Raw genomic sequence first — 46,712 nt, 5'->3', positions numbered from 1 at the left:
GACTCCGCCGATGCGAACACCGCCTCCTACGAGGTCACCGTCGAGCACCTCGCCGACTGGATCGCCACCCGCGGCTACGCCACCAGCTGACCCAGCACAACACCGGAGGGCCGGACCCCACCACGGGGCCCGGCCCTTCGGCATGACCTCAGTCTGTGGCGAGGACGGTCAGGATCTGCTCGCCGTACTTGGCGAGTTTGTTCTCGCCGACTCCGCTGACCCGGGACAGGTCGGCCAGCGTGCTGGGCGCGTCGCTGGCGATCTGTCGCAGCGTGGCGTCGTGGAAGATGACGTACGCCGGGACGCCCTGCTCCTTGGCGCTGGTCGCGCGCCAGGCTCGCAGCCGCTCGAACAGCGACGCGGCGGCCGGGGTCAGCTCGGCCACCACGGTGGACGCGCCGCGCGGCTTCGACGAGCGGCTCGATGCCGGCTTCTCCGGCTCGCGGCGCATGGTGACCGTACGGCGGCGGGCGAGGACGTCGGCGCTCGCCTCGGTCAGCGCCAGCGTGCCGTAGTCGCCCTCCACGGCGAGGAGCCCTTCGGCGAGCAGTTGCCGGACGACGCCCCGCCACTCGGCCTCGCTGTGCTCGGAGCCGATGCCGAAGACGGTCAGCGAGTCGTGACCGTACTGGCTGATCTTGTCGGTTTGCTTGCCGAGCAGGATGTCGATGCAGTGCCCGGCGCCGAAGCGTTGGTTGCGTTCGCGGTCGAGGCGGAAGACGGCGGAGAGCAATTTCTGGGCGGCGACGGTGCCGTCCCAGGACTCCGGTGGGGTGAGGCAGGTGTCGCAGTTGCCGCAGGCGGCCGTCGTCGTCTCGCCGAAGTATTCGAGCAGTTGGACCCGCCGGCAGCGCACCGTCTCGCAGAGGGCGAGCATCGCGTCCAGGTGCGCGGCCAGGTTGCGGCGGTGGGCGAGGTCGCCCTCGGACGTCTCGATCATCTTGCGTTGCTGGACCACGTCCTGAAGCCCGTACGCCAGCCAGGCGGTGGACGGCAGGCCGTCACGGCCGGCGCGGCCGGTCTCCTGGTAGTAGCCCTCGACGGACTTGGGCAGGTCGAGGTGGGCGACGAACCGCACGTCGGGCTTGTCGATGCCCATGCCGAAGGCGATGGTGGCCACCATGACCAGGCCGTCTTCGCGCAGGAAGCGCTGCTGGTTGCGAGCGCGGGTGCCCGCGTCCAGCCCCGCGTGGTAGGGCAGCGCGGCGACCCCGTTGGCGGTGAGGAACTCCGCCGTCTTGTCGACCGAGGCCCGGGACAGGCAGTAGACGATGCCGGCGTCGCCGGGGTGCTCGTCGCGCAGCAGGGTCAGCAACTGCTTGCGGGGTTCCCGCTTGGGCACGATCCGGTACTGGATGTTGGGCCGGTCGAAGCTGGCCACGAAGTGCCGGGCGTCGTCGAGGTTGAGCCGGGTCGCGATCTCGGTCCGGGTGGCGCTGGTCGCGGTGGCGGTCAGGGCGATGCGGGGCACCTGCGGCCAGCGTTCGTGCAGCATCGAGAGCGCGAGGTAGTCGGGGCGGAAGTCGTGCCCCCACTGGGACACACAGTGCGCCTCGTCGATCGCGAACAGGGAGATGCGGCCCCGGTCGAGCAGGGCGAGGGTGGATCGGACGCCGAGCGCCTCCGGGGCCAGGTAGAGCAGGTCCAGCTCGCCGGCGACGAAGGCGGCCTCCACCCGCCGCCGGGCGTCCAGGGTCTGGGTCGAGTTGAGGAACCCGGCGCGGACGCCGACCGCGGTGAGGGCGTCCACCTGGTCCTGCATGAGCGCGATCAGCGGGGACACGACGACGGCGACGCCGTCACGGACCAGGGCCGGGATCTGGTAGCACAGGGACTTACCGCCACCGGTGGGCATCAACACCAGCGCGTCGCCGCCGGCGACCACATGGTTGATCACGTCCTGCTGGAAACCACGGAACGCGTCGTAGCCGAAGACCCGGCCCAGCACGTCCAGGGCGTCGGAGGCGGTACGCAGGTCGGTGGGAGAAGCCATCCGGGGAGTCTACGAGCCGACGCCGACAGCGCCCGCCCGGCGCACCCGGGTCGGGTGGGCCGGACGGGCGAGGCGGTCAGCCGGGCTGGCTGGGCCGGTTGGCCAGGCCGCGCGGCGGCGCCTTCATCCCGACCACGATGTCGACGATCTCGATGTAGCGGGCCTTGTTGCCCATGCGGAAGGCGGTGGCCGCCGCGTTGATCTCCTCGAGGGTGTCGGCCTCGACCATGGTGACCTGGTCGTACTTGCCGTTCACCCCGGTGCAGACGACGTGGGTGAGCTGCTTGGCGAAGCGGCCCAGGTCGCGGGCGTGCTCGGCGGAGATCTCATGGATGCCCTCGCGGCCGAGGGCGAAGTACTCGGGGCTGATTCGCATGAACAGGAAGCCGACGTACTTGTTCTTGTCCGCCAGGTCGTGCATCGCACCCTCCAGATGTCGGTCTGACCTGCGACGATCACGTTGAGCGTATTGACAACTACTGATCGTCATCAAGCGTGTGCGCTGTCGGGAGGGCGACCCTCGAAATGGCCGGCGGCCGCAGCCCGGCCACGGGTGCCTGGCGGAGGCCCGGCGGCGGGATAGAGTCGCTGATTGACCAATCGCGGCCGACGGCGGCCGCGGCGCCACGGCTTGGGGGTACGGGTGAGCGAGGCGCGCACAGCCGGTGACCGGATCGACGGCCCGGATGCCGATGACGAGCAGATGGCGGCTGAGTCGGAGACCACACTGGTGGTGGTCACCGGCCTCTCCGGGGGTGGGCGCAGCACTGTGGCCCGGGCGTTGGAGAACGTCGGCTACTACGTCGTGGACAACCTGCCGCAGGCCCTGATGCTGGACATGGCCGAGCTGGCCTTCAAGGCGGGCGGCGCGGCCCGGCGTACCGCAATGGTGCTGGACGTGCGGTCGCGGGCCTTCTCCACCGACCTGGCCGGGGCGATCCGGGAGCTCAAGGAGCGCGGCTTCTCGCCCCGGGTGGTCTTCGTCGACGCCGACGACGAGGTGCTGATCCGGCGGTTCGAGAGCGTTCGGCGCTCGCATCCGTTGCAGGGTGACGGGCGGCTTGCCGACGGCATCGCCGTGGAGCGCGGCCTGCTGGAGGAGGCCCGTGACCAGGCCGACGTGATCATCGACACCAGCCACCTGAACGTCAACCAGCTCCGGCGCCGCATCGAGGAGTTGTTCGGCGGCGAGGACGCCCGCCGGCTGCGGCTCACCGTGTTGTCGTTCGGCTTCAAGTACGGCCTGCCACCGGACGCCGATTTCGTGTTGGACGCCCGTTTCCTGCCCAACCCGTACTGGGTGCCGGAGCTGCGTGAGCACACCGGGCGGGAGGAGGCGGTCAGCGCGTACGTGCTGGGCCAGGAGGGCGCGGACGCCTTCGTCGCCTCGTACGCCGACCTGGTCAACGCCACCACGGCCGGCTTCGAGCGGGAGGGCAAGCGGTACCTCACCGTCGCCGTGGGCTGCACCGGCGGCAAGCACCGCAGCGTCGCCATCGCCGAGGAGTTGGCCAGCCGACTGCGTCACTCCGGGTTGGCGGCGAACGCCCAGCACCGCGACCTGGGGCGGGAATGACGGCCCTGCGGGTGGTGGCGTTCGGCGGCGGGCACGGCCTGTCCGCCTCGTTGCGTGCGCTGCGCCACTGCGCTCCCGAACTCGACCTCGACATCACCGCGGTGGTCACGGTGGGTGACGACGGTGGTTCCAGTGGTCGGCTGCGGGCCGAGCGGGGTGGCCTGCCGCCGGGAGATCTGCGCCAGGCGCTGGTGGCGTTGGCGGGGGACCACCCGGCCACCCGGCGCAGCGCCGGGTTGTTCCAGCACCGCTTCACCGCCGTACCGGTGGGCGTACCCGGGCCCGGCGCGACCGGCCCGGGCCCGGCGGCGGGCGGCGACCCGGGCGGCGACCCGGACCGGGACGGCGCGGCTCCGCGCGGCACGGACACGACCCCGCGCGGCACCGACGGGGCGTCGGCCGGGACCGACGGTCTGACCGGGCACGCCGTGGGCAACCTGGTGCTCTGTGGCCTCATGGAGCTGCTCGGCGACCCGGTGGCAGCGCTGGAGCACGCCGGCGCGATGCTCGGCGCGGTGGGCCGGGTGTTGCCGATGTCCCGCCAACCGGTCGGCATCGAGGCGCGGGTACGCGGTGCCGACCCGGCCGCCCCGGACGAGGTGCGCACGGTCACTGGCCAGCACCAGGTGGCCGTAACCACCGGGCGGGTCGAGTCGTTGCGCCTCACCCCGAGCGCCCCAGCGGCGTGCGCCGAGGCCATCGAGGCGATCCGGGCGGCCGATTGGTTGATCTTCGGGCCGGGCAGCTGGTACACGAGTGTGCTTCCGCACCTGCTGGTGCCGCAGTTGGCCGACGCGATCGTGTCCACCTCGGCCCGGCGGCTGGTCACGCTGAACCTCGCCGCGGAGAAGGAGACCCTCGGGCTCTCCGTCGCCGATCATCTCGCGGCGCTGCACTGGTACCTGCCCGAACTCAAGGTCGATCTTGTGCTCGCCGATGCCAAGGCGGTGGGTGACCCCGAACCGGTCGAACGTGCGGCAGAATCGCTGGGTGCCCGCCTGGTCCTCGCCCCGGTCGCCGTTGTCGACGGGACTCCCCGCCATGATCCGGCTGCCCTGGGCGCCGCGCTGGTGCCTGTCCTGGGCGCCGATCGTTAGACACGTACGTAATCTCCGGCGACACGCCGGAACAGGTCCGTGAGGGGACGCACAATGGCGATGACGGCCGCGGTCAAGGACGAGCTGAGTCGGGTCGACGTGCCCAAACCCTGCTGTCGGCGGGCGGAGATGGCCGCGCTGCTGCGCTTCGCCGGCGGGCTGCACATCGTTTCCGGCCGCGTGGTGGTGGAGGCTGAACTGGACACCGGGGCGGTGGCCCGCCGGCTGCGCCGGGAGGTCGCCGAGGTCTACGGCTACCCCAGCGAGATCCACGTGCTGGCCTCCGGTGGGCTGCGCAAGGGCAGCCACTTCATCGTTCGGGTGGTCAAGGACGGCGAGGCCCTGGCGCGGCAGACCGGCCTGCTCGACGTGCGGGGTCGCCCGGTGCGTGGGCTGCCCCCGCACGTGGTGGCGGCAAACGTCTGCTGCGCGGTCTCCGCGTGGCGGGGCGCGTTCATGGCCCACGGTTCGCTCACCGAGCCGGGCCGCTCCAGCGCGCTGGAGATCACCTGCCCGGGGCCGGAGTCGGCGTTGGCGCTGGTCGGCGCGGCCCGCCGGATCGGCATCACAGCGAAGAACCGCGAGGTACGCGGGGTGGACCGGGTGGTCGTCAAGGACGGTGACGCGATCGCCGCGCTGCTCACCCGGATCGGCGCGCACTCCAGCGTGCTGGCCTGGGAGGAGCGCCGGGTACGCCGTGAGGTGCGGGCCACCGCCAACCGGCTCGCCAACTTCGACGACGCCAACCTGCGCCGTTCGGCGCGGGCGGCGGTCGCCGCGGCCGCCCGGGTCACCCGTGCGTTGGAGATCCTCGCCGACGAGGCGCCCAACCACCTGACCGACGCCGGTCGGCTGCGTCTGGAGCACCGCCAGGCGTCGCTGGAGGAGTTGGGGGCCTTGGCCGACCCCCCGCTGACCAAGGACGCGATCGCGGGGCGGATCCGCCGGCTCCTGGCGCTGGCCGACAAGCGGGCCCGCGACCTTGGCATCCCGGATACGGAAGCTGCCGTCACGCCCGACATGCTCGTGGTCTGATAGGACGGTGGGGCCGCACGGTGCGCCCGGGAGCACGACCCGGCGCAGCGTGGTCTCGCACGCTCGGATAGGGTCGCTGCGTACGGCAAGGGGGCCGACACCGGCACTCCTCGTCGTGCCCCACCGCCTCGGGCGGTCAGGTCCTCAGACCGCGCGGCGGGGTGGCCGAGATGAACCGTCGACGGCCGGCTCCAACGGTCGGCGCACACCATTCCCGCCGGCCCGTTGTCTGAAGCCGGCGGACCAGAACGCGAGGAGATGGGACCTGTGACCATCCGGGTTGGCATCAACGGCTTTGGCCGAATCGGCCGTAACTTCTTCCGGGCAGTGCTGGCGTCTGACGCCGACATCGAGGTCGTGGCGGTGAACGACCTGACCGACAACGCCACGCTCGCCCACCTGCTCAAGTACGACAGCATCCTCGGTCGCCTGCCGTACGAGGTCAAGGCCACCGCCGACGAGATCACCGTCGGTGGCAAGACCATCAAGGCGTACGCCGAGAAGGACCCGTCGAAGCTGCCGTGGGGCGAGGTCGGCGCGGACGTCGTCATCGAGTCGACCGGCTTCTTCACCGACGCCACCAAGGCCAAGGCGCACGTCGACGGCGGGGCCAAGAAGGTCATCATCTCCGCCCCGGCGAAGAACGAGGACGTCACCGTCGTCATGGGTGTCAACCACGACACCTACGACCCGGCGAAGCACACCATCATCTCCAACGCCTCGTGCACCACCAACTGCCTCGCGCCGATGGCGAAGGTCCTGCACGACACGTTCGGCATCCAGCACGGTCTGATGACGACGATCCACGCGTACACCCAGGACCAGAACCTCCAGGACGCGCCGCACTCGGACCTGCGTCGCGCCCGGGCCGCCGCGCTGAACATCGTGCCGACCTCGACCGGCGCCGCCAAGGCGATCGGCCTGGTCCTGCCGGACCTCAAGGGCAAGCTCGACGGGTACGCCCTGCGGGTGCCGATCCCGACCGGCTCGGTCACCGACCTCACCGTCAACGTCGGTCGCGAGACCACCGTGGACGAGGTCAACGCCGCGCTGAAGGCCGCCGCGGACGGTCCGCTCAAGGGCATCCTGGTCTACAACGAGGACCCGATCGTCTCCACCGACATCGTGACCGACCCGGCGTCGTGCATCTTCGACGCGCCGCTGACCAAGGTCGTCGGCAACCAGGTCAAGGTCGTCGGCTGGTACGACAACGAGTGGGGCTACTCCAACCGGCTCGTCGACCTCGTCAAGCTGGTCGGTTCGTCGCTGTGAGCATCCGGACCCTCGACGACCTGCTCGCCGAGGGGGTGTCGGGTCGGCGCGTGCTGGTGCGCGCCGACCTGAACGTCCCGCTCGACAAGCAGACCGGTGAGATCAGTGATGACGGCCGGATCCGCGCGGTGCTGCCGACTCTCGGCGCGCTGGTCGAGGCCGGCGCGAAGGTGGTCGTCTGCTCGCACCTGGGCCGCCCGAAGGGCGCTCCGGACCCGCAGTTCAGCCTGGGCCCGGTCGCCGGGCGGCTCGGTGAGCTGCTCGGCGCGCCGGTGCACTTCGCCACCGACACCGTCGGTGATTCGGCCCGTTCCACCGTCGCCGGCTTGGCCGACGGCCAGGTCGCCCTTCTGGAGAACCTGCGTTTCAACGCCGGTGAGACCAGCAAGGACGAGGCCGAGCGGGGCGCCTTCGCCGACCAGCTCGCCGCGTTCGGCGACGCGTACGTGGACGACGCGTTCGGTGCCGTGCACCGCAAGCACGCCAGTGTCTTCGACGTGCCGGCCCGGTTGCCGCACGTCGCGGGCCGGCTCGTGCTGCGTGAGGTCGAGGTGCTCTCCAAGCTCACCGGTGACCCGGAGCGCCCGTACGTGGTGGTGCTCGGTGGGTCGAAGGTGTCCGACAAGCTCGCCGTGATCGAGGCTCTGCTGCCCACTGTCGACCGGCTGCTCATCGGTGGCGGGATGTGCTTCACCTTCCTCAAGGCCCAGGGCCTGGAGGTGGGCACCTCGCTGCTGGAGAAGGACATGGTCGACACCTGCCGCAACCTGCTGGAGCGATCCGGCGGCAAGATCATGCTGCCGGTCGACGTGGTGGTCGCGGACGCGTTCGCTCCGGACGCGGCGCACGACACGGTGCGGGTCGACGGCATCCCGAGTCACCGACTCGGCCTGGATGTCGGCCCGGAGACGGTGGCGGGCTTCAGCGCCGCGCTGTCCCAGGCGAAGACGATCTTCTGGAACGGCCCGATGGGCGTGTTCGAGATGCCGGCCTTCGCGGCGGGCACCCGGGGGATCGCCGAGGCGATCACCAAGGCCGACGCGTTCAGCGTCGTCGGCGGCGGTGACTCCGCAGCGGCCGTCCGTGCCCTGGGGCTGGACGAGTCGTCCTTCGGGCACATCTCCACCGGTGGTGGCGCCTCCCTGGAATACCTCGAGGGCAAGACCCTCCCCGGCATCGCGGCCCTGGAGAACTGAATGTCGAGCACCACCCGCCGGCCACTGATGGCCGGCAACTGGAAGATGAACCTCAACCACCTCGAGGCCAACCTGCTGGTGCAGAAGCTGGCGGCCAGCCTCACCGAGAAGCAGCTCACCGCCGTCGAGACGGTCGTGCTGCCGCCCTTCACCGACCTGCGCACCGTGCAGACCGCTGTGGACGGGGACAAACTGCTCATCGGCTACGGCGCACAGGACCTGTCCCCGCACGCGTCCGGCGCGTACACCGGGGACATCTCCGGGCCGATGCTGGCCAAGCTCGGCTGCACGTACGTGGTGGTCGGGCACTCCGAGCGGCGGGCCTACCACAACGAGGACGACGCACTGGTCAACGCCAAGGTCAAGGCGGCGCTGACGCACGGCCTGACGCCGATCCTGTGCGTGGGGGAGGGGCTGGACGTCCGTGAGCAGGGCACCCACGTGGCGCACTGCTCCGACCAGCTCGACGGGGGCCTCGCCGGGCTCACCCCCGAGCAGGTGCGGCAGGTCGTGATCGCGTACGAGCCGGTCTGGGCGATCGGCACGGGCAAGACGGCGACCCCGGACGACGCCCAGGAGGTCTGCGGGGCGGTGCGTCAGCGACTGGCGGAACGCTTCGACCAGGAGACCGCCGACCAGGTTCGGGTCCTCTACGGCGGTTCGGTCAAGGCGTCCAACATCGCCTCGATCATGGCGCAATCGGACGTGGACGGGGGCCTGGTGGGGGGCGCCAGCCTGGACGCCGAGGAATTCGCTCAGATCTGCCGGTTCCCGGAGCACCTCGCCCGCTGATCGCTCGGTATCCTTGACACCGCCCGTCCGCCGGTCGGTGCCGCCGTGCCCGATCAGACCGGGCGAGGATCGCTACGAGAGGAACTGACCCCAGCCATGCCGATCTGGTTCGCATACACGTTGATCGTGTTGCTGGTCATCACGAGCATTCTGCTCACCCTGCTGATCCTGCTGCACCGCGGCAAGGGCGGCGGTCTGTCGAGCATGTTCGGCGGTGGCGTCAGCTCCAGCCTCGCCGGCTCCTCGGTCGCGGAGAAGAACCTGGACCGCTACACCGTCCTGGTGAGCGTCGTCTGGTTCGCCGCCATCGTCGGCCTCGGGCTCTGGCTGCGCCTCCAAATGAACAGCGGTGCCTGAGCAGGCTCAGTAAGTCGTACAATCTGCGCGCGGTTCGTCACTCGACGGGCCGCGCGCAGGCTTTTCTCCGCTGCACCGCGTCGCCCGCCGCTCCACCCCCGAAGACGGCGGGTCCCCTCCGACGACAGGAGCGAGCAGCCGTGCCGAATGGCAACGTTATCCGGGGAGCCCGGGTCGGGTCCGCACCGATGCGCCCGGACGGGCGGCACCAACCCGCCCCCCGACAGGACGTCAGCTACTGGTGCCGTAACGACCACCGGGTCGACATCCGGATCGCCGCGGACGTCGAACCGCCACCCCTGTGGGACTGCCCCCGCTGTGGCCTACCCGCCGGTCGGGACGCCCAGAACCCGCCGGGTCGGGTCCGCGCCGAGCCGTACAAGAGCCACCTGGCGTACGTGAAGGAGCGGCGCACCGCCGAGGAGGGGGAGGCCCTGCTCGCCGAGGCGCTCGCCGCACTACGCCGTCGACGCGGCGAGTAGCGGGCTCCTCCCCGCGCTCAGCGCAGGCTGCGCAGTCGGACGGGTACGTCGGCTGCGGCCGCCCGGTCCAGCAGCCAGCGGGTGCGGTGCACGCCGTGCACGCCGGCCGCCGGCAACTGCACCGGGCCGGCGCCGGCCAACGCCATACCCACCGCGCGAGCCTTGTCGGCGCCGGCGGCCACCAGCCAGACCTCCTCGGCGGTGTTGATCGCCGGCAGGGTGAGGGTGGTCCGCGTCGGCGGCGGCTTGGGGCTGCCCCGCACCGCGCTCACCGGCCGGGTCTCGTAGCCCACCGGGTGCTCGGGGAAGACCGAGGCCACGTGGCCGTCCTCGCCGACGCCCAGCATCAGCACGTCGAAGTGCGGCAGGGTGGCGTGCCCGGGCCGGGCGGCGCGGGCCAGCTCCTCCGCGTACGCGGCAGCCGCCGCCTCGGGGTCGTTGCCGGCCGGGCCGTCCGAGGCCGGCATGGCGTGCACCCGGGCCGGATCCAGTGGCACCACGTCCAGCAGGGCGGCGCGCGCCTGCGTCTCGTTGCGGTCCGGATCACCGGCGGGCAGGAACCGTTCGTCGCCCCACCACACGTCGACCCGGGACCAGTCCACCGCGTCGCGGGCCGGCAGCGTCGCCACCGCCCGGTACACGGCCGCGGCGACCCGACCTCCGGTGAGCACCACCGAGGCTTCGCCCCGGTCGGCCTGGGCGTCGAGCAGCTTCACCAGCAACCGGGCCGCCACAGCCTGCGCCAGCAGGTCGGCGTCGGCGTGGACGGCGACACTCGCCTCACTCATGGTTGCGCCTTCGTTTCCCGACCGCGAGGCGGTCGCTGTCGTGCCCGGGGCGGTGTGCCCGAGGTGGTTGGGGCGAAAACCCCGGAGATTGCGGGGCAGGGCCGGTGCGTACCAGCCCTGCCCGACGATGTGCCCCGGCTGGGCTCAGCCCTCGCCGCTCGTGCCGACGTGCGCGGTGACCCCGGCCTCGGCGCGCTGCGCGGTGGCCGGATCCTTCCAGACGTGGACCCGCTGCGGGGGGCGCTGCTCCAGCCCTCGCAGCCCGACCGTCGCGCCCAGCGCCTCCGCGTACACCTGGTCGGCGTCCAGCCGGCGCAGCTCCTCGGCCAGCTCGTCGCCGAGCGGGCGGCGCACCAGCGGCAGGGCCCGGTCGTCCTGGCCCGTCCGCCGGAACACGGCCATGCTGTCCTCGCGGGTCAGCGTCAACTGGTCGCCGTTGGCGCAGCTGAGCTGCACCTCCCGCATCCGAGGGAACTCGTCGCTGTCCACCCGGCGTGGGGTGATGCCGAGCCGGCTGGACAGCCAACCGGCCATCAGCGCCGCCGTCGGGTCGGTGGGAGGCGCGACGATGGTCGCCTCGGTGACCTGGGCGCTGGTGGTGTCGAACGCCCCGGCGACCAGGGTGCGCCACGGGGTGATCCGGGTCCACGCCAGGTCGGTGTCGCCCGGGGCGTAGTCCCGGGCACGCTGCCGCAGCGCCTCCACCGGGTCGGCGGCCTGCGCGGAGTCGGTGATCCTCCGGTCGGCGACCACCCCGAGGAAGTCGGTGGCGATCTCCGCCGGTGGCTCGCCGTGCCACCAGGTGACAACCGGTACGTCGGGAACGAGCAACGGCATCACTACCGACTCGGCGTGCAGGGACAACCGGCCGTACATCCGGGTGACCACCGCCTCGCAGGGGCCGAGCCGGCCACCGACCACGATCTCCGCGTCCAGTCGGTTGCGGTCCCGCTCGATCTCCGAGCGGACCACCACCAGGAGGCGGCACGGGTGCGCGGCGGCGGCGATCGTCGCCGCGGCCTCCGCCTCCCGGACCCGCTTCTCGTCCACGACCACGATGAGGGTGAGCGCCATGCCGCTGGCCACCCCGCCGGCGCTGCGCCGCTCGGCGGCGAGCGCCTTGACCACCTCGTTGCCGGTGGTGTCCCACAGCCCGATCATGCTCGTCTCCAGGCGCGGCCCTCGCGGGCCAGCATCTCGTCGGAGGCCCGGGGGCCCCACTCGCCGGCCCGGTACGGCTCCGGGGTGGTGCCCTCCCAGGCGTGCTCCAGGGGGTCGATCACCTGCCAGCTCTGCTCGACCTCGGCCGCGTCCGGGAACAGGGTGCGGTCACCGATCAGCACGTCCAGCACCAGACGCTCGTACGCCTCGGGGCTGGACTCGGTGAACGCCTCGCCGTACTGGAAGTCCATGGCGATGTCGCGGACCTCCATTGTCGTACCCGGCACCTTCGAGCCGAACTTGAGCACCACGCCCTCGTCCGGCTGCACCCGGATGACCAGCTGGTTGTTGCCCAGCGACTCCATGTCGGCGTCGTTGAACGGCAGGTGCGGCGCCTTCTTGAACATGATGGCGACCTCGGTGACCCGCCGGGGCAGCCGCTTGCCGGCCCGGATGTAGAACGGCACCTCCGCCCAGCGGCGGTTCTGGATGCCCAACCGCACCGCCACGTACGTCTCGGTGGTGGAGCCGCCGGGGACGTCGCGCTCATCCAGGTAACCGACAGCGCGTTCGCCGCCGACCCAGCCCGGCAGGTACTGACCGCGGACGGTGTCCCGGGCGACGTCCTTGGGCAGTGTGATGGCCTTGAGCACCTTCAGCTTCTCGGTCCGGATCTCGTCGGCGTCGAAGCTGGTCGGCTCCTCCATCGCCACCAGGGCGAGGAGTTGGAGAAGATGGTTCTGCAGCACGTCGCGGGCGGTGCCGACGGTGTCGTAGAAGCCGGCGCGGGTGCCGATGCCGACGTCCTCCGCCATGGTGATCTGCACCGAGTCGACGTACTTGGAGTTCCACAGCGGCTCGAACAGATTGTTGGCGAACCGCAGGGCGAGGATGTTCTGAACCGTCTCCTTGCCCAGGTAGTGGTCGATCCGGAAGACGTCCTGTCGGGTGAACACGTCGTCGACGAGGTCGTTGAGCGCCTTCGCCGAGGGCAGGTCGTTACCGAACGGCTTCTCCACAACGACCCGGCGCCAACCGCCGGACTTGTCGTTGTCGGCCATTCCGGTGCGGGCCAACTGCTTGAGCACGACGGGGAACGCGGCCGGTGGGATGGAGAAGTAGAACGCCGCGTTGCCGGCGATGCCGTGGGTCTGACGCAGATCGTCAAGCGTCGAGGCGAGCTGGTCGAAGGCGTCGTCGTCGTCGAACGACCCGCCGACGAACTTGATGTTGCCGGCCAGCCGCGCCCACACCTCGTCCCGCCACGGGGTGCGAGCGTGCTTGCGGGCAGCCTCGCAGGCCAACGTCTCGAAGTCGCCGTCACCCCAGTCGCGGCGCGCGAAACCGAGCACCACGAAGCCCGGCGGCAACAGCCCCCGGTTGGCCAGGTCGTAGACCGCGGGGAGCAGCTTCTTGCGGGCCAGGTCGCCGGTCACCCCGAAGATCACCAGAGCGCAGGGCTCCGGGATCCGGGGCAACCGGCGGTCCTGCGGGTCGCGCAGCGGGTTCACCGAACCGCCTCCTCGCTCCGCCTCAGTCACGTCGTCCATCCTCACGCCCGCAGATCACCGGCCGCGTCCAGTAGTTGGGCGACACCGGCGGCCCGGTCGGTCAGGTGCAACCGCAGCAGCGGGCGCTCCCGACCGGCGAGGGCCTGCCGGTCACCGGCGGCCTGCGCCGCCTGCAACTCACCGAAGCTGTACGGCTTGCCCGGCACCGCCAGGTCCTCGGCGACCCCGCCGGTCACCTGGAGGTAGCTGCCCACCTGCGGGCCGCCCTTGTGGTACTGGCCCGTCGAGTGCAGGAAGCGCGGCCCCCAGCCGAAGGTGACCGGCCGGCCGCCCGCCTGCGCCAGCAGCGACCGCAGCCGGGCCGCGTCGGCGTCGGCGAACCGGTCGAGGTACGCCATCACCGCCAGGTAACCGTCGTCGCCCAGCCCGTCGAGCAGCCAGCGCAGCACACCGGCCAGGTCCCCGGGGGCGCCCTGCGGGGCGTACACCTCGATCGCGCCCTCGGTGAACGACGGCGTCTCCGCCGGCAGGCCCGAGGCCAGGATCTTGTTGGTGTTCTCCTTGGACTCGGTGACGTTCGGCTGGTTGAACGGGTCGATGCCGAGCACCACGCCGGCCACCGCGGTGGCGTACTCCCAGGCCAGGAACTGCGCGCCCAGCGGGCCGTTGACGGCCACGTCCGGGTTGGCCCCGCCGCCCGGCATGTCTCCGGGGGCCAGCGCGCCGCCGTAGCTGACGGTCAGCACGTCCGCGCCGGTGGCGCCGGGGCTCTGCGGAGACTCCACTACCACCGGGAGGATGCCCACCCCGGCCTTGCCGGTCGACTCGGCGATCAGCTGCTCGGCCCAGTCGCCGAGCCCGTCGATGCCGGTGCCGTCGGAGACCAGGGCGACCTTGTCGCGGGCCAGCGTGGCCGCGGCGCCCAGGGCGGCGCCCAGCGCCAACGCCGGGTTGTTCTGGTCCGCGCCGAGCGACGTGGCCAGCGCGTCGGCCTGGTCGAGCAGCTCCCCGACCTCGACCCCGGCCAGCGCCGAGGGCACCAGACCGAACGCGGTCAGCGCCGAGTACCGGCCGCCGACGTTCGGGTCGGCGAGCACCGTGAACGCGCCCATCTCGGCCGCGGTGGCCTCCAGCGGCGAACCCGGGTCGGTGACGATGACGAAGTGCCGGCCGGCCTCCGCCTCGGTCATCCCGGCGTCCAGGAACGCCTGCCAGTACGCGCGCCGGTGGCTGTCGGTCTCCACCGTCGACCCGGACTTGCTGGCCACCACCACGACGGTGCGCTCCAGCCGGTCACCGAGCGCCGCCCGGACCTGGCCCGGGTCGGTGGTGTCCAGCACCGTCAACGGGCGACCCAGCGTCCGGGTGATCACCTCGGGTGCGAGCGACGAGCCGCCCATGCCGGCGAGCACCACGTGATCCAGGTCGGCCAGCTCCGCGGTCAGCTCGGCCAACTGGACGAGCAGTTCGCGGCTGCGCCGGTGGGTGTCCACCCAGCCCAGCCGGATCTTCGCCTCGGCCTCGGCGTCCGGACCCCACAGGCTCGCGTCCTTGCCCGCCAGCTTGCCCGGGACGCCGGCCTTGACCAGCGCGTCCCGGGTCGAGGCGGGCGCGGCCTTGTCGACCGCGTCCGCGCCGTACACGGCGAGCCCGGCGGCTGCCTCCACCGGCCCAGCGAGAAGGTCGCTCATGCCGTCACTCCGCTTCGCTGCGTGCCGTCATGAGGTGCCTTCGCGCTGAGCTTGCTGATTCCCTCGCTGCGCTCGCTCATGCGCCACCGGCCTGCTCGGCGGCCTTGGCGTTGCCCTTGGCCGCCTTGTTCGGGGCACCCTTGCCCTTGGCCGCCGCCTCCAGGGACTTGCGGACCCCGTCGAGCAGCTCCTGCCAGCTGGCCTCGAACTTCTCCACGCCCTCGCGCTCCAGGGTGACGATCACGTCGTCCATGTCCACCCCGACCGACTCCAGGTCGGCGAAGACCTTCCGGGCCGCGTCGTAGGCGCCGGTGATGGTGTCGCCGCGGGTCTCGCCGTGATCGGCGTACGCGTGGATGACCGACTCCGGCATGGTGTTGACAGTGCCGGGCGCGATCAGCTCCTCGACGTAGATGACGTCCCGGTAGTCCGGATTCTTCGTCGAGGTGGACGCCCACAGCGGCCGCTGCGGGTGTGCGCCGGCCGCGGCGAGCGCCTTCCAGCGGTCGGAGGAGAAGACCTCGGTGTAGCGCTCGTACGCCAGCTGCGCGTTGGCGATGGCGGCCTTGCCCTTGAGGGCCTTCGCCTGGTCGGAGCCGACCTTCTCCAGCCTCTTGTCGACCTCGGAGTCGACCCGGGAGACGAAGAACGACGCCACCGAGCCGATCTTGGACAGGTCGTGGCCGTTCGTCTTGGCCTGCTCCAGACCGGCGAGGAACGCCTCCATGACCGCCGAGTAGCGGTCCAGACCGAAGATCAGCGTGACGTTGACGCTGATCCCCTCGGCCAGGGTGGCGGTGATCGCCGGGAGGCCGGCCTCGGTGGCCGGGATCTTGATGTAGAGGTTGGGGCGGTCCACCAGCCACCACAGGGCCTTGGCCTCGGCCACCGTCCGGTCGCTCTCGTGGGCCAGCCGGGGGTCCACCTCGATGGAGACCCGGCCGTCGACACCGTCGCTGCCGTCGTACGACGGGCGCATCACGTCGCAGGCCCACCGCACGTCGAACGTGGTGAGCATGCGCACCGACTCCTCGACCTCGACGCCACGGGTGGCGAGGTCGTGCAGCTGCCAGTTGTACTCGTCGGCGTCGCTCAGCGCCTTGGCGAAGATCGTGGGGTTGGTGGTGACACCGGCCACGTGCTTCTCGCGGCGCAGCTGGTCCAGCCCGCCGGAGCTCAAACGCACCCGGGAAAGATCGTCGAGCCAGACCGCCACGCCCGCGGCGGTGAGCTCATTCAGCTTGTCCGTCATGCCATCCACGCTCCCTCAGTTGCCGGTCGTGAAACCGGTGATGTCGCCCACCCGGGCCAGCGAGGCGTGTGCTGCCGCCACGATCCGGTCGGGGGTGAACCCGAACTGCTCGAAGAGCACGGTGTGCGGGGCGCTCGCTCCGTAGTGCTCCAGGCTCACGCTCTCGCCCAGGTCACCGACGACTCCGCGCCAGGACATCGCGATGCCCGCCTCCACGCTCACCCGTGCCTTTACCCCGCGCGGGAGCACCGACTCCCGGTACGCCTCGTCCTGCTCGTAGAACCACTCCTGGCAGGGCATCGAGACGACCCGGGTCGGGGTGCCGTCGGCCTCCAGCCGCTCCCGGGCGGTCAGGCAGAGCTGCACCTCGGAACCGGTGCCGACGATGATCACCTGAGGCTTGCCGTTGGACGCCTCGGCCAGCACGTACCCGCCCTTGGCCACGCCCTCCGCGCTGCCCAGGACGTCGCGGTCCATGGTCGGCAGCGGTTGACGGCTCAGCGCCAGGGCGGTCGGCCGGTCGGTGTGCTCCAGCGCCTGCCGCCAGGCCCAGGCGGTCTCGTTGGCGTCCGCCGGACGGACCACGTCCAGGCCCGGGATGGCGCGCAGCGCGGTCAGGTGCTCCACCGGCTGGTGGGTCGGGCCGTCCTCGCCGAGGCCGATCGAGTCGTGCGTCCAGACGTAGGTCACCGGCAGCTTCATCAGCGCGGCCAGCCGCACTGACGGACGCATGTAGTCGCTGAAGACCAGGAACGTGCCGCCATACGGGCGGGTGCCACCGTGCAGGGCGATGCCGTTGAGGATCGCGCCCATGGCGTGCTCACGGATGCCGAAGTGCAGCGTGCGGCCGTACTCGTGGCCGGGGAAGTCCTTGGTGGCGTGCGCGGCCGGGATGAACGACGGCTCGCCCTTCATCGTGGTGTTGTTGCTCTCGGCCAGGTCGGCCGAGCCGCCCCACAGCTCCGGCAGCACCGGCGCGAGCGCCTCCAGCACCTTGCCCGAGGCGGCTCGGGTGGCCACCCCCTTGGCGTCCGCGGGGAAGACCGGCAACGCGTCGGTCCAGCCGTCGGGGAGTACGTGACCAGCCAGCCGCTCGTAGAGCGCGGTGCGCTCCGGGTTGGCCTTCTTCCAGGCGTCGAACGCGGTGGTCCACTCCTGCTGGGCGTCGGAGCCGCGGCCCATCACCGTGCGGGCGTGGCTGAGCACCTCCTCGTCGACCTGGAAGGTCTGCTCCGGGTCGAAGTCGAGGATCCGCTTGGTGGCCTTCACCTCGTCGGCGCCGAGCGCCGAGCCGTGGATCTTGCCGGTGTTCTGCTTGTTGGGCGCGGGCCAGCCGATGATGGTGCGCAGCGCGATGAACGAGGGGCGGCCGGTCTCCGCCTTGGCGGCCACCAGCGCGGCGTACAGCGCCTCGGCGTCCTCGTGGTAGTCGCCCTGGTCGGCGTCGCCGCTGCGCCAGTCGACGGTCTGCACGTGCCAGCCGTACGCCTCGTAGCGGGCGGCCACGTCCTCGCTCTTGGCGATCCGGGTGTCGTCCTCGATGGAGATCTCGTTGTCGTCGTAGATCACCGTGAGGTTGCCCAGTTGCTGGTGCCCGGCGAGGGCGCTGGCCTCGTGGCTGATGCCCTCCTCGATGTCACCGTCGGAGACGATGCACCAGATGTCGTGGTCGAAGACGGACGCGCCGAGCTCGGCCTCGGGGTCGAACAGGCCGCGCTCGCGGCGGGCCGCCATGGCCATGCCGACCGCGTTGCCCAGACCCTGCCCGAGCGGGCCGGTGGTGGTCTCCACGCCCGGCGTGTGCCCGTGCTCGGGGTGCCCCGGCGTCTGCGAGCCCCACTGCCGCAGCGACTTGAGGTCGTCCAGGCTCAGCGGGTAACCGGAGAGGAACAGCTGGATGTAGAGCGTCAGGCTGGAGTGCCCGGCGGAGAGCACGAACCGGTCGCGGCCGGGCCAGTTCGGGTCGGCCGGGTTGTGCCGCATGACGCGGTTGAAGAGGAGGTACGCCGCGGGCGCGAGGCTCATCGCGGTGCCCGGGTGGCCGTTGCCGGATTTCTCTACGGCGTCCATGGCCAGCACGCGGACGGTATCTACGGCCCGGCGATCGAGGTCGGACCAGTTCAGTGCGGAGTGCTCGGGTCGTTTAACAGCCACGATGGTTGTGCTCCTCGGCAGATGGGCGGAACCCTCACCGATGACCTTATCGAGCGTCCCTAAACGCGCGCCCGGGGATCTGCGCATGGTGTGCGCTACGTGACCATCCGGATGCTCGGTTCAACCCTGTGGTGTGACGGCCCGCACCGTTGTCGGGTCGGCCGGGCAGCCAAAACGACGACGCGTAGTGTGTGGGGCGGTATGCGGACCCGTGCGGTCCCGGCCGATCCGATCTCCCCGTGCCCGATGCCGGAAGGTGGCAATCCGTGAGCATGATCACCGAGCGCCCCGCGAGCAACCCGGCCGGGCCACACCCGGCGCGGGCGGCCGAGGGCCCGGTGGCCCGGCGGGACGTACGCGCGGTCCTGTCGGCGTACGTGGCGCTCACCAAGCCGCGGATCGTCGAGTTGCTGCTGGTCACCACCATCCCGGCGATGATGCTCGCCGAGGGCGGGCTGCCGTCGCTGTGGCTGATGGCCATCGTCCTGATCGGCGGCTCGCTCGCCGCCGGCGCGGCCAGCGTCCTCAACTGCTACATCGACCGCGACATCGACCAGCTGATGCGGCGGACCAAGCGTCGGCCGCTGCCGGCGCACACCGTGTCGCCGCGAAGCGCGCTGATCTTCGGTTTGGTGCTGGCGGCGGTGTCAGTGGCCCTGATGGCGGCGTTCACCAACCTGCTGGCCGCCGGGCTGACCCTCGCCGCGATCGCCTACTACGACCTCGTCTACACCCTGTGGCTCAAGCGTTCCACCCCGACGAACACCTTCTGGGGCGGCGCCTGCGGAGCGGCGCCGGTCCTGATCGGTTGGGCTGCGGTGACCGGCTCCCTGGCGCCGGCCGCCTGGGGGCTCTTCGCCGTGGTCTTCTTCTGGCAGATGCCGCACTTCTACCCGCTCGCCATGAAGTACAAGGACGACTACGCCCGGGCCGGCATCCCGATGCTGCCTGTGGTGGCCTCGATCCGCCGGGTGAACGCCGAGATCCTGATCTTCGCGTGGCTCACGGTGCTCACCTCCCTGGCCGTCTGGCCGCTGGGGCTCAGCGCGATCTACGGGGTGCCGACCCTGGTGGTGGGTGCCATCTTCGTGGTCGAGGCACACCGGCTCTGCCGGCGCGCCACGCGCGGCGAGGCGGTCAAGCCGATGCGGCTGTTCCACTGGTCGACGACGTACCTGACGATCGTCTTCGTGGCCGTCGCGCTCGACGCGCTGATCTGACCCGTCTCGCACGGCCCGGCTCTGTCCTTCACGTCCGAGGCAGTGGCCTCCGCCTGTCGGCTTCGTTGGCTGTCGGCTCCCACGCGCTCCGCGGCATCCCTGCGCGCCGCGGCTCGGCCGGTCGCCGAATGGCGCCGATGATCTCCTGACTAATCATGGACGTGGATGAGTTGTCCGGGTTTAACGTCACATCAGAGTAACTTTCAGCATGAGTCGGATCGGCTCAACCTGGGGTGGTTCGAGGGCGATTTCCCGACGTGCTTTGAGCGCAAAAGTCGGTAAATAAACGGACAGGAAACCTGTGGTCGTCCTTAAACCTGTAGGTAATTGGCATCACAAAACGTTCATGGTTCTCGCCCGACGGGGTGCGACTCTGCTTAGGCTTCGCGTCATGGCAGATGGTTCCGATACGACGCTGACGGCCGAGCAGACCGCCGACGAGCAGGCGCCCCAAGGCCTGGTCGCGGGCCTCAAGGCGTTCGCGGCCGGACACGGCGGCGCGAAGGCGGTCATCGAGTACGTCGGCAAGCGTGGCGCGCGGATCGTCCTGGTGGGTTCCGACGGCGAGTGGGGCGACCAGTTCGCCGACGACACCGTCACCGCCCGCGAGGCGTGCGCCAAGGCGGGAGTCACCGTCGAGAACGCCTGGGAGCGTGAACTCATGGACCAGATGCGTCCGAGCAACGACCTCTGGCGGTCGATGGCCCGGCGCACGATGGCCCGCTGAACAGACAGCTGAATTGACCACATATCACCAGTCGACCCGGGGGGAACCCCGGGTCGCTCTCGTCACCTGCTCCGACCTGGCCGACCTCGACCCGGACGACCGGCTGGTCCTGGCCCCGCTCGCCGCCCGTGGCGTCGCCGTCCAGACCGTCATCTGGGACGACTCCGACGTCGACTGGTCGTCCTACGACCTGGTCGTGCTCCGCTCACCCTGGGACTACGCGCTGCGCCGCGACGAGTTCGTGTCCTGGGCGGCCACCGTGCCGACGCTGGTCAACCCGGCAGACGTGGTCCGCTGGAACACCGACAAGCGCTATCTCGCCGAGCTGAGCGCCGCCGGAGTGCCGACCGTGCCGACGTCATGGATCGAGCCGGGGGAGAGCTGGCAGCTGCCCGCCGAGACCGGCGAGTACGTGCTCAAGCCCGCGGTCAGCGCCGGCAGCCAGGACACCGGCCGGTACGACCTGGCCGACCCGGAGCACCGGGACCTGGCGGCCGCACACGTTCGCCGGCTCTCCGACGCCGGCCGGGTCACCATGGTCCAGCCGTACCTGCGGGCCGTCGACACCGAGGGCGAGACGGCCCTGCTCTTCCTGGCCGGCCCCGACGGGCTCAGGTTCAGCCACGCGATCCGCAAGGGCCCGATGCTGTCCGGGCCGGACCTCGGCCCGGACGGGCTCTACAAGGCCGAGGAGATCACCGCCCGCACCGCCCGCCCCGAACAGCTGGCGGTGGCCGAGCAGACCCTCGCGACGGTGCCCGGCGGCACCCGACAGCTGCTCTACGCCCGGGTCGACCTGATCCCCGGCCTGGACGGCGAGCCGGTCCTGGTCGAGCTGGAGCTGACCGAGCCGTCGCTCTTCATCGGGTACGCGGACGGCGCCCCCGACCGCCTCGCCACCGCGATCACCACCCACCTGGCCCGCAACGCCTGACCGTGCTGCGGTGCGCCCGCGCCGCCGCCGGCAAGATCGCGCAACATCCTGGTTGTAGTGGCTTCTGGGCGGTCCGTGGCCACTACATCCTGGTTCGAGTGCGATCTTGGTGGCCGTGGGCGGCCAGACCCCGCGGGGCGGTCAGGCGGTGACTGGTACCGGGGCGGCGGCGTCGGTCGGGGTGGCCTGGGGGGCCGGCGCGACCGGGCGGCGTTCCCGGGTGGACCACTGCACCGACAGGGCGGCCAGCAGCACCAGGCAGGAGCCGAGCATGTGTGCGCCGACCAGGAGCGCCGGCACGTGGGTGAAGTACTGCACGAAGCCGATCAGACCCTGACCCAACTCCACGGCGACCAGGATGATCGCGGCGCGGGTGGCTCGCTGCGCACCGACGGCGCGGAACGCGAAGATCAGCGCCACCGAGAGACCGATCAGCAGGAAGACCCCGTCCGCGTGCACCTGCGAGATGGTCTCCGGGTCGAGCCCGTTGCGGGCGGCGCCGTGGTCGCCGGCGTGCGGCCCGCTGCCGGTGACCCAGGTGCCGACGACCAGCACGGCGACTGTGACGCCGGTGGTGACCCGGGCCAGCGCGCGCAGCGGTGCGGGCACCACGGCCACTGTCGGGCCGTCGGGGTCGCCGATTCGTCGCCACAGGGCGTACGCGGCGGCGATCACGGCCATCGAGGCGAGGAAGTGCAGCCCGACTACCCACGGGTTGAGGTTGGTCAGCACGGTGATGCCGCCGATCACCGCCTGGGCGGGGATGCCCAGGAAGACCGCCACGGCCAGTGCGAGGAGCCCGGGTCGGCGGGGCCGGTGCAGCAGTACGGCGAGCACGGTGGCCAGCGCGATGAGACCCACCGCGAAGGTCAACATGCGGTTGCTGAACTCGATGACCCCGTACACGCCCATCTCCGGCGTGGTGACGTAGGAATCGTCGGTGCACCGGGGCCAGGTGGGGCAGCCGAGGCCCGAGGCGGTCAACCGGACGGCCCCGCCGGTGACGACGATGCCCACGTTCGCGATGATCGAGGCGAGCGCGAGGCGGCGCAGCAGGATGCCGGAGACCGGACGGACGATTCGGTTCACGGCGCAAATCCTACGCACCGTAGTGATCGAGGTTCGTCCGACTCCGTCGGCTCGGTGGTTGGGATCACCGGGGCCCGGGTTTGCGACCCTCCGGGTAATTACGTAACGTTGGCGTTGTGAAAAACGCGGCGGAGCTCTCCGGGCACCAACCGACGGCCGTACCGGCCCTCGGTGCGTCCGCCTCCGCGCCTGCCGTGACCACGTCGGCCGGCCTCGCCGGCCCGGCGGCGGCCGAGGTCTCCACCCGGGATCGGGTCACCCAGTTGCTGCTGGAGCAGGGTGCCACCACCGCCGCGCAGCTTGGCGCGGCGCTCGGGCTCAGCCCGGCGGCGATCCGCCGGCACCTCGACGCGATGCTTGCGGACGGTGACGTGTACGCCCGCGAGCAGCCCGTGCAGGGCAGTCGCGGTCGGGGGCGCCCGGCCAAGGTGTTCCTGTTGACCGAGGCCGCCCGGGTCCGCTGTGGCACACACCACTACGACAACATGGCCACCGCCGCGCTGCGCTGGATCGCCCGCAGTGGCGGTTCGGACGCGGTCGAGGCGTTCGCCACCGAGCAGGTGTCGGCTCTCGAGTCCCGTTGTCGGACGGCCATGGAGGACGCTGGCGACGAGCCTCTCGCCCGAGCCGAGGCACTCGCCGCGGCGCTCACCGGCGAGGGTTACGCTGCCAGTGCGACCACGATCGCCTCCGGCGGCCAGCTCTGTCAGCACCACTGCCCGGTGGCGCACGTGGCCGCCGAGTTTCCTCAGCTGTGCGAGGCCGAGACCGCGGTCATCTCCCGTCTGGTCGGCACCCACGTGCAGCGTCTGGCCACCATCGCGCACGGCGACGGGGTGTGCACCACGCACATCCCGACCCAGCCGGGCCGCGCTCAATCAGGTAATCCCGTAACCACTGTGAGGACAGATAGATGACCGAGCAGATCGTCCAGCCCCTGACCCAGGAAGAGCAACTCGCCGCCCTGGGCCGGTACGAGTACGGCTGGTCCGACCCGGACGCCGCCGGGGCGGTCGCCCAGCGCGGCATCAACGAGGCGGTGGTGCGGGACATCTCGGCCAAGAAGAGCGAGCCGGCGTGGATGCTCGACCTGCGGCTGAAGGGCCTGCGGCTGTTCGGCCGTAAGCCGATGCCGGCCTGGGGCGCGGACCTCACCGGGATCGACTTCGACAACATCAAGTACTTCGTGCGGTCGACCGAGAAGCAGGCCACCAGCTGGGAGGACCTGCCCGAGGACATCAAGAACACCTACGACCGGCTGGGCATCCCGGAGGCGGAGAAGCAGCGGCTGGTCGCCGGTGTCGCGGCGCAGTACGAGTCGGAGGTCGTCTACCACAAGATCCGCGAGGACCTTGAGGAGCAGGGCGTTCTCTTCCTGGACACCGACACGGCGCTGCGCGAGCACGAGGACGTATTCAAGGAGTACTTCGGCACGGTGATCCCGGTCGGCGACAACAAGTTCGCCGCCCTGAACACCTCGGTGTGGTCCGGTGGCTCGTTCATCTACGTGCCGAAGGGCGTGCAGGTCGAGATCCCGTTGCAGGCCTACTTCCGGATCAACACCGAGAACATGGGCCAGTTCGAGCGGACGCTGATCATCGTCGACGAGGGTGCGTACGTGCACTACGTCGAGGGCTGCACCGCGCCGCTCTACTCCTCCGACTCGCTGCACAGCGCGGTCGTGGAGATCATCGTCAAGAAGAACGCGCGCTGCCGCTACACGACCATCCAGAACTGGTCGAACAACGTCTACAACCTGGTCACCAAGCGCGCCGTCTGCCACGAGGGCGCGACCATGGAGTGGGTCGACGGCAACATCGGCTCCAAGGTGACCATGAAGTACCCGGCGGTCTACATGACCGGCGAGCACGCCAAGGGCGAGGTGCTCTCGGTGGCGATGGCCGGCGAGGGTCAGCACCAGGACGCCGGCGCCAAGATGGTGCACGCCGCGCCGCACACCTCCTCGACCATCGTGTCGAAGTCGATCGCCCGTGGCGGCGGCCGCACCTCGTACCGGGGTCTGGTGCAGGTGCTGGAGGGTTCGCACCACAGCCGGAGCACTGTCAAGTGCGACGCGCTGCTGGTCGACACCATCTCCCGCTCGGACACCTACCCGTACGTCGACATCCGTGAGGACGACGTGTCGATGGGTCACGAGGCGACCGTCTCCAAGATCAGCGACGACCAGCTCTTCTACCTGATGAGCCGGGGCCTGAGCGAGGACGAGGCGATGGCCATGATCGTGCGCGGCTTCATCGAGCCGATCGCCAAGGAGCTCCCGATGGAGTACGCCCTGGAGCTCAACCGTCTGATCGAGCTTCAGATGGAGGGCGCGGTCGGCTGACGCCGCCGCTCCCCGTGGCGGGCCGGAACCTCGGCCCGTCACACCTGGCCCCAACTCGTCGTCACGGAACAGACAGACCAAGGAAGAAATGACTACCCAGGCTTCCGCGCCGCCGCCCAGCACCAAGTCGCAGGCGCTGCGCTCGTACGACGTCGCCGACTTCCCGGCCCTCACCGGCCTGGAGGAGGAGTGGCGTTTCACCCCGCTCAAGCGCCTCCGCGGCCTGACCAGCGAGTCGTCGGACGAGGCGCCGGCCGCGACCGGCGCGGTCCGACACGAGTACGGTGACCTGCCCGAGGGCGTCGCCATCACCCGGGTCGGCCGTGACGACGAGCGGGTCGGCAGCGTGCTGATCCCGGTCGACCGGGTCAGCGCGCTGGCCTACGGTGCCGCCGCCGACGCCCTGCTGCTGCGGGTGGCCCCCGACGTGGTGCTGGGTGAGGCGGTGCGGCTGCGGGTGGTCGGCGAGGGCGTCGAGCAGCCGGCGTTCGGTCACACCTTCGTCGAGGTGGGCCGGTTCGCCGAGGCGACAGTGGTTCTGGAGCACGTCGGGTCGGCCATTCTGGCCGACAACGTCGAGGTCGCCGTGGCCGACGGCGCGAAGCTGACGCTGGTCACGGTCGCCGACTGGGCCGACGACGCGGTCCAGGCCCAGCACCTGAAGATCAAGCTGGGCCGGGACGCCAGGGTCATCCACATCCAGGTGTCCCTGGGTGGCGACCTGGTCCGGCAGTTCACCAGCGTGGAATACACCGGGCGCGGTGGCGAGGCCGAGCTGTACGGCGTCTACTTCGCCGACTCCGGCCAGCACCTGGAGCACCGGCAGCTGGTCGACCACAGCGTCCCGGACTGCCGCAGCTACGTCGGCTACCGGGGCGCTCTGCAGGGCGAGAGCGCGCACACCGTCTGGGTGGGCGACGTGCTCATCCGGGCCGAGGCGACCGGCACCGACACGTACGAGATCAACCGGAACCTGCTGCTCACCGACGGCGCGCGGGCGGACTCCGTACCCAATCTGGAGATCGAGACCGGCGAGATCTCCGGCGCCGGCCACGCCAGCGCGACCGGCCGCTTCGATGACGAGCAGTTGTTCTACCTGATGGCCCGGGGCATTCCGGAGAGTGAGGCCCGCCGGTTGGTGGTGCGTGGTTTCTTCGCCGAGCTGATCAACAAGATCCCGGTGGAGTCGCTGCGTGAGAGCCTCGGCGACGCGATCGAGGCCCGGCTGACCAAGGCGGGCGCTTGATGATCCGCATCTGCTCCACCGAGGACGTGCCGAAGGGCACCGCGATCAGCGCGGACGTCGACGGCACGCCGATCGCCCTGGTGCACGGCGAGGACGGCGGCTTCTACGCCGCGTACGACGAGTGCTCGCACGCCTCGGTCGCGCTCTCCGAGGGTGAGGTCGATGGCTGCACGCTCGAGTGTTGGCTGCACGGCTCGCGCTTCGACCTGCGCACCGGCGAGCCGACCGGCCTGCCCGCCACCGAACCCGTCCCCGTCTACCCCGTCGAAGTCCGCGACGGCGACATCTACCTCAGCCTGACGCCGAGTAATGGAGTGACCCGATAATGAGCACCCTGGAGATCCGCGACCTGAAGGTGTCGGTCAAGCTGCCCGAGGGTGAGCTCAAGCCGATCCTGGCCGGCGTCGACCTGACCGTGAAGTCGGGCGAGACCCACGCGATCATGGGCCCGAACGGTTCCGGCAAGTCCACCCTGGCGTACTCGATCGCCGGTCACCCCAAGTACGAGATCACCGGCGGCACGGTGACCCTCGACGGCCAGGACGTGCTGGCCATGACGGTCGACGAGCGCGCCCGCGCCGGCCTCTTCCTGGCCATGCAGTACCCGGTCGAGGTGCCCGGCGTCTCGGTGGCGAACTTCCTGCGGACCGCGAAGACCGCCATCGACGGCGAGGCGCCGAAGCTCCGTACCTGGGGCGGCGAGCTGCGCGGTGCGATGGAGCGCCTCCAGATGGACCCGGCGTTCGCCCAGCGCAACGTCAACGAGGGCTTCTCCGGTGGTGAGAAGAAGCGGCACGAGATCGTCCAGCTGGAGCTGCTCAAGCCGAAGATCGCGATCCTCGACGAGACCGACTCCGGTCTCGACGTGGACGCGCTGCGCGTGGTCAGCGAGGGCGTCAACCGGGTGCGCGACAACGGTGACACCGGCGTGCTGCTGATCACCCACTACACCCGGATCCTGCGCTACATCAAGCCGGACTTCGTGCACGTCTTCGTGGCCGGCCGGATCGTCGAGCAGGGCGGCTCGGAGCTGGCCGACAAGCTCGAGGCCGAGGGCTACGAGCGGTACGCCGCCGGGGCCGGCACGGCCAAGGCCTGAGCGGGAGAGGCGCTGCCGAGATGACCAGCATCGCGATCCCCTCGGGGATGCCGCAGTACGACGACGTGCCGCGTTTCGACGTGGCCCGGGTGCGCGCCGACTTCCCGATCCTCGGTCGGGACATCAACGGACACCCGCTGGTCTACCTCGACAGCGCCAACACCTCGCACAAACCCCGCCAGGTGCTCGACGTGCTCGACGAGCACTACGCGCGGCACAACGCCAACGTGTCGCGCTCGGTGCACACCCTGGGCACCGAGGCCACCGAGGCGTACGAGGGGGCGCGGGCGAAGATCGCCGCGTTCATCAACGCGCCGAGCACCGACGAGGTGGTGTTCACGAAGAACTCCACCGAGGCGATCAACATCGTGGCGTACGCCTTCTCGAACGCCTCGCTGCGTCCGGACGCCGACAGCCGTTTCCGGCTCGGTCCCGGCGACGAGGTGGTGATCTCCGAGATGGAGCACCACTCGAACATCGTCCCGTGGCAGTTGCTCTGTGAGCGGACCGGCGCGACCCTGCGCTGGTTCCCGGTCACCGACCAGGGGCGGCTGGACGAGTCGGGCCTGGAGGATCTGGTCACCGAACGGACGAAGATCGTCTCGTTGGTGCACGTGTCCAACATCCTCGGCACTGTCAACGCCACCTCCCGGATCACCGCGCGGGTCCGCGAGGTGGGTGCGCTGCTGCTGCTGGACTGCTCGCAGTCGGTGCCGCACCTGCCCATCGACGTGGTCGACCTGGATGCCGACTACATCGTCTTCACCGGCCACAAGATGTGCGGTCCGACCGGCATCGGTGTGCTGTGGGGTCGGGGTGAGCTGCTGGCAGCCATGCCGCCGGTCTTCGGCGGCGGCTCGATGATCGAGACGGTCACCATGGCCCGCTCGACGTTCGCCGCGCCGCCGGCCCGCTTCGAGGCGGGCACTCCGCCGATCGCCGAGGCGGTCGCGCTCGGTGCGGCGGTCGACTACCTGACCGGCATCGGGATGCAGGCCATCCAGTGGCACGAGAAGGAGCTGACGGCGTACGCGCTGGACGCTCTCGGCTCGGTGCCGGACCTGCGGATCTTCGGTCCGACAGTGCCGGTGGGTCGGGGCGGCACCATCTCGTTCGCACTCGGTGACGTGCACCCGCACGACGTGGGTCAGGTGCTCGACTCGCTCGGCGTGCAGGTGCGGGTGGGTCACCACTGTGCCAAGCCGGTGTGCAGCCGGTTCGGCGTTCCGGCCATGACCCGGGCGTCGTTCTACCTCTACACCACCACCGAGGAGATCGACGCTCTGGTGGCCGGTCTGGAGCAGGTGCGGAAGGTGTTCGACTGATGCAGCTTGACCAGCTCTACCAGGAGATCATCCTGGACCACTACAAGCGCCCGCACGGGCGTGGCCTGCGCGACGCCGACGACCCGGGTGACCAGGTCGCGGAGGCGCACCACGTCAACCCCACCTGCGGTGACGAGGTCACCGTCCGGGTGGCCACCGACGGCACGGTGCTGCACGACATCTCGTACGACGGGATGGGCTGCTCGATCAGCCAGGCATCGGCGAGTGTGCTGCACGAGTTGCTGCGTGGTCGGGGCGCCGGGGAAGCATTCGAGGTGCACGAGGCGTTCGTGGAGTTGATGTCCGGACGTGGCCAGGTCACGCCGGACGAGGACGTGCTCGGTGACGGGGTTGCTTTCGCGGGTGTGGCCCGTTACCCCGCCCGGGTCAAGTGCGCGCTGCTGCCGTGGATGGCGTTCAAGGACGCCGCGGCACGCGCCGGTGTGGGTGTGAGCCCGGAGGTGAAGGCGTGAGCGAGCGTCAGCGAGCGAATGTGACAGTGGTGCCTTGTGGCATCACGCAGCGAAGCGGAGGGACGGCATGAGCGAGCGTCAGCGAGCGAATCAGTGGTTCAGCGCGTTGGTGCCTCATGGCGTCACGGAGCGAAGCGGAGGGACGGCATGAGCGAGAACACCGCTACTGAGGCGACGCCGGAGGCCGGTGACACCACAGTGGTGCCGCAGACCGACGCCGCGACGACCGATGGCACCGGTGACGCCGCCGCTCCCGCGGGCGGCGTCAGCAAGGCCATGATCGCCGACATCGAGGAGGCGATGAAGGACGTCGTCGACCCGGAGCTCGGCATCAACGTGGTCGACCTGGGCCTCGTGTACGGCGTCCACGTCGACGACGAGAACGTCGCCACCCTGGACATGACGCTCACCTCGGCGGCCTGCCCGCTGACCGACGTCATCGAGGACCAGACCCGGCAGGCGCTGACCACTGGCCCCGGCGGCGGCCTGGTCAACGACATCCGGATCAACTGGGTGTGGCTCCCGCCGTGGGGCCCGGACAAGATCACTGACGAGGGTCGGGACCAGCTCCGCTCCCTCGGCTTCAACGTCTGACCCGATCACTTCGTCGAGCGCGGTTACCCGTCTGGGTACCGCGCTCGACGCGTTTCCAGTCCAGCCCGAAAGTAGTGGAACGGATCGTTCCGGTCTGCTAGGCTGAACTCATCAAACGGATCGGAACATTCCGCTCCGACAGCGGGTGGGAAGCTCGCTGGAAGCCGGCAGAGAGGGCAGGATGATGAGCGAGACGGCGGCGGGGCAGTGGCGGACCGTGCTGGAAGAGGCGCACGAGGCGCTTCGGACGGCAGTCGAGGGGGTTCCGGTCGACGCCTGGGAACGGCCCACCCCGTGCGAGCGGTGGAACGTCACCCAGGTGCTCCAGCACGCGGTCGGCGACCAACTCGCCTTCGCGGCGGCGATCGACGGCGGGCCAGGGCCCGCGGAGGACCCGTTCGCGCCCTCCGGTCGGATTGACGGCGACAAGCTCGCCGGCCTGCGCGCCGCCCTCGACGCGTCCGCTCGGGCCTGGAACGGTGTCGCCGACGACGACCCGGAGGTGCCCACGCCGCTGCCCCAGGGCAAGCTGCCGGCCGAGGTCGGCGCCGTGGCGTGCGCCCTCGATGCCGCAGTGCACGCCTGGGACATCGCGGTGGCCACCGGCCAGCCGTCCCCACTCACCGCCGAACTGGCCCGACCCCTGCTGGCGGTGGCCCGGCAGATCGTCGAGCCGCTGCGGGCCTACGGCGCGTACGCCCCGGCGATCGACAGCGCTCCGGAGGCCGACGAGGTCGCCGCCCTGCTCTCCTACCTCGGTCGCGACCCCCGCTGACCCGGAGTGCTTCACTGATCTGCCCTGAACACTCCAAGATCACGCTCAATCAGGTTGTAGTGGCCTCGACGACACACCGAGGCCACTACAACCTGATTGGCGCGGGGCGCGGGGAAAATCGGTGGCGGGGCGCGGGTCCGGCGCGGAGGATGCGCGTGTGATTGAGGCGTACCCGTTGCAGGTTCCTGTCCGTGCGGCCACTGCCGTGCGTCGACAGCGCACCAGGCCCCGGCCCGCCTCGATCCCGCGCCCGCCGTCGTGAGCGGGGCGTTCCTCGCCGGTCTCGTGGCCGGCTACGGCGTCGCCATTCCCGTCGGCGCGATCGCGATCCTCATCCTGGGGCTCAGCGCCCGTACCTCGTTCCGGGTTGGTGCGGCCGCGGCGCTCGCCGTGGCGACGGCCGACGGGCTCTACGCGCTGGTGGCAGTGCTCGGCGGCGCCGGCCTGGCCGGAATCATCGCGCCGGTCGCCGGGCCACTGCGAGTGGTCGCCGCCGTGGTCCTGCTCGGTCTCGCCGGGCACGGCCTGTGGCGGACGTGGTCCGCGCACCGCTCACAGCGACAGCCGACGGCACGCGACGGTGGGGGCATGAGCACTCCGGGGAGGGCCTACGCGGCGCTGCTCGGGTTGACCCTGCTGAACCCGATGACGGTGCTCTACTTCACCGCCCTGGTGCTCGGCCGCCGGGACACTGCCGACTCGGGCATGGTCCCGGTGGCGCTCTTCGTGGCCGGGGTGTTCCTGGCGTCGGCGAGCTGGCAACTGGTCGTCGCCGGCGGTGGCACCGTGGTCGGCCGGGCGCTGACCGGGCCGCGCGGCAGACTGGTCACCGGCCTGGTCTCCAGCGCGCTGATCGCCGCGCTGGCGGTGGCCGCGCTACTGCCAGGCTGAACGGTCACGGCAACCATCCGACGGCTCAGCCACCCGACCGAGGCCCGACCGCGCCGGGTCGGCGGCGTGGCCCGGCCGGGCCCGCGAACCCGCCCGGGGGCCCGGGTGGGTCCGCTGTGCCGTACGGTCGGGCGATGACCAGTCGACCCGCAGCCGGCGGAGGCCGGTGGGTCGAGGTCGACCCGGCCCGCGTCGGCCGGTGGGTCGAGGGCTTCGCCGACCGGCACGGCCCGCCCACCACCAGCGCCCAGGAGTACGGCCTGCTGCTCGCCGCCCCGGACGGGGCAACCGCCGAGCTGTACGCCCCACCGGGTGCGCCGGCGGGCGTGGATGTGGCCGGGTTCGTGGCCTCCGCCGTGATGCCCCGCCGGATCGGCCTGCTGCTGGCCCGCAAGGGCGCCGTGGCGCTCGGGGTGGCCGAGGGCGCCGACCTCGTCGTCTCCAAGGTGGACACCCGGTACGTGCAGGGGCGCACCGCTGCGGGGGGATGGTCGCAGCACCGGTTCGCCCGCCGGCGTGACAACCAGGCGAAGGCGGCGCTGGGTGACGCGGCGGACCTGGCCGTACGGCTGCTGTTGCCGGAGGCGTCGAGGCTGGCGGCCCTCGTCTGCGGCGGTGACCGGCGGGCGGTGGACGGGGTGCTGGCCGACCGGCGGTTGGCCCCGCTGGTGCCGTTGCGGGCGGAGCGGCTGCTCGACGTGCCGGAGCCCCGGCACGCGGTGCTGGTCGCGGCGGTGGGTGCGGCCCGGGCGGTACGGATCCGGGTGCGCGACCCCGACTGACCTCGGCCTGCGCTGGCGGCGTGGGAGGGGAGACGATCGCCACCCGAAACGGGGTTCCTGGCGTGCTGCCCGGCCGGCCGCCGGAGGATGGGCGCGTGGAGTTTCTGGTTGACATGGTGACGACGGTGCCGCGGGGAACGTCGGAGGACGGGGTCGCCGACATGCGCGCGCGAGAGGCGGCGCGATCGGCCGAGCTGACGGCCCAGGGCAGCCTTCTGCGGCTGTGGCGGCCGCCGCTGGCGCCGGGGGAGTGGCGTACGTGGGGGCTGTTCCAGGCCGCCGACGCCGACGAGCTGGAGGCCGTGCTCGCGTCGATGCCGCTGCGCGCCTGGCGGCGCGAGACCGTCACGCCGTTGACGCCGCACCCGAACGACCCGGGTCAGCCGCCTCGCTGAGCCCGCGAGGGCATGCCGGCTCGACAGCACGCCATGGGACACGTCCGTCAGCAGGGAGATCAACATGTCCGAGGCGCAGATTCTGCGTACCGTCCTCGACCGGTGGAAGTCGGCTGTCGACGCCCACGAGCCCGATCGGGTCGCTGCGTGCTTCACCGACGACGCGATCTTTCAGGGGTTGCAGCCGTACACGGTCGGTCGGGCCGGCGTCGCCGCGTACTACGCCGGACAGCCGCTCGGCCTGACCGCCGCGTACGACATCCGGGAGATCCGCCGTCTCGCCGACGACGTGGTCCTCGGCTACCTGGACGTGGAGTTCGGCTTCACCGACCGACCGGCCCTGACCGTCAACCTCGGCGTGCTCCTGCGGCGGGTCGACGACGACTGGCTCATCGGCCACTACCAGGTCTCGCGGCTCACCTGACCCGCGAGCGTCGGCAGGAATGACGCGTGGCAGGCCCCGAGGGACCTGCCACGTCACGGAGCGGATGTCAGAGCTGGTCGGTGCCGAAGGTGTCGCAGGTCTTCGGGTCGCCGCGGTCGTAGCCCTGGGTGAACCAGCGCTTGCGCTGCTCGGACGTGCCGTGGGTGAACTGGTCGGGGTTGACCTGCCCGCCGGAGCGCTCCTGGATGCTGTCGTCGCCGATCGCCTCGGCGGCCTGCACGGCCTCGCTGATGTCGGTCTGGGTGATGGACGTGAACAGCGGTTCCTGGCCGGTCTTGTCCTTGCTCTCGGTGGCGTGCCTGGCCCAGGCGCCGGCGTAGCAGTCGGCCTGCAACTCCAGCCGTACGGAGGCGGAGCGGGGGCCGCTCTGGTCGCCCTGGCCGGCCTTCGCGTTGGTGCCGAGCAGGTTCTGGACGTGGTGGCCGTACTCGTGGGCGAGCACGTACGGCTGGGCGAACTCGCCCTTGGCGCCGAACCGGGAGGCCAACTCGTCGTAGAAGCTCAGGTCGATGTACACCTGCTTGTCCGCGGGGCAGTAGAACGGGCCGACGCCCGAGTCGGCCTGCCCGCAACCGGTGTTAACGGCGGCCTGGAAGAAGTTGGTGTCGGTCGCCTCGTACTTTCCGTTGCCCAACTCCGGGTACGCCTTCTGCCAGTAGGCCTGGATGCTGTTGACGTAGAGCGCGTTACGGCAGCGCGCGTCGTCGAGCCGGTCGGGGTTGTCGCGGGAGCACAGCTGTTCCAGGTCGGTGCCGCCGGCCTGACCGCCGCCCTCGTCGCCGTTGGTCATGGCGTTGAGGCCGAAGCCGCCGCCGAGCAGCGCGATGAGCACGGCCACCACGATGCCGATGATGCCGCCTCGACCGCCGCCTCCGGGGATCGGGATGCCGAAGCCGCCGCCGGATCCGCCACCGCGGCCCACGTCGTTGACCTGGGAGGTGTCGATTTCGGCCCGCTCGTTGAGTTCCATGGTGACCCCGATCGCCGTATGCCGGTGAATGTCTTTTGTGTGTCGTTTCGTCCATTGAGTGCCGGACGGGGTCCGGACAGGCGTTCCGATACCCGATGATCTTGATCGGTAATCCGGGCAGGACGTCCGGCGGCGCCCGGTACACTTGTCGGGTGCTGCGCTGCGAAGGCTGAACCGCCCCGCGCCGTCGGGCCCCTTGAGCCCGCCGGCGGTTTCGCGTGCCCCGAGTCAGCCTTCCGAACCCCGAGAGCGAGCCCGCAAACATGATCACTGCCACCGGCCTGGAACTGCGTGCCGGTTCCCGGATCCTGCTGTCCGACACCACCCTGCGCGTGCAGCCCGGTGATCGGATCGGCCTGGTCGGCCGCAACGGCGCCGGCAAGACCACCACGCTCAAGGTGCTCGCCGGCGAGGGGCAGCCGTACGGCGGCCAGATCGACCAGCGCAGTGCCATCGGCTACCTGCCGCAGGACCCGCGCACGGGTGACCTGGAGGTCACCGGCCGCGACCGGGTGCTCTCCGCGCGCGGCCTGGACGTGCTGATGGCGCAGATGCAGGAGGTCGAGGCCCGCCTCGCCGAGGACGCCAACGACAAGCTGGTCCGTCGGTACGGCGCGCTGGAGGACCAGTTCGCCGCCCTCGGCGGGTACGCGGCCGAGGCTGAGGCCGCGCGGATCTGCGCCAACCTCGGCCTACCGGACCGGGCGCTCGCGCAGACCATCGGCACCCTCTCCGGTGGTCAGCGTCGCCGCATCGAGCTGGCCCGGATCCTGTTCCGCGACGCGGGCGAGAACGGTGGCGGCATCCTGCTGCTCGACGAGCCCACCAACCACCTCGACGCCGACTCGATCACCTGGTTGCGGGGCTTCCTCGCCAACCACAAGGGCGGCCTGATCGTGATCTCCCACGACGGCGCGCTGTTGGAGTCGGTGGTCAACAAGGTCTGGTTCCTCGACGCCACCCGGTCGGTCATCGACGTGTACAACCTGGGCTGGAAGGCGTACCTGGAGGCGCGCGAGACCGACGAGCGACGTCGCCGCCGGGAGCGGGCCAACGCGGAGAAGAAGGCCGGCGCGCTGATGGCGCAGGCCGACAAGATGCGGGCCAAGGCCACCAAGACCGTTGCCGCGCAGAACATGGCCCGCCGCGCCGAGAAGCTGGTCTCCGGCTTGGAGGAGGTGCGGGTCTCCGACCGGGTGGCCAAGGTGCGTTTCCCCAGTCCCGCGCCGTGCGGCAAGACCCCGCTCACGGCGACCGGCCTCTCCAAGTCGTACGGATCGCTGGAGATTTTCACCGACGTCAACGTGGCGGTGGACCGGGGCTCCCGAGTGGCCATCCTCGGGCTCAACGGCGCCGGCAAGACGACCCTGCTGCGGATGCTCGGCGGGCTGCTCAGCCCGGACACCGGCGAGGTGCACGCGGGGCACGGCCTGCGGCTGGGCTACTACGCCCAGGAGCACGAGACGCTGGACGTGGAGCGCACGGTGCTGGAGAACATGCGCGCCGCCGCCGTCGAGCAGTCCGACACCGACCTGCGCAAGATCCTTGGCGCGTTCCTGTTCTCCGGTGACGACGTGAACAAGCCGGCCGGCGTGCTGTCCGGCGGCGAGAAGACCCGGCTGGCCCTGTCCACTCTGGTCTGTTCCGGCGCCAACGTGCTGTTGCTCGACGAGCCGACGAACAACCTCGACCCGGTCAGCCGGGAGCAGGTGCTCGACGCCATCGCCAACTATCCCGGCGCGATCGTCCTGGTCACCCACGACCCGGGTGCGGTGCTGGCGCTCAAGCCGGACCGCGCCATCCTGCTGCCCGACGGCGACGAGGACGCGTGGAGCGACGACCTTCTCGAACTGGTGGAGCTGGCCTGACCCAGGAGGCTCGGTCGGCTCTCAGCCGAGCAGGTCGGCCAGTCGGCCGAGCACGCCGGAGCTGACCAGGATCACCAGCCCGATGGCGATGAAGATCGTCGGCACCAGCCAGGCGCCGGCGCGCTCGACCAGCCGGACCACCCTCCGGTGCCCGCCCAGCCAGGCCCCGGCCACGCACCAGAGCGCGATCAGCAGCACGAAGACCAGCAGGAACACGGCACTGTCGGCCACACCGAGGGCCCGGAAGACGGGTACGTAGACCGCGACATTGTCAGCGCCGTTCGCGATCGTCACCCCGGCCACGCCGAGCGCTCCGGTGACGACCGGCGGTGCCTCGTCGTCGCCCGAACTGCGCAGCGCGCGTACACCGAGCGCGATCGGAAGCAGGCCGAGCAGCCCCGTCCACGGGTCGGGCACCACCAGGAGTCCACCCGCGATCACCGCGCTGGCCAACGCGAGCGCACCGATGCCGACGTATTGTCCGGCGACAATCTCCCAGGTGCGGGGTTGGCCGGTGGTGCGGGCCGCGACGAAGAACAGCGTCAGAATGACGATGTCGTCGATGTCGGTGGCGGCGAAGACCACGGCCGCTGCGCCGGCGGTGCTCAACAGGTCGATCACGACCGAAGGCTACGGGCCGCCGGCAGCCGCGAGCTCCCGGCAGTGGTACGCGCGGACGCCGCGGCGGGCCGGATCGCCAGGATCACTCTATCGGGAAGCTGACATTGCATAGCGTGTCGGTTGGCGAAGAGTTGATATCTGGCGCATGATCGTTCGAGGCGGTCTAATAGGTGGGACCGTATCCGAACCGCACAGTCTGGGACGTGAGGACACAGCATGGCAGCCACTGGCACAGCCACCAGCACTGAGAAGGGTCGCCGGATCGTCGGAGCCGAGCGTCAGACGCTCGCCAAGGACCTGGTAAAGCGGTACACCTCGGGGGAGAGCATCCGCGCGTTGGCGGCCTCGACCGGCCGTTCCTACGGGTTCATCCACCGAGTGCTCACCGAGTCCGGCGTGCAGCTGCGTCAGCGCGGTGGCGCCCGGCGCCGCAAGAAGGCGTGACCCGCCCCTCAGCGTCGTCCACCAGCGCCGCGCCCCGGGACGTCCGGTGACCGCCGAGGCGACCGGGGTTCGGCTGACTTGCGACGGGCCGGTCGCCACGGTGACGTTGTGCCGGCCCGACGTGCTCAATGCCCAGACGCCCGCGATGTGGCGAGCGATGAGCGATTTCTCCCGTGACCTGCCCGGCGACGTGCGGGTGGTGGTGGTCCGTGGCGAGGGTCGCGCGTTCTCGGCCGGCCTCGATCTCGCGGTGGCGGGCGCCTCCGGCCCGGGGTCGTTCGCTGAGCTGGCCACGCTGCCCGAGCAGGAGTGCGCCGAGCGCATCGCGGAGTTCCAGGGCGGTTTCACCTGGCTGCACCGGCCGGATGTCGTCTCCGTCGCGGCCGTGCAGGGTCACGCGATCGGTGCCGGCTTCCAGCTCGCGCTCGCCTGTGACCTGCGAGTGCTGTCCGCGGACGCGAAGCTGTCGATGGCCGAGGTGACCCTCGGTCTGGTGCCCGACCTGGCCGGCACGAAACGCCTCGTCGAGTTGGTCGGCTATTCGCGGGCGTTGGAGATCTGTGCGACAGGCCGCCGGTTGGACGCCGCCGAGGCGGATCGGATCGGCCTGGCCACCCTTGTCGTACCCCCGGCCGAGCTGGACGGCGCGGTGCGGGACCTGACCGCCGGCCTGCTCTCCGGGGCCCGCGACGCGGTGGTGGAGATCAAGGCGTTGCTCGCCGGTGCCGCCGGCCGGTCGCACGCCGACCAGCAGCGCGCCGAGCGGGAGGCGCAGACCCGTCGGCTGCGTGACCTCGCCGGCAGGGGAGAATAGGTAAGGACCGCACGGGAAGATCCGGGTTACGAGCGAGGTTGTCACACTCGTCGGGAGAATTGACCTGACGATGCGGTCTGCCCGGCAACCCGGAGGTGAGCGATGTCCAACCCGATGTCCGGCGGTGGCATGGCCGGGTGGAGCATGCTCCGGTCGATGCGCAACCGCGACGAGGTCTCCACCCACCGGCTCAAGCGCGGGGTAGCCCGCCGCATCGTCGCCTTCGCCCACCCCTACCGGCGCGACATCATCGTCTTCCTGGCCACCGTGGTGCTGGCCGCCGTCATCGGCGTGGCCACCCCGGTGCTCGCCGGTGACGTGATCAACGCGATCAATCGGGGCGGCACCGAGGCCGGGCGGCTCGTGGTGCGGCTGGCCCTGTTCATCGCCGCGCTGGCGGTCGCCGACGCGCTGCTGTCGCTGGCCCAACGGTGGTATTCCGCCCGCATCGGCGAAGGCATCATCTTCAACCTGCGCACCCGGGTCTACGACCACGTGCAGCGGATGCCGTTGCAGTTCTTCACCCGTACCCAGACCGGCGCCCTGGTCAGCAGGCTCAACAACGACGTGCTCGGCGCCCAGCGGGCGTTCACCTCCACCCTGTCCGGTGTGGTCAGCAACGTCATCCAGCTGGTGCTCACCGCGGCGGTGATGTTCACCCTCTCCTGGCAGATCACCGCGCTGTCACTGGTGCTGCTGCCGATCTTCATCATTCCGGCCCGCCGGGTCGGTCGACGGCTGGCGGACATCACCCGCGAGGCGTACAACCTCGACGCCAAGATGAACGCGACAATGACCGAGCGGTTCGGGGTGGCCGGCGCGCTGCTGGTGAAGCTCTTCGGCCAGCCCGAGATCGAGGCCCGCAGGTTCGGCGACCGGGCCGAGCGGGTCCGCGACATCGGCATCCAGTCCGCCATGTATTCCCGCACGTTCTTCGTGGCGATGCTGCTGGTCGCCTCACTGGCGCAGGCGCTGACCTACGGTCTCGGTGGCTGGCTCGCGGTGACCGGCGGCGTCAGCGCCGGCACCGTGGTGACGCTCGCGCTGCTGCTCACCCGCCTGTACGGGCCGCTCACCGCGCTCTCCAACGTCCGGGTGGACGTGATGAGCGCGCTGGTGTCCTTCGACCGGGTCTTCGAGGTGCTCGACCTCAAGCCGGGCATCGTGGAGAAGCCCGATGCGGTGCCGGTGCCGGTGGGCGCCGGCCGGGTCGACTTCCGCGACGTGCGTTTCCGCTACCCGAGCGCCGCCGAGATCTCCCTCGCCTCCCTGGAGGAGGTCGCCACGCTCGACCGGACCGTCAACGAACCGGTGCTCAAGGGGGTCTCGTTCAGCGTCGAGCCGGGGCAGATGGTCGCGTTGGTCGGCCCGTCCGGGGCGGGCAAGTCGACACTGTCGATGCTCATCTCCCGGATCTACGACGTCAGCGACGGGCAGGTGCTCGTCGGCGGGGTGGACGTGCGCGACGCGACGCTCGCCTCCCTGCGCGACGAGATCGGTGTGGTCACTCAGGATTCGCACCTGTTCCACGAGACGATCGCCGAGAATCTTCGCTACGCCAAGCCGGACGCCACCGACGACGAGATCTGGGCCGCCCTGGCCGGGGCGCAGGTTGCCGATCTGGTTCGGTCGCTGCCCGACGGTCTGGACACCACTGTGGGGGAGCGCGGCTACCGGTTCTCCGGCGGCGAGAAGCAGCGCATCGCGATCGCGAGACTGCTGCTCAAGGCCCCGTCGATCGTGATCCTCGACGAGGCGACCGCACACCTGGATTCGGAGAGCGAGGCGGCGGTGCAGCGTGCGCTGTCGGTGGCGCTGGCCGGGCGTACCGCGCTCGTGATCGCGCACCGGCTCTCCACAGTGCGCGACGCCGACCAGATCCTGGTCCTGGACGGTGGGCGGATCGTCGAGCGGGGGCGGCACGAGGAGTTGGTGGCGGTCGGTGGGCTCTACGCCGAGCTGTACCGCACCCAGTTCGCGGTCGCCGACTCGCCCACCCCGTTCGTCGACGCGACCGGTCCCGAGCCGGTGGTCATGCCGCTGGGCACCTACCGCGCCGACGAGGTGCTGCCGCCCGCCGCCGCCAACTGACGGCCGCGTCGATCATAGGGCCGGTAGCTCGGTCGCCGCCCGCAACTCGGCGAACGCCAGGCCCAGGGTGACCGGGGTGAAGTGCGCGTTCAGGCCGCTGGGGTTGGGCAGCACCCACAGCCGGGCGCCGGCCAGCGACTCCGGCTGCGGCCCGAAGGTGGCCTTCGGCCGTTGAAAACCGATCCGGTACGCGGTCACCCCCACCACGGCCACCCAGCGCGGCCGGTACCGCGCCACCTTGTCGGTCAGGATCGCCGCGCCGTCGAGGAGTTCCTCGGTGCTCAGTTCGTCCGCGCGGGCGCTGGCTCGGGCGGCCATGTTGGTGATGCCGAGCCCGAGCGCGGGCAGGTCGTCCTGTTCGCTGGGGTGCAGCAGCCGAGGGGTGAACCCGCCCCGGTGCAGCGCGGGCCAGAACCGGTTGCCGGGTCGCGCGAAGTGCCATCCGGTCGCGGCCGACCACAGGCCCGGGTTGATGCCGACGAAGAGCACCGCCAGCCCCGGCGCGAGCACGTCGGGAATGGTCCGGTCCGCAGCCGCCGCCAGGTCCGCCCGGGACGGCCGGGCCGTCCCGGGCGGTGTCACGTCACGGGCAGCTCGGGCCCCGTCGCGGGTCACAGCCCGCGCAGCGCGCCGCCGTCGACCGGCAGGGTGATCCCGGTGAGGTAGCTCGCGGCGGGGGAGAGCACGAACGCGGCCACCCGGCCGAACTCGGCCGGGTCGCCGAGGCGGCGCAGCGGGATGCCGGCCTCCGCCTCGGCGCGGGCCCGCTCAGGGTCGCCGGTCGCTCCGAACAGCTCCCGGTTGCGATCGGTCATGATCCGGCCAGGCAACAGGCCGACCACCCGGACCCCCCGTGGGCCGTAGTCGTCGGCGATGTCCTTGGCGGCACCGACCAGGCCGGGCCGCAGACCGTTGGAGATGCCGAGACCGGGCACCGGGCCACGCGCCGAGGTGGAGAGCACCAGCCCGATCGCGCCGCCCTCGGGCAGGGCGTTGGCGACCGTGCGGACCGTGCGGATGGTGCCCAGGAAGACGGTCTCGAAGGAGAGCCGCCACTGCTCGTCGGTGACCGCTGCGGCGTTGCCCGGCGGTGGCCCACCGACCGAGATCAGCGCGCCGTCGAGCCGGCCGAAGTGTTCCTGGGCGGCGGCGACGAGCTGCCCCGGGGTCTCCGGGTCGGTCAGGTCCGCGGTCAGCCCGACGGCGTGCTCCGGGCCACCCAGCTGCTTCGCGGCGGCGGCCACCGCGTCCGGGTCGCGGGCCGAGAGCACCACCCGTGCACCGTCGGCGACCAGGCTCTGGGCGGTCGCGTAACCCAGGCCACGGGAGGCGCCGGTGAGGACGTACACGCGGTCGGTCAGTCCGAGATCCATAACGCCGATCCTGCCGCATCCGGTACGGCGTCGCCAGCAGGGCTGGATGCCCGTGGGGCGGGGCGCAGCAGGCGTACCCGGCCGGCGATCTGCACCGCGACGGCGCCGCCGGCGCGGCCCACCGCCGGCGTCCGGCGCGGACGCGGCGCCCGAAGCCCGTCGTAGCGCAGGCGTGCCTCCCGGACGGCCAACTCCTCGGCGGCGGCCGGGGGGAGCGCCTGCTGGGCGTGCAGCGCCCGGGCCAGGTCCCAACCGTCGCGCAGCGATCCGGCGGTGGGTCGCCGGGCGGCCCAGTCGGCGAAGGTGGTCGACCACCTGGCGCCGAGGCCGGCGGCGAGCAGTGGCCAGTGCCGGGCCACCTCGCCGGCCCGTTTGCGCAGCAGGGCCGTGCGGGTGGCGGCCAGCGGTCCCGGCGCGAACCCCGGCGGGGGTGGCCCTCCGGCGACCAGCGCCGCGACCAGTTCGGCCTGCCGTTCGGCGAGCCCGGCGCGGCGCGTGGACACGGATTCGCCGTCCGGTGCGCCCGTCATGTCACGGCCGGGAAGCCCGCGGCGGCGGCCAGGGCGTCCAGTTCGGCGCGGAGGTCGGCGGCCGGCGGGTAGTGGCCGTCGCGCTCCAGCAGCAGCGCGGGCGGTCGCCGTCGGGCGCAGAGCGCGCCGACCAGCTCCAACACCGCTGTCGGCACCGGGTCGGTGTGGGTGTCGTGGTAGAAACCGCCGTGCTCGGCGCCGCCGGCCACGTGGGCGTACGCGACCCGTTCCAGCGGCAGGCGGTCCAGCAGATCCAGCGGGTCGGCGCCCCGGTTGCGGGCGTTGGCGTGCACGTTGGCGACGTCCAGCAGCAGCAGTGCCCCGGTCCGGTCGAGGATCTCGGTGAGGAACTCCGCCTCGGTCAACTCGTCGTCGGGCCAGTCGACAAGCGCGGCGATCGGCTCCAGCGCGATCGGCACCGGAAGCTCCGCCTGCGCCCGCGCCACGTTGGCGCAGACCGCGTCGACGGCTTCCCGACTGCGCGGCAGCGGCAGCAGGTGGCCGGCCTCCAGGCCACCGGCCCGGACGAACGCGATGTGCTCGCTGACCAGCGGGGCGTCCAGGCGTTGCGCCACCGCGGCCAGGTGGGCGACCCGGGCCGGGTCGACCGGCTCGGCGCCGCCGAGGGAGAGCCGAACCCCGTGCGGTACGACGGTCACCGCGTGGTCCCGTAGCTGGGTCAGGCCGGGCGGGAGCGGCCCGGAGGCGGGCACCCCCTCGGCCACCACCTCGACGAAACGCAAGCCGGGCAGCTCGGCCACGAAGCCGGCGATCTCCGGACGCCAGCCGATACCGACCCCGGACGGGCCGGTCATCCGCCGCACCCGCCGCCGCCCCCGCACCCGCCGCCTCCACCGCCGCCGTCCCCACCGGAGCTGTCGCCTCCGCCACCGGACGATCCGTCGGACCCGCCCGTCCATCCGCCGTTGCCGGAGAGGGCCTGGCGCTGAATCTCGGCCTGCTCGGCGAAGCCCGGGTCGAGAGCCCAGAGCGAGGCGGTGCCGTACAGGGCCACGCCCATCGCCGCGCCGGCCGCCCCGTACGTGGCGTAGGCGGGCGCGGAGGCCGGCGCGAGGTGGGTGTGCTCGCCGCGGACGGAACGGAGGGCGGCGCGACCGGCCCGGGTGCGGACGGGTGCCCGGCCCAGCAGCAGGGCGGCGCCGAGGAGCACCGCCAGGGTGAGCAGCAGGTAACCCACCGGGCGACCGCTGAACAGGCCGGAGATCAGCCGGAGCACGCCGAGGCCCAGCAGGGCCAGCAGGAACCGGCTCCAGCGGCGGGCGCGGGCACGCTGCGCGTCGTTCGTCAGCAGTCCACGCTGCTCCAGGCCGTTGCGGATCTGATCCAACGCGGTGCGTACGCGCTCGTCCTGCGGCAGGTCCCGGACCCGGGAGTGCTGGTGGGCGGCCCAGTGGATGGCCTGATCCAGTGGGGTGAGCCCGGTCGGCGCGGCACCGACGGTGGTCAGCCGGCGGTCCGGTCGTACGCCGACCGCGCCGCCGCCGCGCAGCCCGCCCAGCGCCGCGTGTACCGCGAGCTGAGGGCCACCGTTGAGGTACGCGACCTGTTGCGCTCCGAGTGGATCGAGAGTGGGGTGCGCCGGGGCGGTCAGCAGGCGGATCCGGTAGTACGCCGCGATCGCCACCACCAGAATGGCCGCCGCGATGTAGTACCGGAGGAAGGTCGGGCCGGAGATGCCCCAGGTGTCGCCGGACGCGGCGTGGACGTTCATCGACTGCTCCTGTCACCGGAGGGATCGGCGGCCCCATTGTGGAGGAGCCTCGCCACGGGCTTCCGGCCGGTGTGCGCGTGTCAGTGGCGGCGGACCGCCTCCTCGACGAGGTCGAGCACCGGGCCCAGGTCACCGGCCGGTCGGCCCATGGCCAGGTGCAGCACCAGGCCGTCGTAGGCCAGCTCCAGGAACTGGGCCAGCACGTCGATCGGTACGTCCTCGCGCAGCACTCCGGCGTCGCGCTGGCGGGCCAGCCGGTCCCGGGTCGCCTCCGCTATCGCGGCGGACCGCTCCGCCCACCGTCGGGCGAACGCCGGGTCGGTGCGCAGCCGCCGGGAGACCTCCAGTTGGCTGCCCAGCCAGCCGGTGGTGTCCGGCGAGACGGCGCGGGCGAGCAGATCGCGCATCACCTGCACCAGGCCGTTGCGGGCCACCGTCTCGACCATCGCCGCGGCGTCGTCCTCGGCGACGGCGAGGAAGAGCGAGTCCTTGTCGCGGAAGTGGTGGAAGATCGCGCCACGGGACAGTCCGGTGGCCTCCTCGAGGCGGCGTACGGTCGCCCCCTCGTAGCCGAGCCGGGCGAAACACGCCCGGGCCGCGGCGAGGATCTCCTGCCGGCGAGCGTCGAGCTGGTCCTGGCTTACTCTGGGCACACGTCGATCGTTGCAGGTCATCCCGGGGCATGCAAACCGTACGTACGGCTTGGGATGTCGCCGACTACCATCGCTCGATGACCCAGCCCCGCACAGTGCCCAGCTCCCCGCTGACAGTGGCCACCGTCCAGGCCACCCCCACGCCGGGCGACGTCGCCGGCAACGCGGTCGTCGCCGCCGACCTGGTCCGTCGAGCCGGCGAGCGGGGTGCCCGGGTGGCCGTCCTGCCCGAGTTGTTCCTCTGCGCGTACCACCCGCCGGTTCTCGCCGCCGACCCGGCCGGCACCGACGTCGCGGCCGATCCGGCCGGGATGGTCGCGGATCCCCGGCTCGACCCGCTGCGCGTCGCGGCGCGCGAGGCCGGCGTCACCGCGCTGGTCGGCGCCGCCGTCCGGCACCCGGACGGCCGGCGAACCATCGCGGCGCTGGTGGTCGACCGGACCGGCGAGGTGCGGGTCGGGTACGACAAGCAGCAGTTGTGGGGCGACGAACGGGAGCTGTTCACCCCCGGCGAGCGGGGTGCCACGCTGCTCGTCGACGACTGGCGGCTCGGGCTGGGCATCTGCTACGACGGCTGTTTCCCCGAGCACGGCCGGGCCGCCGCCCTCGACGGCGCACACGCCTACCTGTGCCCCAGCGGTTACCTGGCCGGCTCCGAGCACCGCCGGGATCTCTACTACGCCGCACGTGCCCTGGACAACACGATGTTCGTGGTCTTCGCCAACGCGGTCGGCGGTGTCGACCCGTGGCGGTTCAACGGCGGCGCGGCCATCTACGACCCCGAGGGGCGGGTGCTGGCTCGCGGGGCGGACGACGGCACTGCGGTGCTCGTGGCGACGCTGGATCCCGTCGTGCTCGCGGCCACCCGGACGGCACACTCGATGCTTGTCGATCGGCTGTCGGACCAGGGCGGCCCGCGGCTGTCGATGCCTGGCTGAGCCCTTCGTCAGCTCGATACCCGCCGCATCTGTTGGCGGACACGTCGGTCCCGTAGGGTGCCCGAGTGCCACTGCTCCTGCTGGACCTGGACAACACCCTGCTGGATCGGGCCGGGCCGTTCCGCCGCTGGGGTGAGCGCTTCCTGGACAGCATCGGCGCGCCCCACACCGACATCGACTGGCTGATCTCGATCGACGCCGACGGTCTGACCGACCGCTGGGATCTCGCCGACGCCATCCGGGACCGTTACGAGCTGCGGATTCCCTCGATCGACCTGGTCGAGGAGCTGCACGACGGGGTGGTGGCGCAGACCCGGCTCGACCCGCTGACCGCCTGCGCGCTACGGATCGCCGACGACGCCGGCTGGGTGCCGGTGGTGGTCTGCAACGGCACCGTACGCGTCGAGGACGCCAAGATTCGCCAGACCGGGCTGGACCAGTACGTCGCGGACTGGGTGATCTCCGAAGAGGCCGGCGTCAGCAAACCCAACCCGAGAATCTTCGCGCTCGCCGCCCAGCGGGTCCGGATGCCGCTGCGGGGGGCGTGGGTGATCGGCGACAGCCCGGAGGCGGACATCGGCGGCGCCGCCGCCGTCGGGCTGCCCAGCGTCTGGCTGCACCGGGGGCGCACCTGGTCGGACGTCCGGTTCGCGCCGAGCCGCACGGTGGACGGGTTGATCGCCGCGGTCGCCACCGTGCTGGCCCGCTGAAGGCTCCGCGCTGCCGGCCGTGGGTCGGAGCGGCCGTTCGGGTGGCGGCTCGGTAATTCGGTTGACCGGCGGACGTGGTGGTACGAGCATTGTCCGCGCATGGTGCATCCCGGGCGTGTGCCCGGTCGAGGAGAGGGGGTCGGTCATGGCCGTCTTCGCAGGTCGCTTCCAGCTGCCTATCTCAGCCTCGACCAAGGGAACCTCACCACAGTGCGCGATCATGACCTTCCGGCGCTCGAGCGCCGCCGCGGCAAGAGCCGCTTCGACGACGACGAACCGCAGTTTCTGAAGCGCGGGCGGCCCACCGAGCCGCTCGCAGACCCGGACAGCGAGCCTGACCCGGACACCGGCGAGCGCTGGTCGTCCTGGGACGACGCCGTGCACGGGCCACAGCCGCACCCCGCCTGGCTGGTCACCGAGTTGGCCGCCAAGGACAGCGAGCTGGGTGTGTTGAAGACCGGCAAGGAGGCGGACGTCCACCTGGTCCGTCGGGCCGTGCCGGACACCGACCGGTCCTGCCTGCTCGCTGTGAAACGCTACCGCGATCCCGAGCACCGGTTGTTCCACCGCGATGCCGGCTACCTGGAGGGCCGTCGGGTGCGCCGGTCCCGGGAGAACCGGGCGATGGCCGGCCGGACGGCGTTCGGCCGGCAGATGATCGCCGGGCAGTGGGCGGCGGCCGAGTTCGCCGCGCTCAGCCGGCTCTGGGAGATCGGCGCCGGGCACGACCGGATCGCCGTGCCGTACCCGGTGCAGTTGCGGGGCACCGAGCTGATGCTGGAGTTCGTCGGTGACGCCGAGTCGGGGGAGGCGGCACCCCGGCTGGCCCAACTGCGGCCGGGCCCGACCGAGCTGCGTGACCTGTGGGCCCAACTGGTGGAGGCGCTGCGGGTGCTGGCGCGGGCCGGCTACGCGCACGGCGACCTGTCGCCGTACAACCTGCTCGTGCACCAGGGTCGGCTGGTCGTGATCGACCTGCCGCAGGTAGTCGACGTGGTGGCGAACCCGCAGGGGCCGGAGTTCCTGGCCCGCGATGTGCGGGTGGTCGGCGCCTGGTTCGCGGCCCGGGGTCTCCCCGCCGAGCAGGTGGACCCCGGCATGTTGACCGGAGAGCTGCTGCACGAGGCGGGCCTGCGCTGATCGGAGCGGGTCGGGCGGCCACACCGCCCGACCCGCCACGTCGGCGTTTTGAGGTAGGCGGACACCACGGGGTTTGGGGGGTAGCCCAGGGGGGGCGGCTAGCCCAGGGGGGCCCCGGCGGCCCCACGGCGG

The 46,712-nt window shown here is 71.4% G+C and carries 48 protein-coding genes and 1 pseudogene; 32 read left to right on the top strand and 17 right to left on the bottom strand.

Annotation, left to right across the window (positions count from 1 at the left end; translation table 11 throughout):
* Positions 1 to 90 (top strand): annotated as a pseudogene (locus ABZ794_RS32240) (phytochelatin synthase); the annotation flags it as partial.
* Between the two features lie 58 nt (positions 91 to 148).
* On the opposite strand, the gene recQ reads toward ABZ794_RS32240, so the two are convergent.
* Positions 149 to 1,993 carry a DNA helicase RecQ gene (recQ, locus tag ABZ794_RS32235; protein WP_210785008.1) on the bottom strand — a complete coding sequence of 615 codons (1,845 nt, stop codon included), beginning with the start codon at positions 1,991 to 1,993 and terminating at the stop codon, positions 149 to 151.
* Between the two features lie 76 nt (positions 1,994 to 2,069).
* The gene (locus tag ABZ794_RS32230) at positions 2,070 to 2,414 is read right to left on the bottom strand and encodes a hypothetical protein (RefSeq protein ID WP_210785007.1); all 345 of its coding nucleotides are present in this window, start codon (positions 2,412 to 2,414) and stop codon (positions 2,070 to 2,072) included.
* A 282-nt stretch (positions 2,415 to 2,696) separates the two neighbouring features.
* Here ABZ794_RS32230 and rapZ point away from each other — a divergent pair, with 282 nt between their 5' ends.
* The 8 genes from rapZ (at position 2,697) to ABZ794_RS32190 (ending at position 9,800) form a co-directional block, all read left to right on the top strand.
* Positions 2,697 to 3,569 (top strand): RNase adapter RapZ, encoded by an 873-nt coding sequence (gene rapZ, locus ABZ794_RS32225; protein ID WP_357519118.1) that lies wholly within the window; start codon positions 2,697 to 2,699, stop codon positions 3,567 to 3,569.
* The gene (locus ABZ794_RS32220) at positions 3,566 to 4,666 is read left to right on the top strand and encodes a 2-phospho-L-lactate transferase CofD family protein (protein ID WP_357519114.1); all 1,101 of its coding nucleotides are present in this window, start codon (positions 3,566 to 3,568) and stop codon (positions 4,664 to 4,666) included. The genes rapZ and ABZ794_RS32220 overlap by 4 nt, the downstream gene beginning before the upstream one ends.
* Before the next feature lie 54 nt (positions 4,667 to 4,720).
* Positions 4,721 to 5,701: a DNA-binding protein WhiA gene (gene whiA / locus ABZ794_RS32215; RefSeq protein ID WP_210785006.1), complete on the top strand. Its 981-nt coding sequence runs from the start codon at positions 4,721 to 4,723 to the stop codon at positions 5,699 to 5,701.
* Positions 5,702 to 5,968: 267 nt separating this feature from the next.
* Entirely contained in the window at positions 5,969 to 6,973 is a 1,005-nt protein-coding gene (gene gap / locus ABZ794_RS32210) for a type I glyceraldehyde-3-phosphate dehydrogenase (RefSeq protein ID WP_124853956.1), read from the top strand.
* Positions 6,970 to 8,169, top strand: coding sequence for a phosphoglycerate kinase (locus ABZ794_RS32205; protein WP_210785005.1), 1,200 nt, complete (start codon positions 6,970 to 6,972; stop codon positions 8,167 to 8,169). The genes gap and ABZ794_RS32205 overlap by 4 nt, the downstream gene beginning before the upstream one ends.
* A complete protein-coding gene (gene tpiA, locus ABZ794_RS32200) occupies positions 8,170 to 8,961 on the top strand; it encodes a triose-phosphate isomerase (RefSeq protein WP_210785004.1) in 792 nt (263 codons plus the stop codon).
* Between the two features lie 96 nt (positions 8,962 to 9,057).
* Positions 9,058 to 9,318 carry a preprotein translocase subunit SecG gene (secG, locus tag ABZ794_RS32195; RefSeq protein ID WP_030337344.1) on the top strand — a complete coding sequence of 87 codons (261 nt, stop codon included), beginning with the start codon at positions 9,058 to 9,060 and terminating at the stop codon, positions 9,316 to 9,318.
* A gap of 140 nt (positions 9,319 to 9,458) precedes the next feature.
* Positions 9,459 to 9,800: an RNA polymerase-binding protein RbpA gene (locus tag ABZ794_RS32190; RefSeq protein ID WP_210785003.1), complete on the top strand. Its 342-nt coding sequence runs from the start codon at positions 9,459 to 9,461 to the stop codon at positions 9,798 to 9,800.
* A gap of 17 nt (positions 9,801 to 9,817) precedes the next feature.
* Here the strand turns inward: ABZ794_RS32190 and pgl are convergent, their stop codons facing one another.
* The 6 genes from pgl to tkt all read right to left on the bottom strand — a co-directional run bounded on the left by pgl (position 9,818) and on the right by tkt (position 18,357).
* On the bottom strand, positions 9,818 to 10,588 hold the full coding sequence (gene pgl / locus ABZ794_RS32185) for a 6-phosphogluconolactonase (protein WP_210785002.1): 771 nt from the start codon (positions 10,586 to 10,588) through the stop codon (positions 9,818 to 9,820).
* A 144-nt stretch (positions 10,589 to 10,732) separates the two neighbouring features.
* A complete protein-coding gene (locus ABZ794_RS32180) occupies positions 10,733 to 11,749 on the bottom strand; it encodes a glucose-6-phosphate dehydrogenase assembly protein OpcA (RefSeq protein ID WP_210785001.1) in 1,017 nt (338 codons plus the stop codon).
* Positions 11,746 to 13,299: a glucose-6-phosphate dehydrogenase gene (zwf, locus tag ABZ794_RS32175; RefSeq protein WP_238688166.1), complete on the bottom strand. Its 1,554-nt coding sequence runs from the start codon at positions 13,297 to 13,299 to the stop codon at positions 11,746 to 11,748. Before zwf ends, ABZ794_RS32180 begins: the two co-directional genes overlap by 4 nt.
* 2 nt (positions 13,300 to 13,301) lie before the next feature.
* Positions 13,302 to 14,951 (bottom strand): glucose-6-phosphate isomerase, encoded by a 1,650-nt coding sequence (locus tag ABZ794_RS32170; protein WP_357519110.1) that lies wholly within the window; start codon positions 14,949 to 14,951, stop codon positions 13,302 to 13,304.
* Between the two features lie 76 nt (positions 14,952 to 15,027).
* Entirely contained in the window at positions 15,028 to 16,203 is a 1,176-nt protein-coding gene (tal, locus tag ABZ794_RS32165; protein ID WP_357519108.1) for a transaldolase, read from the bottom strand.
* Between the two features lie 15 nt (positions 16,204 to 16,218).
* The gene (tkt, locus tag ABZ794_RS32160) at positions 16,219 to 18,357 is read right to left on the bottom strand and encodes a transketolase (protein WP_238688167.1); all 2,139 of its coding nucleotides are present in this window, start codon (positions 18,355 to 18,357) and stop codon (positions 16,219 to 16,221) included.
* A 266-nt stretch (positions 18,358 to 18,623) separates the two neighbouring features.
* On the opposite strand from tkt, the gene ABZ794_RS32155 reads away from it, so the two are divergent.
* The 3 genes from ABZ794_RS32155 to ABZ794_RS32145 all read left to right on the top strand — a co-directional run bounded on the left by ABZ794_RS32155 (position 18,624) and on the right by ABZ794_RS32145 (position 21,238).
* Positions 18,624 to 19,577, top strand: coding sequence for a heme o synthase (locus ABZ794_RS32155; protein WP_112677042.1), 954 nt, complete (start codon positions 18,624 to 18,626; stop codon positions 19,575 to 19,577).
* Positions 19,578 to 19,968: 391 nt separating this feature from the next.
* Positions 19,969 to 20,304 (top strand): hypothetical protein, encoded by a 336-nt coding sequence (locus ABZ794_RS32150; protein ID WP_210784996.1) that lies wholly within the window; start codon positions 19,969 to 19,971, stop codon positions 20,302 to 20,304.
* A 13-nt stretch (positions 20,305 to 20,317) separates the two neighbouring features.
* On the top strand, positions 20,318 to 21,238 hold the full coding sequence (locus tag ABZ794_RS32145; RefSeq protein WP_238688168.1) for a hypothetical protein: 921 nt from the start codon (positions 20,318 to 20,320) through the stop codon (positions 21,236 to 21,238).
* A gap of 141 nt (positions 21,239 to 21,379) precedes the next feature.
* Here ABZ794_RS32145 and ABZ794_RS32140 read toward each other — a convergent pair whose 3' ends face one another.
* On the bottom strand, positions 21,380 to 22,345 hold the full coding sequence (locus ABZ794_RS32140) for a COX15/CtaA family protein (RefSeq protein ID WP_210784994.1): 966 nt from the start codon (positions 22,343 to 22,345) through the stop codon (positions 21,380 to 21,382).
* A 176-nt stretch (positions 22,346 to 22,521) separates the two neighbouring features.
* Here ABZ794_RS32140 and ABZ794_RS32135 point away from each other — a divergent pair, with 176 nt between their 5' ends.
* From ABZ794_RS32135 to ABZ794_RS32075, 13 genes are all read left to right on the top strand, one after another.
* Positions 22,522 to 23,244 (top strand): HTH domain-containing protein, encoded by a 723-nt coding sequence (locus ABZ794_RS32135; RefSeq protein ID WP_210785015.1) that lies wholly within the window; start codon positions 22,522 to 22,524, stop codon positions 23,242 to 23,244.
* Entirely contained in the window at positions 23,241 to 24,671 is a 1,431-nt protein-coding gene (gene sufB / locus ABZ794_RS32130) for a Fe-S cluster assembly protein SufB (RefSeq protein WP_210784993.1), read from the top strand. The genes ABZ794_RS32135 and sufB overlap by 4 nt, the downstream gene beginning before the upstream one ends.
* Positions 24,672 to 24,759: 88 nt before the next feature.
* On the top strand, positions 24,760 to 25,917 hold the full coding sequence (gene sufD / locus ABZ794_RS32125) for a Fe-S cluster assembly protein SufD (RefSeq protein ID WP_357519105.1): 1,158 nt from the start codon (positions 24,760 to 24,762) through the stop codon (positions 25,915 to 25,917).
* On the top strand, positions 25,917 to 26,243 hold the full coding sequence (locus tag ABZ794_RS32120; protein WP_091403693.1) for a non-heme iron oxygenase ferredoxin subunit: 327 nt from the start codon (positions 25,917 to 25,919) through the stop codon (positions 26,241 to 26,243). The genes sufD and ABZ794_RS32120 overlap by 1 nt, the downstream gene beginning before the upstream one ends.
* Positions 26,243 to 27,016 (top strand): Fe-S cluster assembly ATPase SufC, encoded by a 774-nt coding sequence (gene sufC / locus ABZ794_RS32115; protein ID WP_210784991.1) that lies wholly within the window; start codon positions 26,243 to 26,245, stop codon positions 27,014 to 27,016. The genes ABZ794_RS32120 and sufC overlap by 1 nt, the downstream gene beginning before the upstream one ends.
* A gap of 20 nt (positions 27,017 to 27,036) precedes the next feature.
* Positions 27,037 to 28,341 (top strand): cysteine desulfurase, encoded by a 1,305-nt coding sequence (locus tag ABZ794_RS32110; protein ID WP_357519103.1) that lies wholly within the window; start codon positions 27,037 to 27,039, stop codon positions 28,339 to 28,341.
* Positions 28,341 to 28,814: a Fe-S cluster assembly sulfur transfer protein SufU gene (gene sufU / locus ABZ794_RS32105; protein ID WP_091403700.1), complete on the top strand. Its 474-nt coding sequence runs from the start codon at positions 28,341 to 28,343 to the stop codon at positions 28,812 to 28,814. Before ABZ794_RS32110 ends, sufU begins: the two co-directional genes overlap by 1 nt.
* 147 nt (positions 28,815 to 28,961) lie before the next feature.
* Positions 28,962 to 29,408: a metal-sulfur cluster assembly factor gene (locus ABZ794_RS32100; protein ID WP_124821554.1), complete on the top strand. Its 447-nt coding sequence runs from the start codon at positions 28,962 to 28,964 to the stop codon at positions 29,406 to 29,408.
* Positions 29,409 to 29,592: 184 nt separating this feature from the next.
* Positions 29,593 to 30,183: a TIGR03086 family metal-binding protein gene (locus ABZ794_RS32095; protein WP_357519100.1), complete on the top strand. Its 591-nt coding sequence runs from the start codon at positions 29,593 to 29,595 to the stop codon at positions 30,181 to 30,183.
* Between the two features lie 258 nt (positions 30,184 to 30,441).
* Positions 30,442 to 31,074 carry a LysE family transporter gene (locus ABZ794_RS32090; protein WP_210784988.1) on the top strand — a complete coding sequence of 211 codons (633 nt, stop codon included), beginning with the start codon at positions 30,442 to 30,444 and terminating at the stop codon, positions 31,072 to 31,074.
* A gap of 134 nt (positions 31,075 to 31,208) precedes the next feature.
* Complete coding sequence (locus ABZ794_RS32085; protein ID WP_210784987.1) at positions 31,209 to 31,856, top strand: acVLRF1 family peptidyl-tRNA hydrolase; 648 nt, start codon at positions 31,209 to 31,211, stop codon at positions 31,854 to 31,856.
* Positions 31,857 to 31,951: 95 nt separating this feature from the next.
* Positions 31,952 to 32,251: a muconolactone Delta-isomerase family protein gene (locus ABZ794_RS32080; protein ID WP_210784986.1), complete on the top strand. Its 300-nt coding sequence runs from the start codon at positions 31,952 to 31,954 to the stop codon at positions 32,249 to 32,251.
* A gap of 64 nt (positions 32,252 to 32,315) precedes the next feature.
* Positions 32,316 to 32,675 carry an SgcJ/EcaC family oxidoreductase gene (locus ABZ794_RS32075; RefSeq protein ID WP_210784985.1) on the top strand — a complete coding sequence of 120 codons (360 nt, stop codon included), beginning with the start codon at positions 32,316 to 32,318 and terminating at the stop codon, positions 32,673 to 32,675.
* Positions 32,676 to 32,742: 67 nt separating this feature from the next.
* On the opposite strand, the gene ABZ794_RS32070 is transcribed toward ABZ794_RS32075, so the two are convergent.
* On the bottom strand, positions 32,743 to 33,666 hold the full coding sequence (locus tag ABZ794_RS32070; protein ID WP_357519097.1) for a neutral zinc metallopeptidase: 924 nt from the start codon (positions 33,664 to 33,666) through the stop codon (positions 32,743 to 32,745).
* Positions 33,667 to 33,929: 263 nt separating this feature from the next.
* On the opposite strand from ABZ794_RS32070, the gene ABZ794_RS32065 reads away from it, so the two are divergent.
* Positions 33,930 to 35,534 carry an ABC-F family ATP-binding cassette domain-containing protein gene (locus ABZ794_RS32065; RefSeq protein ID WP_357519095.1) on the top strand — a complete coding sequence of 535 codons (1,605 nt, stop codon included), beginning with the start codon at positions 33,930 to 33,932 and terminating at the stop codon, positions 35,532 to 35,534.
* A 21-nt stretch (positions 35,535 to 35,555) separates the two neighbouring features.
* Here the strand turns inward: ABZ794_RS32065 and ABZ794_RS32060 are convergent, their stop codons facing one another.
* On the bottom strand, positions 35,556 to 36,155 hold the full coding sequence (locus ABZ794_RS32060) for a cadmium resistance transporter (protein WP_210784982.1): 600 nt from the start codon (positions 36,153 to 36,155) through the stop codon (positions 35,556 to 35,558).
* Positions 36,156 to 36,371: 216 nt separating this feature from the next.
* Between ABZ794_RS32060 and ABZ794_RS32055 the strand changes: the two genes are divergently transcribed.
* From ABZ794_RS32055 to ABZ794_RS32045, 3 genes are all read left to right on the top strand, one after another.
* A complete protein-coding gene (locus ABZ794_RS32055) occupies positions 36,372 to 36,599 on the top strand; it encodes a helix-turn-helix domain-containing protein (protein WP_007462679.1) in 228 nt (75 codons plus the stop codon).
* A 46-nt stretch (positions 36,600 to 36,645) separates the two neighbouring features.
* Positions 36,646 to 37,413 (top strand): enoyl-CoA hydratase/isomerase family protein, encoded by a 768-nt coding sequence (locus tag ABZ794_RS32050; RefSeq protein WP_210784981.1) that lies wholly within the window; start codon positions 36,646 to 36,648, stop codon positions 37,411 to 37,413.
* A gap of 114 nt (positions 37,414 to 37,527) precedes the next feature.
* Positions 37,528 to 39,504, top strand: a complete 1,977-nt coding sequence (locus ABZ794_RS32045) for an ABC transporter ATP-binding protein (protein WP_210785014.1) — start codon at positions 37,528 to 37,530, stop codon at positions 39,502 to 39,504.
* 12 nt (positions 39,505 to 39,516) lie between these two features.
* Here the strand turns inward: ABZ794_RS32045 and mug are convergent, their stop codons facing one another.
* From mug to ABZ794_RS32015, 6 genes are all read right to left on the bottom strand, one after another.
* On the bottom strand, positions 39,517 to 40,086 hold the full coding sequence (gene mug / locus ABZ794_RS32040; protein WP_210784980.1) for a G/U mismatch-specific DNA glycosylase: 570 nt from the start codon (positions 40,084 to 40,086) through the stop codon (positions 39,517 to 39,519).
* Positions 40,087 to 40,115: 29 nt separating this feature from the next.
* Positions 40,116 to 40,877 carry an SDR family oxidoreductase gene (locus tag ABZ794_RS32035; protein WP_210784979.1) on the bottom strand — a complete coding sequence of 254 codons (762 nt, stop codon included), beginning with the start codon at positions 40,875 to 40,877 and terminating at the stop codon, positions 40,116 to 40,118.
* Positions 40,862 to 41,380 carry a hypothetical protein gene (locus ABZ794_RS32030; protein WP_357519091.1) on the bottom strand — a complete coding sequence of 173 codons (519 nt, stop codon included), beginning with the start codon at positions 41,378 to 41,380 and terminating at the stop codon, positions 40,862 to 40,864. Before ABZ794_RS32030 ends, ABZ794_RS32035 begins: the two co-directional genes overlap by 16 nt.
* A 23-nt stretch (positions 41,381 to 41,403) precedes the next feature.
* Positions 41,404 to 42,222, bottom strand: a complete 819-nt coding sequence (locus tag ABZ794_RS32025) for a DUF692 domain-containing protein (protein WP_210784978.1) — start codon at positions 42,220 to 42,222, stop codon at positions 41,404 to 41,406.
* The gene (locus ABZ794_RS32020; RefSeq protein WP_357519089.1) at positions 42,219 to 43,139 is read right to left on the bottom strand and encodes a TIGR04222 domain-containing membrane protein; all 921 of its coding nucleotides are present in this window, start codon (positions 43,137 to 43,139) and stop codon (positions 42,219 to 42,221) included. The genes ABZ794_RS32025 and ABZ794_RS32020 overlap by 4 nt, the downstream gene beginning before the upstream one ends.
* An 80-nt stretch (positions 43,140 to 43,219) precedes the next feature.
* Positions 43,220 to 43,792, bottom strand: a complete 573-nt coding sequence (locus ABZ794_RS32015; protein WP_091403732.1) for a TetR/AcrR family transcriptional regulator — start codon at positions 43,790 to 43,792, stop codon at positions 43,220 to 43,222.
* A gap of 77 nt (positions 43,793 to 43,869) precedes the next feature.
* Between ABZ794_RS32015 and ABZ794_RS32010 the strand changes: the two genes are divergently transcribed.
* The 3 genes from ABZ794_RS32010 (at position 43,870) to ABZ794_RS32000 (ending at position 46,580) form a co-directional block, all read left to right on the top strand.
* Positions 43,870 to 44,730 carry a carbon-nitrogen hydrolase family protein gene (locus ABZ794_RS32010; RefSeq protein ID WP_357519087.1) on the top strand — a complete coding sequence of 287 codons (861 nt, stop codon included), beginning with the start codon at positions 43,870 to 43,872 and terminating at the stop codon, positions 44,728 to 44,730.
* Between the two features lie 65 nt (positions 44,731 to 44,795).
* The gene (locus tag ABZ794_RS32005) at positions 44,796 to 45,440 is read left to right on the top strand and encodes an HAD family hydrolase (RefSeq protein ID WP_091403736.1); all 645 of its coding nucleotides are present in this window, start codon (positions 44,796 to 44,798) and stop codon (positions 45,438 to 45,440) included.
* 210 nt (positions 45,441 to 45,650) lie between these two features.
* Positions 45,651 to 46,580 (top strand): RIO1 family regulatory kinase/ATPase, encoded by a 930-nt coding sequence (locus tag ABZ794_RS32000; protein WP_238688181.1) that lies wholly within the window; start codon positions 45,651 to 45,653, stop codon positions 46,578 to 46,580.
* Positions 46,581 to 46,712: the final 132 nt, after the last annotated feature.

The sequence above is a fragment of the Micromonospora sp. NPDC047187 genome (assembly GCF_040643355.1).
Classification (GTDB): Bacteria; Actinomycetota; Actinomycetes; order Mycobacteriales; family Micromonosporaceae; genus Micromonospora; species Micromonospora salmantinae.
The sequence above is the reverse complement of the archived record's forward strand: the minus strand, read 5'-3'. Positions and strand labels throughout refer to the sequence as shown.

What these genes read in the sequence shown, in the direction of transcription:
- recQ (WP_210785008.1), bottom strand. Translation starts at nt 1,993, where the DNA reads ATGGCTTCTCCCACCGACCTGCGTACCGCCTCCGACGCCCTGGACGTG.
- ABZ794_RS32230 (WP_210785007.1), bottom strand. Translation starts at nt 2,414, where the DNA reads ATGCACGACCTGGCGGACAAGAACAAGTACGTCGGCTTCCTGTTCATG.
- rapZ (WP_357519118.1), top strand. Translation starts at nt 2,697, where the DNA reads ATGGCGGCTGAGTCGGAGACCACACTGGTGGTGGTCACCGGCCTCTCC.
- ABZ794_RS32220 (WP_357519114.1), top strand. Translation starts at nt 3,566, where the DNA reads ATGACGGCCCTGCGGGTGGTGGCGTTCGGCGGCGGGCACGGCCTGTCC.
- whiA (WP_210785006.1), top strand. Translation starts at nt 4,721, where the DNA reads ATGGCGATGACGGCCGCGGTCAAGGACGAGCTGAGTCGGGTCGACGTG.
- tpiA (WP_210785004.1), top strand. Translation starts at nt 8,170, where the DNA reads ATGTCGAGCACCACCCGCCGGCCACTGATGGCCGGCAACTGGAAGATG.
- secG (WP_030337344.1), top strand. Translation starts at nt 9,058, where the DNA reads ATGCCGATCTGGTTCGCATACACGTTGATCGTGTTGCTGGTCATCACG.
- pgl (WP_210785002.1), bottom strand. Translation starts at nt 10,588, where the DNA reads ATGAGTGAGGCGAGTGTCGCCGTCCACGCCGACGCCGACCTGCTGGCG.
- ABZ794_RS32180 (WP_210785001.1), bottom strand. Translation starts at nt 11,749, where the DNA reads ATGATCGGGCTGTGGGACACCACCGGCAACGAGGTGGTCAAGGCGCTC.
- zwf (WP_238688166.1), bottom strand. Translation starts at nt 13,299, where the DNA reads ATGGACGACGTGACTGAGGCGGAGCGAGGAGGCGGTTCGGTGAACCCG.
- ABZ794_RS32170 (WP_357519110.1), bottom strand. Translation starts at nt 14,951, where the DNA reads ATGAGCGACCTTCTCGCTGGGCCGGTGGAGGCAGCCGCCGGGCTCGCC.
- tal (WP_357519108.1), bottom strand. Translation starts at nt 16,203, where the DNA reads ATGACGGACAAGCTGAATGAGCTCACCGCCGCGGGCGTGGCGGTCTGG.
- ABZ794_RS32150 (WP_210784996.1), top strand. Translation starts at nt 19,969, where the DNA reads ATGGCAGATGGTTCCGATACGACGCTGACGGCCGAGCAGACCGCCGAC.
- sufB (WP_210784993.1), top strand. Translation starts at nt 23,241, where the DNA reads ATGACCGAGCAGATCGTCCAGCCCCTGACCCAGGAAGAGCAACTCGCC.
- sufD (WP_357519105.1), top strand. Translation starts at nt 24,760, where the DNA reads ATGACTACCCAGGCTTCCGCGCCGCCGCCCAGCACCAAGTCGCAGGCG.
- ABZ794_RS32120 (WP_091403693.1), top strand. Translation starts at nt 25,917, where the DNA reads ATGATCCGCATCTGCTCCACCGAGGACGTGCCGAAGGGCACCGCGATC.
- sufC (WP_210784991.1), top strand. Translation starts at nt 26,243, where the DNA reads ATGAGCACCCTGGAGATCCGCGACCTGAAGGTGTCGGTCAAGCTGCCC.
- ABZ794_RS32110 (WP_357519103.1), top strand. Translation starts at nt 27,037, where the DNA reads ATGACCAGCATCGCGATCCCCTCGGGGATGCCGCAGTACGACGACGTG.
- sufU (WP_091403700.1), top strand. Translation starts at nt 28,341, where the DNA reads ATGCAGCTTGACCAGCTCTACCAGGAGATCATCCTGGACCACTACAAG.
- ABZ794_RS32100 (WP_124821554.1), top strand. Translation starts at nt 28,962, where the DNA reads ATGAGCGAGAACACCGCTACTGAGGCGACGCCGGAGGCCGGTGACACC.
- ABZ794_RS32095 (WP_357519100.1), top strand. Translation starts at nt 29,593, where the DNA reads ATGAGCGAGACGGCGGCGGGGCAGTGGCGGACCGTGCTGGAAGAGGCG.
- ABZ794_RS32085 (WP_210784987.1), top strand. Translation starts at nt 31,209, where the DNA reads ATGACCAGTCGACCCGCAGCCGGCGGAGGCCGGTGGGTCGAGGTCGAC.
- ABZ794_RS32075 (WP_210784985.1), top strand. Translation starts at nt 32,316, where the DNA reads ATGTCCGAGGCGCAGATTCTGCGTACCGTCCTCGACCGGTGGAAGTCG.
- ABZ794_RS32070 (WP_357519097.1), bottom strand. Translation starts at nt 33,666, where the DNA reads ATGGAACTCAACGAGCGGGCCGAAATCGACACCTCCCAGGTCAACGAC.
- ABZ794_RS32065 (WP_357519095.1), top strand. Translation starts at nt 33,930, where the DNA reads ATGATCACTGCCACCGGCCTGGAACTGCGTGCCGGTTCCCGGATCCTG.
- ABZ794_RS32055 (WP_007462679.1), top strand. Translation starts at nt 36,372, where the DNA reads ATGGCAGCCACTGGCACAGCCACCAGCACTGAGAAGGGTCGCCGGATC.
- ABZ794_RS32045 (WP_210785014.1), top strand. Translation starts at nt 37,528, where the DNA reads ATGTCCGGCGGTGGCATGGCCGGGTGGAGCATGCTCCGGTCGATGCGC.
- ABZ794_RS32035 (WP_210784979.1), bottom strand. Translation starts at nt 40,877, where the DNA reads ATGGATCTCGGACTGACCGACCGCGTGTACGTCCTCACCGGCGCCTCC.
- ABZ794_RS32025 (WP_210784978.1), bottom strand. Translation starts at nt 42,222, where the DNA reads ATGACCGGCCCGTCCGGGGTCGGTATCGGCTGGCGTCCGGAGATCGCC.
- ABZ794_RS32020 (WP_357519089.1), bottom strand. Translation starts at nt 43,139, where the DNA reads ATGAACGTCCACGCCGCGTCCGGCGACACCTGGGGCATCTCCGGCCCG.
- ABZ794_RS32010 (WP_357519087.1), top strand. Translation starts at nt 43,870, where the DNA reads ATGACCCAGCCCCGCACAGTGCCCAGCTCCCCGCTGACAGTGGCCACC.